The 55,876-nt window shown below is 48.4% G+C and carries 60 protein-coding genes; 38 read left to right on the plus strand and 22 right to left on the minus strand.

Annotated elements, in window-relative coordinates; translation table 11 throughout:
- Positions 1 to 212: 212 nt before the first annotated feature.
- The 5 genes from C3B52_RS23170 to C3B52_RS23190 all read left to right on the plus strand — a co-directional run bounded on the left by C3B52_RS23170 (position 213) and on the right by C3B52_RS23190 (position 5,117).
- Entirely contained in the window at positions 213 to 683 is a 471-nt protein-coding gene (locus tag C3B52_RS23170; protein WP_103108759.1) for a hypothetical protein, read from the plus strand.
- Positions 684 to 888: 205 nt separating this feature from the next.
- The gene (locus C3B52_RS23175) at positions 889 to 2,892 is read left to right on the plus strand and encodes an FAD-dependent oxidoreductase (protein WP_103108760.1); all 2,004 of its coding nucleotides are present in this window, start codon (positions 889 to 891) and stop codon (positions 2,890 to 2,892) included.
- A gap of 163 nt (positions 2,893 to 3,055) precedes the next feature.
- Positions 3,056 to 3,352, plus strand: coding sequence for a hypothetical protein (locus C3B52_RS23180; RefSeq protein ID WP_049738258.1), 297 nt, complete (start codon positions 3,056 to 3,058; stop codon positions 3,350 to 3,352).
- A 72-nt stretch (positions 3,353 to 3,424) separates the two neighbouring features.
- Positions 3,425 to 4,273: a YtnP family quorum-quenching lactonase gene (locus tag C3B52_RS23185; RefSeq protein WP_103108761.1), complete on the plus strand. Its 849-nt coding sequence runs from the start codon at positions 3,425 to 3,427 to the stop codon at positions 4,271 to 4,273.
- Positions 4,274 to 4,457: 184 nt separating this feature from the next.
- Positions 4,458 to 5,117 (plus strand): tetratricopeptide repeat protein, encoded by a 660-nt coding sequence (locus C3B52_RS23190; RefSeq protein WP_306418827.1) that lies wholly within the window; start codon positions 4,458 to 4,460, stop codon positions 5,115 to 5,117.
- An 87-nt stretch (positions 5,118 to 5,204) separates the two neighbouring features.
- Here the strand turns inward: C3B52_RS23190 and C3B52_RS23195 are convergent, their stop codons facing one another.
- Genes C3B52_RS23195 through C3B52_RS23205 form a run of 3 tightly spaced genes read right to left on the minus strand, consistent with a single transcriptional unit; the run spans position 5,205 to position 6,620 of the window.
- The gene (locus tag C3B52_RS23195; RefSeq protein WP_103108763.1) at positions 5,205 to 5,501 is read right to left on the minus strand and encodes a putative quinol monooxygenase; all 297 of its coding nucleotides are present in this window, start codon (positions 5,499 to 5,501) and stop codon (positions 5,205 to 5,207) included.
- Between the two features lie 30 nt (positions 5,502 to 5,531).
- Entirely contained in the window at positions 5,532 to 6,173 is a 642-nt protein-coding gene (locus C3B52_RS23200; RefSeq protein ID WP_103108764.1) for a nitroreductase family protein, read from the minus strand.
- A gap of 27 nt (positions 6,174 to 6,200) precedes the next feature.
- Positions 6,201 to 6,620, minus strand: coding sequence for a MarR family winged helix-turn-helix transcriptional regulator (locus C3B52_RS23205; protein ID WP_103108765.1), 420 nt, complete (start codon positions 6,618 to 6,620; stop codon positions 6,201 to 6,203).
- 292 nt (positions 6,621 to 6,912) lie between these two features.
- Here C3B52_RS23205 and C3B52_RS23210 point away from each other — a divergent pair, with 292 nt between their 5' ends.
- The 8 genes from C3B52_RS23210 (at position 6,913) to C3B52_RS23245 (ending at position 13,447) form a co-directional block, all read left to right on the plus strand.
- On the plus strand, positions 6,913 to 7,401 hold the full coding sequence (locus C3B52_RS23210) for a MerR family transcriptional regulator (RefSeq protein ID WP_103108766.1): 489 nt from the start codon (positions 6,913 to 6,915) through the stop codon (positions 7,399 to 7,401).
- Between the two features lie 13 nt (positions 7,402 to 7,414).
- Positions 7,415 to 7,855: an SRPBCC family protein gene (locus C3B52_RS23215; protein WP_103108767.1), complete on the plus strand. Its 441-nt coding sequence runs from the start codon at positions 7,415 to 7,417 to the stop codon at positions 7,853 to 7,855.
- Positions 7,852 to 9,399: an MFS transporter gene (locus C3B52_RS23220; RefSeq protein ID WP_103108768.1), complete on the plus strand. Its 1,548-nt coding sequence runs from the start codon at positions 7,852 to 7,854 to the stop codon at positions 9,397 to 9,399. The genes C3B52_RS23215 and C3B52_RS23220 overlap by 4 nt, the downstream gene beginning before the upstream one ends.
- 186 nt (positions 9,400 to 9,585) lie before the next feature.
- Positions 9,586 to 9,990 (plus strand): GntR family transcriptional regulator, encoded by a 405-nt coding sequence (locus tag C3B52_RS23225; RefSeq protein ID WP_103108769.1) that lies wholly within the window; start codon positions 9,586 to 9,588, stop codon positions 9,988 to 9,990.
- Positions 9,990 to 10,703 carry an ABC transporter ATP-binding protein gene (locus C3B52_RS23230; RefSeq protein ID WP_103108882.1) on the plus strand — a complete coding sequence of 238 codons (714 nt, stop codon included), beginning with the start codon at positions 9,990 to 9,992 and terminating at the stop codon, positions 10,701 to 10,703. The genes C3B52_RS23225 and C3B52_RS23230 overlap by 1 nt, the downstream gene beginning before the upstream one ends.
- Positions 10,700 to 11,467 carry an ABC transporter permease subunit gene (locus C3B52_RS23235; protein WP_103108770.1) on the plus strand — a complete coding sequence of 256 codons (768 nt, stop codon included), beginning with the start codon at positions 10,700 to 10,702 and terminating at the stop codon, positions 11,465 to 11,467. Before C3B52_RS23230 ends, C3B52_RS23235 begins: the two co-directional genes overlap by 4 nt.
- A 54-nt stretch (positions 11,468 to 11,521) precedes the next feature.
- Positions 11,522 to 12,010, plus strand: coding sequence for a CcdC protein domain-containing protein (locus C3B52_RS23240; protein WP_103108771.1), 489 nt, complete (start codon positions 11,522 to 11,524; stop codon positions 12,008 to 12,010).
- Between the two features lie 201 nt (positions 12,011 to 12,211).
- Positions 12,212 to 13,447, plus strand: a complete 1,236-nt coding sequence (locus C3B52_RS23245; protein WP_103108772.1) for an MDR family MFS transporter — start codon at positions 12,212 to 12,214, stop codon at positions 13,445 to 13,447.
- On the opposite strand, the gene C3B52_RS23250 is transcribed toward C3B52_RS23245, so the two are convergent.
- The gene (locus C3B52_RS23250) at positions 13,439 to 14,227 is read right to left on the minus strand and encodes a GDSL-type esterase/lipase family protein (protein ID WP_103108773.1); all 789 of its coding nucleotides are present in this window, start codon (positions 14,225 to 14,227) and stop codon (positions 13,439 to 13,441) included. The two genes, C3B52_RS23245 and C3B52_RS23250, sit on opposite strands and share 9 nt — an antisense overlap.
- A 129-nt stretch (positions 14,228 to 14,356) precedes the next feature.
- Here C3B52_RS23250 and C3B52_RS23255 point away from each other — a divergent pair, with 129 nt between their 5' ends.
- From C3B52_RS23255 to C3B52_RS23280, 6 genes are all read left to right on the plus strand, one after another.
- Positions 14,357 to 15,316, plus strand: a complete 960-nt coding sequence (locus C3B52_RS23255) for an ABC transporter ATP-binding protein (RefSeq protein ID WP_103108774.1) — start codon at positions 14,357 to 14,359, stop codon at positions 15,314 to 15,316.
- Positions 15,282 to 16,277, plus strand: coding sequence for an ABC transporter permease (locus C3B52_RS23260; protein ID WP_103108775.1), 996 nt, complete (start codon positions 15,282 to 15,284; stop codon positions 16,275 to 16,277). The genes C3B52_RS23255 and C3B52_RS23260 overlap by 35 nt, the downstream gene beginning before the upstream one ends.
- 83 nt (positions 16,278 to 16,360) lie before the next feature.
- The gene (locus C3B52_RS23265) at positions 16,361 to 16,792 is read left to right on the plus strand and encodes a small multi-drug export protein (protein WP_103108776.1); all 432 of its coding nucleotides are present in this window, start codon (positions 16,361 to 16,363) and stop codon (positions 16,790 to 16,792) included.
- Between the two features lie 129 nt (positions 16,793 to 16,921).
- Positions 16,922 to 18,025: a threonine aldolase family protein gene (locus C3B52_RS23270; protein ID WP_103108777.1), complete on the plus strand. Its 1,104-nt coding sequence runs from the start codon at positions 16,922 to 16,924 to the stop codon at positions 18,023 to 18,025.
- Positions 18,026 to 18,070: 45 nt separating this feature from the next.
- On the plus strand, positions 18,071 to 18,754 hold the full coding sequence (locus C3B52_RS23275; RefSeq protein ID WP_103108778.1) for a class I SAM-dependent methyltransferase: 684 nt from the start codon (positions 18,071 to 18,073) through the stop codon (positions 18,752 to 18,754).
- A gap of 33 nt (positions 18,755 to 18,787) precedes the next feature.
- On the plus strand, positions 18,788 to 19,048 hold the full coding sequence (locus tag C3B52_RS23280; protein ID WP_103108779.1) for a YusU family protein: 261 nt from the start codon (positions 18,788 to 18,790) through the stop codon (positions 19,046 to 19,048).
- Positions 19,049 to 19,119: 71 nt separating this feature from the next.
- On the opposite strand, the gene C3B52_RS23285 is transcribed toward C3B52_RS23280, so the two are convergent.
- From C3B52_RS23285 to C3B52_RS23315, 7 genes are all read right to left on the minus strand, one after another.
- Complete coding sequence (locus C3B52_RS23285) at positions 19,120 to 20,202, minus strand: vWA domain-containing protein (protein WP_441299880.1); 1,083 nt, start codon at positions 20,200 to 20,202, stop codon at positions 19,120 to 19,122.
- The gene (locus C3B52_RS23290) at positions 20,190 to 21,332 is read right to left on the minus strand and encodes an AAA family ATPase (protein WP_103108780.1); all 1,143 of its coding nucleotides are present in this window, start codon (positions 21,330 to 21,332) and stop codon (positions 20,190 to 20,192) included. The genes C3B52_RS23285 and C3B52_RS23290 overlap by 13 nt, the downstream gene beginning before the upstream one ends.
- An 18-nt stretch (positions 21,333 to 21,350) precedes the next feature.
- On the minus strand, positions 21,351 to 22,559 hold the full coding sequence (locus C3B52_RS23295) for an MFS transporter (protein ID WP_103108781.1): 1,209 nt from the start codon (positions 22,557 to 22,559) through the stop codon (positions 21,351 to 21,353).
- 1 nt (position 22,560) lies between these two features.
- Complete coding sequence (locus C3B52_RS23300; RefSeq protein WP_103108782.1) at positions 22,561 to 23,040, minus strand: DUF6530 family protein; 480 nt, start codon at positions 23,038 to 23,040, stop codon at positions 22,561 to 22,563.
- A 190-nt stretch (positions 23,041 to 23,230) separates the two neighbouring features.
- The gene (locus C3B52_RS23305) at positions 23,231 to 24,631 is read right to left on the minus strand and encodes a hypothetical protein (protein WP_103108783.1); all 1,401 of its coding nucleotides are present in this window, start codon (positions 24,629 to 24,631) and stop codon (positions 23,231 to 23,233) included.
- Complete coding sequence (locus tag C3B52_RS23310) at positions 24,612 to 25,181, minus strand: RNA polymerase sigma factor (RefSeq protein WP_103108784.1); 570 nt, start codon at positions 25,179 to 25,181, stop codon at positions 24,612 to 24,614. The genes C3B52_RS23305 and C3B52_RS23310 overlap by 20 nt, the downstream gene beginning before the upstream one ends.
- Before the next feature lie 52 nt (positions 25,182 to 25,233).
- A complete protein-coding gene (locus C3B52_RS23315; protein ID WP_164684888.1) occupies positions 25,234 to 26,898 on the minus strand; it encodes a DNA repair helicase XPB in 1,665 nt (554 codons plus the stop codon).
- Between the two features lie 143 nt (positions 26,899 to 27,041).
- Here C3B52_RS23315 and C3B52_RS23320 point away from each other — a divergent pair, with 143 nt between their 5' ends.
- The 5 genes from C3B52_RS23320 to C3B52_RS23340 all read left to right on the plus strand — a co-directional run bounded on the left by C3B52_RS23320 (position 27,042) and on the right by C3B52_RS23340 (position 32,471).
- Positions 27,042 to 28,367 carry a hemolysin family protein gene (locus C3B52_RS23320; protein WP_103108785.1) on the plus strand — a complete coding sequence of 442 codons (1,326 nt, stop codon included), beginning with the start codon at positions 27,042 to 27,044 and terminating at the stop codon, positions 28,365 to 28,367.
- Positions 28,368 to 28,559: 192 nt separating this feature from the next.
- Positions 28,560 to 29,570, plus strand: a complete 1,011-nt coding sequence (locus tag C3B52_RS23325) for an ABC transporter substrate-binding protein (RefSeq protein WP_103108786.1) — start codon at positions 28,560 to 28,562, stop codon at positions 29,568 to 29,570.
- Between the two features lie 92 nt (positions 29,571 to 29,662).
- Positions 29,663 to 30,721: an ABC transporter substrate-binding protein gene (locus tag C3B52_RS23330; protein WP_103108787.1), complete on the plus strand. Its 1,059-nt coding sequence runs from the start codon at positions 29,663 to 29,665 to the stop codon at positions 30,719 to 30,721.
- A gap of 27 nt (positions 30,722 to 30,748) precedes the next feature.
- Positions 30,749 to 31,681, plus strand: a complete 933-nt coding sequence (locus C3B52_RS23335; RefSeq protein ID WP_103108788.1) for an ABC transporter permease — start codon at positions 30,749 to 30,751, stop codon at positions 31,679 to 31,681.
- Entirely contained in the window at positions 31,674 to 32,471 is a 798-nt protein-coding gene (locus C3B52_RS23340) for an ABC transporter ATP-binding protein (protein ID WP_103108789.1), read from the plus strand. The genes C3B52_RS23335 and C3B52_RS23340 overlap by 8 nt, the downstream gene beginning before the upstream one ends.
- A gap of 13 nt (positions 32,472 to 32,484) precedes the next feature.
- Here the strand turns inward: C3B52_RS23340 and C3B52_RS23345 are convergent, their stop codons facing one another.
- The gene (locus C3B52_RS23345; RefSeq protein ID WP_103108790.1) at positions 32,485 to 33,708 is read right to left on the minus strand and encodes an MDR family MFS transporter; all 1,224 of its coding nucleotides are present in this window, start codon (positions 33,706 to 33,708) and stop codon (positions 32,485 to 32,487) included.
- Between the two features lie 139 nt (positions 33,709 to 33,847).
- On the opposite strand from C3B52_RS23345, the gene C3B52_RS23350 reads away from it, so the two are divergent.
- The 7 genes from C3B52_RS23350 (at position 33,848) to C3B52_RS23380 (ending at position 40,221) form a co-directional block, all read left to right on the plus strand.
- A complete protein-coding gene (locus C3B52_RS23350; protein ID WP_235615832.1) occupies positions 33,848 to 35,683 on the plus strand; it encodes an SgrR family transcriptional regulator in 1,836 nt (611 codons plus the stop codon).
- Positions 35,684 to 35,797: 114 nt separating this feature from the next.
- Positions 35,798 to 36,223, plus strand: a complete 426-nt coding sequence (locus tag C3B52_RS23355) for a TerB family tellurite resistance protein (protein ID WP_103108791.1) — start codon at positions 35,798 to 35,800, stop codon at positions 36,221 to 36,223.
- Positions 36,224 to 36,330: 107 nt separating this feature from the next.
- A complete protein-coding gene (gene surE / locus C3B52_RS23360) occupies positions 36,331 to 37,131 on the plus strand; it encodes a 5'/3'-nucleotidase SurE (RefSeq protein ID WP_103108792.1) in 801 nt (266 codons plus the stop codon).
- A 4-nt stretch (positions 37,132 to 37,135) separates the two neighbouring features.
- Positions 37,136 to 38,176, plus strand: coding sequence for a hypothetical protein (locus C3B52_RS23365; RefSeq protein WP_103108793.1), 1,041 nt, complete (start codon positions 37,136 to 37,138; stop codon positions 38,174 to 38,176).
- Between the two features lie 149 nt (positions 38,177 to 38,325).
- On the plus strand, positions 38,326 to 38,814 hold the full coding sequence (locus tag C3B52_RS23370; RefSeq protein ID WP_103108794.1) for a hypothetical protein: 489 nt from the start codon (positions 38,326 to 38,328) through the stop codon (positions 38,812 to 38,814).
- Between the two features lie 92 nt (positions 38,815 to 38,906).
- The gene (thpR, locus tag C3B52_RS23375) at positions 38,907 to 39,503 is read left to right on the plus strand and encodes an RNA 2',3'-cyclic phosphodiesterase (protein ID WP_103108795.1); all 597 of its coding nucleotides are present in this window, start codon (positions 38,907 to 38,909) and stop codon (positions 39,501 to 39,503) included.
- 49 nt (positions 39,504 to 39,552) lie between these two features.
- Entirely contained in the window at positions 39,553 to 40,221 is a 669-nt protein-coding gene (locus C3B52_RS23380) for a hypothetical protein (protein WP_103108796.1), read from the plus strand.
- A 155-nt stretch (positions 40,222 to 40,376) separates the two neighbouring features.
- Here the strand turns inward: C3B52_RS23380 and C3B52_RS23385 are convergent, their stop codons facing one another.
- The 3 genes from C3B52_RS23385 to C3B52_RS23395 form a co-directional block, all read right to left on the minus strand.
- Positions 40,377 to 41,273 carry a M23 family metallopeptidase gene (locus C3B52_RS23385; protein ID WP_103108797.1) on the minus strand — a complete coding sequence of 299 codons (897 nt, stop codon included), beginning with the start codon at positions 41,271 to 41,273 and terminating at the stop codon, positions 40,377 to 40,379.
- Between the two features lie 122 nt (positions 41,274 to 41,395).
- The gene (locus C3B52_RS23390) at positions 41,396 to 41,872 is read right to left on the minus strand and encodes a chemotaxis protein CheW (RefSeq protein WP_103108798.1); all 477 of its coding nucleotides are present in this window, start codon (positions 41,870 to 41,872) and stop codon (positions 41,396 to 41,398) included.
- A gap of 249 nt (positions 41,873 to 42,121) precedes the next feature.
- Positions 42,122 to 42,643, minus strand: a complete 522-nt coding sequence (locus C3B52_RS23395; protein ID WP_103108799.1) for an ADP-heptose synthase — start codon at positions 42,641 to 42,643, stop codon at positions 42,122 to 42,124.
- Between the two features lie 135 nt (positions 42,644 to 42,778).
- Here C3B52_RS23395 and C3B52_RS23400 point away from each other — a divergent pair, with 135 nt between their 5' ends.
- Positions 42,779 to 43,471 carry a TerC family protein gene (locus tag C3B52_RS23400; RefSeq protein WP_103108800.1) on the plus strand — a complete coding sequence of 231 codons (693 nt, stop codon included), beginning with the start codon at positions 42,779 to 42,781 and terminating at the stop codon, positions 43,469 to 43,471.
- Between the two features lie 3 nt (positions 43,472 to 43,474).
- Here the strand turns inward: C3B52_RS23400 and C3B52_RS23405 are convergent, their stop codons facing one another.
- Positions 43,475 to 44,563: an HD-GYP domain-containing protein gene (locus C3B52_RS23405; protein WP_103108801.1), complete on the minus strand. Its 1,089-nt coding sequence runs from the start codon at positions 44,561 to 44,563 to the stop codon at positions 43,475 to 43,477.
- A gap of 181 nt (positions 44,564 to 44,744) precedes the next feature.
- Positions 44,745 to 45,362, minus strand: coding sequence for a MerR family transcriptional regulator (locus C3B52_RS23410; protein ID WP_103108802.1), 618 nt, complete (start codon positions 45,360 to 45,362; stop codon positions 44,745 to 44,747).
- 235 nt (positions 45,363 to 45,597) lie between these two features.
- On the opposite strand from C3B52_RS23410, the gene C3B52_RS23415 reads away from it, so the two are divergent.
- The 3 genes from C3B52_RS23415 (at position 45,598) to fabI (ending at position 47,434) form a co-directional block, all read left to right on the plus strand.
- Positions 45,598 to 46,320 (plus strand): ZIP family metal transporter, encoded by a 723-nt coding sequence (locus tag C3B52_RS23415; RefSeq protein ID WP_103108803.1) that lies wholly within the window; start codon positions 45,598 to 45,600, stop codon positions 46,318 to 46,320.
- A gap of 67 nt (positions 46,321 to 46,387) precedes the next feature.
- Positions 46,388 to 46,543 (plus strand): hypothetical protein, encoded by a 156-nt coding sequence (locus C3B52_RS36655; RefSeq protein WP_164684889.1) that lies wholly within the window; start codon positions 46,388 to 46,390, stop codon positions 46,541 to 46,543.
- 117 nt (positions 46,544 to 46,660) lie between these two features.
- Positions 46,661 to 47,434 (plus strand): enoyl-ACP reductase FabI, encoded by a 774-nt coding sequence (fabI, locus tag C3B52_RS23420; protein ID WP_103108804.1) that lies wholly within the window; start codon positions 46,661 to 46,663, stop codon positions 47,432 to 47,434.
- A 140-nt stretch (positions 47,435 to 47,574) separates the two neighbouring features.
- Here fabI and C3B52_RS23425 read toward each other — a convergent pair whose 3' ends face one another.
- Positions 47,575 to 50,031, minus strand: a complete 2,457-nt coding sequence (locus tag C3B52_RS23425) for a UvrD-helicase domain-containing protein (RefSeq protein WP_103108805.1) — start codon at positions 50,029 to 50,031, stop codon at positions 47,575 to 47,577.
- Positions 50,032 to 50,143: 112 nt separating this feature from the next.
- Positions 50,144 to 51,463, minus strand: a complete 1,320-nt coding sequence (locus tag C3B52_RS23430; protein ID WP_103108886.1) for a hemolysin family protein — start codon at positions 51,461 to 51,463, stop codon at positions 50,144 to 50,146.
- A 322-nt stretch (positions 51,464 to 51,785) separates the two neighbouring features.
- On the opposite strand from C3B52_RS23430, the gene C3B52_RS23435 reads away from it, so the two are divergent.
- Positions 51,786 to 52,427 carry a YitT family protein gene (locus tag C3B52_RS23435; RefSeq protein ID WP_373419743.1) on the plus strand — a complete coding sequence of 214 codons (642 nt, stop codon included), beginning with the start codon at positions 51,786 to 51,788 and terminating at the stop codon, positions 52,425 to 52,427.
- Between the two features lie 51 nt (positions 52,428 to 52,478).
- Positions 52,479 to 53,399, plus strand: a complete 921-nt coding sequence (locus C3B52_RS23440; protein WP_103108887.1) for an MBL fold metallo-hydrolase — start codon at positions 52,479 to 52,481, stop codon at positions 53,397 to 53,399.
- Here the strand turns inward: C3B52_RS23440 and C3B52_RS23445 are convergent.
- A complete protein-coding gene (locus C3B52_RS23445; protein WP_103108806.1) occupies positions 53,369 to 53,731 on the minus strand; it encodes a hypothetical protein in 363 nt (120 codons plus the stop codon). The two genes, C3B52_RS23440 and C3B52_RS23445, sit on opposite strands and share 31 nt — an antisense overlap.
- Before the next feature lie 108 nt (positions 53,732 to 53,839).
- On the opposite strand from C3B52_RS23445, the gene C3B52_RS23450 reads away from it, so the two are divergent.
- Complete coding sequence (locus C3B52_RS23450) at positions 53,840 to 54,682, plus strand: PHP domain-containing protein (RefSeq protein ID WP_103108807.1); 843 nt, start codon at positions 53,840 to 53,842, stop codon at positions 54,680 to 54,682.
- A gap of 82 nt (positions 54,683 to 54,764) precedes the next feature.
- On the opposite strand, the gene C3B52_RS23455 is transcribed toward C3B52_RS23450, so the two are convergent.
- Together C3B52_RS23455 and C3B52_RS23460 are read right to left on the minus strand one after the other, a co-directional pair.
- A complete protein-coding gene (locus C3B52_RS23455; protein ID WP_103108808.1) occupies positions 54,765 to 55,187 on the minus strand; it encodes a DUF3995 domain-containing protein in 423 nt (140 codons plus the stop codon).
- A gap of 169 nt (positions 55,188 to 55,356) precedes the next feature.
- Positions 55,357 to 55,872, minus strand: a complete 516-nt coding sequence (locus tag C3B52_RS23460) for a TetR/AcrR family transcriptional regulator (protein WP_103108809.1) — start codon at positions 55,870 to 55,872, stop codon at positions 55,357 to 55,359.
- Positions 55,873 to 55,876 lie beyond the last annotated feature (4 nt).

Here is a 55,876-nt window from a genome sequence, read left to right on the forward strand (position 1 = left end):
CGAAGGTCTTAAGAGTCTTAAGGATAGGTATTTTCTTTTACGTCAAACTTAGATGAACCGCCGTATACCGAACGGTACGTACGGTGGTGTGAGAGGTCGGGGGTTAGTCACCCCCTCCTACTCGATTGGATATCTGGGTACATTTTCTATCCCATCTCACTCGTGATATACTTGCTTGCAAAAGGTCAACGAGAAGCAGGAGGAGTAAAGCGGTGCTGCAATTTATGGTGGAAAAACTAGGTGAGCATTTCTCTGCTCATGGAATGATAACAGATATTGTTTTACGTTCGGACCGTTCGCTGGTAGCGGAAGAGGAACTGCAGGAGGTCATCATCTCCTTTGCTGCCTCAGAAGAAGAACATGTTCCGGTGGCATCCATCCATCTTTTTTCCTTGCCAGATCAAGCAAGCTGTGAAGTGGAGGTAGAGGTATCGTACCCTGGAGTGCAGGGGAGTGATCAAAGTGAGCAGTTGTGGGAACGAGCTCGAGTGATGATACCAGAAATTTCGTTAACGGAAAAGCGTCGCTATCTCGAACCAGGGAAAATGGCAGAAGCTGTGATAATGCTCGACTACCATTTTGTTGTGGAGCAACCGATTACAGAAGACGAGGAGCTACAGCTTGAAAACGTACTTGAGCGATTCTCGTCAGACTTGGGAAAGCTGGTTAGCTTTTCGAAATAAAAAAGAGGTTCAGCGGACATAGGGAAAGTAAAGCAAGCTGTTTGGCTGGCGAGAGCTGGTCTTACTAAGGGTATAGAAGCTCGAGAAGATTCTCGGGCTTTTTTGCGTGTTGTGCGCAAGCGTCAGGAAGGATTTCAAAACATGTACAGCGAATCACAGTAGAATAATGAATGAGCATTCACTCGTAACGAGAGGGGGTATCGTTGTGGGATTGAAAAAAGTGTTTGAGCCTATTCAGATCGGTACGCTGACCTTGCCAAACCGAATCATGATGGGTTCCATGCATGTGGGATTTGAAAAGCTTGAGGATGGTGTTAACCGACTCGCCACCTTTTATGTGGAGCGTGCCAGAGGAGAAGCAGGCTTGATTGTAACAGGAGGGGCTGCTGTCCTGCCCGAAGGCGGTATGGGGGAGCCGTACTGTAACGTATTTCGGGATGAGGATATTGAACCGCTGCGACTAATCACTACCCAAGTACATGAAGCCAAAGGAAGAATTGCTCTGCAGCTGTTTCATGCAGGCAGGTACGCACACAAAGAGCAAACGGGCTATGATCCAGTAGCACCTTCACCGCTCCAGGCACCGATTAATCGAACAAAGCCACGTGAGCTGAGTGTGGATGAAATCGAGCAAACGATCCAAGCCTTTGCTGAAGGAGCCGTTCGCGCGAAAAAAGCCGGCTTCGATGCGGTTGAAATTATGGGCTCAGAAGGGTATTTAATCAATCAGTTTTTGTCGCCTGTCACGAATATACGTCAGGATGAATGGGGCGGTGACTTTTCACGGCGAGCCCGATTTGGTGTGGAGGTGGCAAGGCGCGTGCGCCAAGCGGTAGGACCCGATTATCCGATTATTTTCCGCATGTCGGGCATCGACTTGATTCCAGAGAGCACAACGATGGAGGAGACCCTGATATTCGCTGGCATGCTGGAGCAAGCAGGGATGGATGCGCTGAATATCGGCATCGGCTGGCATGAATCCCGTGTACCAACCATTGCGATGATGGTCCCGCGGGGCGCCTATGTCTGGGTAGCGCAGCAGGTCAAGGAGGCAGTAAGCATACCTGTGATCGCGAGCAACCGGATAAACGATTTGCGTCAGGCGGAGGCGATTCTTTTAGACGAACGCAGTGACCTGGTATCAATGGCTCGTCCGTTTCTGGCTGATCCACAAATTGTGCGAAAAAGCCGAGAGAATCGGTATGATGAGGTAAACACATGCATTGCCTGTAATCAGGCCTGCCTCGATCATATTTTTGACAACAAGGTAGCCTCCTGTTTGGTCAATCCTCTCGTAGGCAGAGAGCAGGAATGGGCTCTTGTTCCAGCAGCCTTACGAAAAAAAGTGGCGGTCGTAGGAGCCGGACCGGCTGGGCTTGAAGCGGCAAGAGTGCTAGCGGAGCGAGGTCATCAGGTCGTAGTCATCGAGAAGAGTCAGCAGATCGGTGGGCAGCTGAATTATGCACGCCAAGTACCGGGCAAGGAAGAATTCAATGAAACACTCCGCTATTACAAAACACAGCTGAGCAGGCTCGGTGTTGAAACCAGGCTTGGATGTATGGCGACAGCAGATGCACTGGAGGCTGAAGGCTTTGCAGAGGTCGTTGTGGCAACAGGCGTGATCCCGCGACGCCCAGAGATTCCAGGTGTAGATCTGGCCCATGTAGTCAGCTACGATCAGGTTTTTGAAGGGCAAGTGAAGGTAGGACGTACGGTTGCAATTGTAGGGGCTGGTGGCATCGCCTGTGATTTGTCACATCTGCTGCTGCAAGATGAGGTAATTTCACCAAAGGTTGCGGATTACTTGCTCGAATATCAGATCCTTTCCGAAACAGGAATCAAGCAGTTGAAACCGAGAAAGCGGAAAATCTACATGCTTCGGCGCGGCAAACATGTGGGAACCGGGCTTGGAAAGACGACGCGCTGGGCGGTACTCGCCAGTCTGGGACGGCATGGGGTCGAAATGATTACGCAAATGACATACAAAAAAATTACGCCGGATGGAGTGCTGATTAGCCAGCAAGATGAGGAGCGTTTGATCTCTGCGGAGACGGTCATTGTTGCAGCAGGTGCGACTTCAAATGACGCACTGTTTCATGCCCTGCAAGGCCGGCTGCAAGTGCACGTCATCGGGGGCGCGAGAGAAGCGGGAGAGCTGGATGCCAAAAGGGCCATTCTTGACGGCTCCACGGTAGGTAGAATCATTTAATGATAAAGATGATTTTCTATTCCGATTATAAAGAGTGTGGTGTATGATGATGGGAGTGTGTCGTCTTTTCAGAACTTTTGTCGAAAGACTTTTCATCGTGCGCATCTTCTTGCAAAATGGAATCATACTGTTCAAATTCATTTGATTGGGGGCTCTCGCCTTGATGAATCATAATGGCATACTTTTGGGGAAACGTTACTTTCTGTACTCTACAGCTCCAATAATAGAGGTGGAAGGATGGACGTTTACGATTGCCCCAGGTTTTAAGGTGATTGCAGGCGGCAGCGCAAACCCACTCCAAACATTAATTAGCATTTATTGTGAAAATGAAAAAGTAGCCCAACTCGTGCTTCATCATAGACGCAGTGATTCAGATGTCACTGTACAGGCCGTTTCCAGTGATTTGCTGTTGGAAATTGCTCCAGCGACACGAACCGTAAGTGTGGCAGAGAAGCAATAAGGCACCCAGCTGGGTGCTTTTCACTTTTTCATTCCTTATACCAATCGATCGCTACGCTAGGGGGCAGAAATCATGAAACTGAACGAGTGGAAAGCAGGAGAGTTTGAACTAACCTGGTTAAAAGGCGGGCTCACTCAGCTGGATGGTGGGGCCATGTTCGGGGTTGTACCGAAGCCGCTATGGAGTAAGCGCTATCCATCGAATGAGCTGAATCAGGTTCCACTTCGTGCTGACCCGATTCTCGTCGAAGCGCATGGCAAACGGATTTTAATCGAATCTGGCATGGGGAATGATCGATTGACGGACAAGCAGAAGCGCAATTTTGGTCTAGTCGAGGAATCGCAACTGGTTGAATCGCTGGCGAGTAAGGGACTGACACCGGAGGATATCGACATCGTCATCATGACCCATATGCATTATGATCATGCAAACGGGCTCGTATCGTGGAAAGACGGTCAGCTTGTATCTACGTTTTCCAAAGCAGTGATTTACGTGCAGGAGCTCGAATGGGCCGAAATGAGAGAGCCGAATATTCGATCCCGCAATACATATTGGGAGGAAAACTGGCGCCCGATTGAGCAACAGGTACAGACGTATGCAGAGAGCGTGGAGGTTTTGCCAGGGATCTCCCTGCACCATACGGGCGGACATAGTCATGGACATGCTATCGTAAAGATGGAGAGTGACGGTCAGCTCATTCTACATATGGCTGATATTATGCCGACTCACGCGCATCAAAACTCACTTTGGGTTATGGCGTATGATGATTACCCGATGACCTCCATTTTTGCCAAGGAAGAATGGATCAAAGAGGGGATCAGACAAGGAGCCTGGTTTACGTTTTACCATGATGCGCTCTATCGGGTTGTGAAATGGAATGAAGCTGGAGAGCTTATCGAGCATATTGATGTGGAGCAGTAAAACCGGGGTTAGCCCCGGTTTTTTGTACGGAAATGTCGAATATCCATCCTAGTTATTCTTGTTAGCTTGTTTCATTCAAAAAAGGATAAAAGCATCTATGTAACAATATTTGACAATTTGCAGGAAGGGCTCTTATAGTTAGAAGGAAAAAACATAGAGGATTGAGGGAAAATCGTTGGGGAAAATGTTCTTGTTCTCGATTTTGTGGTGGCTGACAGGAAATCCTTTTGCCGCCCTGATCATTATTCTGTTGCTTCTTTACTTTCTGGATCTTCGCTTTGTTCGCTTGTTCCCTGACATTACCAAGCCTTTTCGGAGATGGAGACGTTTATCCACTCTAAAAAATCAGCTGCGTCTCAATCCGCATGACACCCCTGCCAAACTGGAAGCGGCCCGCCTGCTTATGGAGAAACGGCAATTCAGTGAGGCATTGACCTATCTGGAGGAAATTTCATCATTGATGCAGGATTCTCCCGAATATTTGTGCGACAAGGGCAGCTGTCTCCTGAAGCTAGGTCGCACAGAAGAGGGCCTGCAGCTGATTGAGCAGGCATTGCTAGCCAATCCACGAGTTAAATATGGTGAACCTTATTTACTCATAGGTGAGGCATATGTAAAACAGAATCAGATGGAAAAAGCCATTGCGAGTCTAGAAGAGCTGGCGAGGATGAACATGTCGTCATGCGAGGTGTACTATAAACAAGGCGAGCTGTATAACGAATTGCAGCAAAAAGAGAGGGCGAAGCGAGCTTATCTGGAAGCGGTAGAAGTATATCGGGGATTGCCTTCCTACAAACGTCGCACGGAAAGACGCTGGGCGCTTCTGGCGTGGTTGAAAAAATGAATGCATGGGAATCGCATAGGTTTCGTGCAAAAAACAGCAAGGCTGACCACCGGGGCCAACCTTGCTGTTTTTTTGTCCATACATAATTTACAGCTTAACAGGCTCACCTGCAAATACTTCCAATTCCATTGGTGCCGGGAAAAAGGAAGGGGCTTGCTTCACAAACGCCTGAAAATGAGCGCTTGCATTATGCGCCGCAACTGCCGCAGCGTCCTTCCATTTTTCTACCATGGTGTAGTGATGCTCGTGCTCTGTGCTTTTCAAAAGGGTGTATCCCACATTTCCTGCTTCTGCTTTGCTGGCAGCAACCAGAGCTTTAGCTGCTGTCAGAAATGCTTCTTCCTGTGCTGGAAGCACTTGGAGATGGGCATGTATAATCAGCATCGTTTTCAACCTCTCTTCGATAATTTTGGCTTATTTCCAGGTTGTCACAGTCTTAACGGGCAGACGGTAGGAGGGGTGTCCTTCCTTCGCTGCTTTCCCAATACTGATCAGCATGATCGGTTGGTAGCGATCCTTGTCCATACCAAACGCTTCAGCTATTTGATCCTTTTCATAGCCGCCGATCGGGTTGGTGTCATAGCCATAAGCACGGGCAACCAGCATCAATTGCATTGATACAAGACCGGCATCGATAAAATTGACATCTCGCAGAGCAGCAGGTGGCAGATTGTTGTAGTAAGGCTTCACGGCTGAAAGCTGCATTTCCTTCACTTCCTGCGGCATATATCCAAGCTCGACAGCCTTGCCAAAAATCTCATCCATATATTCCACGTTGTTCATGTCGACGAATACTGCAATGACAGCAGAGGAGGTGAGCACCTGCGTCTTGTTGAAGCGTGCCAGCTCAGCAAGCTTTTCTTTCCCTTTTGGACTTTCGATAACCATGAAACGCCAAGGCTGTAGGTTAACCGAAGATGGGGCACGTGTAGCTCCCTCTAGAATCTCGGTCATTTCCTCGCGGCTGATTTTTACTTCGGGATCATATTGCTTGACAGATCGACGACCAAAGGTGATTTCACGAAAATCATTTGTTCTTTGCAATGTGCTCTTCATGTTGAATCCAACTCCTTTTATGCCTAATCAAATGTTGTTTTGCATTCGTTTGAGAAAATCCACTAAGACCTGTGTTTCATCCTCGCTGAAGCCTTCCAGAATCTGCTGGATAAAATTTCGTTTCTCGCTTTTGTACCCTTCAATCCTTTGATGCCCTTCTTCAGACAGACGAACGAAGGTTTCACGGTTATCAATTGGATTTTTGTGCCTCGTCACCATGCCATCCGCTTCTAGCTGCTTCAGATGGCGAGTAATAGCGGCACTGTCGATATTGATGTGCTTTTGCAATTGGGACTGATTGATTTCGTTACATTCGCAAAGGATCTGCAAGATTGCGAGACGAGTTGAGCTGATTCCGGTACAGCGTTCGAACTTTGGACTGATTTTATTGGTTAATCCAATAAGCAGATTCAGAATCTGCTCCTCTTCCAATTCCCTGTGTGTCATGAAAAATGCCTCCCGGGGGCAATATGAATAGGAATACAATCTCAATATTTGATGCATCAATCATTGATAGCTCAATTAATATAGCATTTTATTTTCTTGTTTGCAACATCCTGCGATACCACCTAAAGCGAAGTGATGTAAAACTTTTGACGTATTAGTGGTTTCGGAAGCGAGTTTATGACTCATAATTCCCTTTGGGAAAAATTTCATAAGGGTCCTTGACCATTACGTAGCGTAACGGTTTATAGTGAAGTAACCGGTGAAACGCTAGCGACCAAGAAAGGGGCTGATCATGAAGGAACAATGGAGGGTTGGAGAACTTGCAAAAATGGCAGGAATCACAATACGAACTTTGCGCTTTTACGATCAGATTGGTTTGTTTTCACCATCCGGTTATTCGGCGTCCGGATATAGACTCTACACCGAAAAGGACATTTCAAGCCTCCAGCAAATCTTGTCCCTGAAAGAATTGGGGCTATCACTGGAGGAGATTAAAGCTGTAATGGCGGGAGATCAACTCGGCCTGTCCGACATTGTTACCATGCAAATCGACCGCCTGAAAGAAAATATCCGCATGCAGCAGAAGCTCTTGCAGGAGCTTGAGAATGTATCAAGTCGGATGCAAAGGAACGAACCGTTTTCTGTAGAGAATTTCATGAAAATCATGCGGAATATGAGAATGAATCATGAGAAATTTTTCGCCGAGAGGAAATCGAATATCGATATCCACCTCGACCGACTTGGTGAATATTTAGACGAGCATCCGGAAGAACCCGGATAAGGAGGCTTTGACTATGACTGAAAGGTCTGCAAAACATTCTACATTTGTTATCGAAAAGAACTATAAACATTCCCCTGCCCGCGTATTCGCTGCATGGGCGGGTCAAGCAGCTAAAGCCAGCTGGTTTCCTAAAGCTGAAGAGTTCGACTTCAGTGTCGGTGGTCGTGAATTCAATCGAGGTGGTCCGCCTGGAGGACCCGTTTACACATTTGATGCCTGCTATCAGGAGATCGTTCAGGATAAGCGCATTGTATACTCATACACGCTGGATATGGAAGATAAGCGAATGTCCGTCTCTGTGACGACGGTGGAATTCGAATCCGTTGACGGCGGCACCCGCTTGATTTATACCGAGCAGGGCGTTTTTCTGGATGGTCTCGATACGCCTGAACAGCGTGAGCATGGAACGAAGTTGATGCTGGATCGGCTAGGAGAGGTTCTAGCGGACCAATGAAAGCTGCTGCGCTTGAATCGAATATTCAGGCCGGTCTAAAGGAATGGATTGGACTTGCCGTGCTTTCATTGCCTGCCATACTCATTTCGGTAGATTTGTCTGTAATGATTCTCGCACTTCCTCACATCAGTATCGCTCTTGGCGCTGACAGCACTGAGCAGCTATGGATCATGGACATATACGGCTTCATGCTCTCAGGGTTTTTGATCACGATGGGCACACTCGGAGATCGGCTCGGCCGCCGTAAGCTGCTGATGATCGGTGCAGCAGCATTCGGTTCGGCTTCGGTGTTGGCCGCTTGTGCTAACACTTCTGGAATGCTGATTGCAGCACGGGCACTGCTCGGCATAGCCGGGGCGACGGTATCCCCTTCGTCTTTGGCTTTAATCAGCAATATGTTCCGCGATCATAAGCAGCGCTCCCTCGCCATAGGCATATGGTTCATGTGCTCCATGGGAGGCATGGCGCTTGGCCCTGTCGTCGGCGGAACGATGCTGGAGCATTTTTCATGGGGGTCGATTTTTCTACTCGGGGTTCCAGTTATGGCGTTGCTGTTGTTGACTGCGTCCCATCTTCTGCCCGATTATCGGGATCCTGCGCCTGGCCGTTTGGATATGGCGAGTGTCGTGCTGTCGATGTGCACCATTTTGCCAGTAATATACGGCCTCAAGGAAATCGCTAAGCAAGGTCTTGCGACTCTGCCGCTCATTGCCATTGTTGCTGGAGTCTCTTTCGGGACCTTATTCGTAAGGAGGCAGCAACGGCTGGACAGTCCGCTAATAGATCTGCGCCTATTTGCAAACCCCACCTTCAGCACGGCGCTTGGCGGCTTGTTCGGTATTACTTTGACAGGCGCATCCATGCTCTTCATCGCTCAGCATCTTCAATTCGTAGAAGAACTATCGCCGCTCCAGGCAGCGATGTGCATGCTTCCGGGAGTTGTTGCGTCGATGACGGGCATGTTGCTGTCGCCGCTCATTGCTCGGCAGATCCGACCTTCACTCCTTATCGGGGCAGGCCTTGCCATCTCGGCGACTGGTTGTATTATACTGTCCCAGGTAACGGCGGGGTCTGGACTTTCTACCCTGATTGTCGGGTATATCCTTTTTAACGTGGGGGTAGCCCCGTTTGCGAGCTTGTCCAGCGATTTAATTGTCGGCTCGGCCCCGCCATCGAAGGCCGGTTCGGCGGCGTCCCTACTTCAGACGAGCGGTGAATTCGCATTCGCACTAGGAATCGCCGTATTAGGCAGCATTGGTACATATGTGTACCGCACGCAAATTGTCGGCTTCATACCGAGAGATGTTACGATGTTAACTCACGGAGCCACTCTCGAGAGCCTAGCTGGGGCAGTCTCGTCGGCAAAAGCATTGCCCGAACCTATTGCCTCCACAATTCTTCATGGAGCACGAGTAGCATTTACCAACGGGATTCATGCTGTTGTGGCGATTAGCGGCGTGCTCATGATTGCTATCGCCGTACTCACCGTGATCAAGTTTCGGCATTTACCTCCCATCGGACAGAAAAAGCCAGGTGAGATGTAATTGTCTACACAAGAATAAGGGCAGGCTTGATGATCTGCTTTGCTTGCGGCAGTCCAAAACTTTATTCGTATGATCGGGTCAACCAGTGATTTCTGGTTGGCCTTTTTTATACGGATTGCCTATTGTGTCGAGTGTATTAAGTGATATAATACACTACATACGCAGGGAAGGGCAGGAGGAAAGCCCATGGAGGAACAAAAGATTGGCTCATTGCGGTTCAAGCTTGATTTTAGTCAGCCGCTGTATGAGCAAATCCTGGATCAAGTACGAAGCGTTATTGCAAAAGGAGAAATCGAATTGGGAACAAAAATGCCATCTGTTCGAGAGCTGGCTCTGGAGCTTCGGGTGAATCCAAATACAGTAATGAGAGCCTATCAGGAGCTGGAGCGTGACGGATTAACAGAAAAACGCCGGGGACAAGGAACCTATGTCACTTCGTCGGCTGAACGCGTGCAGCGGTTTCGGTCGGAGCTGGCATCGAGGTATATGGATTCATTCGTGGAGCAAATGGCGAGCTTGGGCATACCCTTAGGCGAAATACAGGACTACCTTAGTAAAAAGTATCCGAATGAATCGGGAGGAACCAGATGATGGTGCAGCCTATTGTCAAATGTAATCAGTTGACGAAACGCTACGGTAAAAAATACGCGCTCGACCACCTTGACCTAGTGATTCCCGCTGGACGAATCGTCGGCATACTCGGTCCAAACGGTTGCGGTAAGTCCACATTGTTTCGGGCAATCACCGGGTTGATCACCCCAGATGCAGGAGAGATCAGGGTATTAGAGCAATCGCCGGGGTGGCAAACAAATAGTCAAATCGGTTACCTGCCCGATCGAGCCCGCTGGTATCCGCGGCATACCGTACTGCAGGCGTTTGAATGGGGAGCATCCTTCCTGCCGGGGTTTGATCTGGAAGCAGCCAAGAAATTTGCGACGTACATGGATGTCGATTTGGAAATGAGCCTGGCTGGCATGAGCAAAGGCCAGGAGGCAAGAGTGATGCTGATTCTTTGTATGTCCCGTGATGTTCCCCTCATCATTTTGGATGAACCGTTCGCTGGGATCGATTTAATTTCCAGAGAAGCGATCATCGCCGGTATGATCGATTATTTGGAAGAGCGGGAGGTATCCATCCTGATTAGCACACACGACATTCAGGAAGTGGAGGGGCTGTTTGACTATATCGTGCTCATGGATCAGGGAAAAGCAATCTGGTCAGGCGAAGCTGACGAGTTACGGGCGCAACATGGATCTCTCCATGACGTATTCCGGACGTTCTACAAAAGGGAGTGGAGTCGATGAGCCTGCGCATGTTTTTGTCGCTCGTCCATCATGAGTGGAAGCTGAAGGGAAGCTGGAGAAAGCTGGACCGTTCGCAAGGCTTTGGGTACGGCAGGACGATCTACCTGGCCCTGCTTGCCCTTGTCGCTGTCGGAGTGGCCACTTATTTTGCAATCCATGGCCAGCTCAAGCTGCCTCAGCTGTGGGGTGTTGCAATCGGTTTCCCCTATATGCTGGTCGTCATGGGCGTGCTGATGCTGAGAAGAGAATGGGAGAATGGGACATTCGGGTGGTGGCTCACCTTGCCATACTCCCGACTGAGTCTGGTAAGTGCCAAATTCTTCGCTGCCTGGCTGCGGACAGTGGCAGTATCATCCTGCGTGTATGTGTTGATTTCACTGTTTGCGGGAATCATTGCCCTCTTGGTAAAAGGATATTCTTCTGTGGACGTATGGTTGACCATGTTGACCGGACTCCCATTGCTGGCGATCGTCATTGGCTTCAGTCCGTTTATCCTTTCTCTCAGCCTTTTGCTGGCAACGATTCATTACACGACACTACGCCCGCTCAGTCCGATTCTGTGGGTTGTTATCATAGGAGGGTTGAGTACTTTCTACAGCGGATTTCAGACATTTATCCCCAGCTATCATGTAGCGCGCCGGTTATTCAGCGACCAGCCCGGGCTCTTGATCCCCAATCTGTGGGCCATGCTGATCAGTTGGATCGTTGCTTATCTTTTCATCCGCATAGCGGCCTATCTGCTTGAGCGGAAGCTGTCAATCTAGCAACAAAGTGTAATACAGTCACTACAATTTCCTGAAGAAAGGACAGAGGATGCCATGCAATCCTATTTACCCATCGTATTTGTTGTATTGATCGTAGGTCTCGGAATTTGGCTCAGAACCAGAAGAGGAAAGAAGCCCATCAAGGGAAAAGGCTACAGGATATTGATCCCGATTGGGGTGATGCTTGTTGGGGTGCCATGGGGCATGTACCAGCTCATGCATATCCCAGGAAAAACATTTCATATGCCGGCGGTTTGGGAGCTGCTCATCGCTATCGTTCTCGGTGTCATCTTCGGGACGGTCATGCTGAAGCAGACCGAATATGAGAGAAGAGAGGATGGTTTGATCTATTCGAAGCCAAACCGGAATCTCAAGTTCATCCTGATCGCGATTGTACTCATTCGTCTCGTGTTGACGCAGTACTTTAAATCCATAGACGTCGTCGAATTGTCCATTCTCATGATGTGTATGGGGGTCCTTTATGTGGGTATCTGGAGAATCGGTAGCTACATCAAATTCACGAGAACCATTTCGAGCACGTAAACGAAAGCAGGCAGTCGGGTTTTAATACCTGGTTTTTTGCACCCTATCGAATTTTAGATAAGTCTCATAGAAATTTTTCATAATCCAAAAATTTTGAATGATGATTGACGAAGGCATGACTCCTCACTACAATGAGTACAACGTAGAGCGTCTGTTCTGGTAGACAGGAAGATGCAGAACAGTTGCGAGGAGTGCGAGAGAATGGGTTGGTTGAAAGCGCGTTTGCAGGAGTTTCACCCGATTGTCTGGTCGTTGGTAGTCGGGACCGTGTTCGTTAGGGCTGCCAGTTCGATGAGCATGCCATTTTTGTTCTTATACTTGTCCAATAACACGGATATGGATTTGGCGATGATCGGCTTGACGATCGGGGCAGGTCCACTAGCTGGAACAGTGGGGGGATTTATAGCAGGGACACTGTCTGACAGGATTGGCCGCAGACGGGTCATGCTGGGAGCCTTGTATGTTTGGACGCTTGTGTTTGTAGGCTTTGCGCTCAGTAAAAATCCGATGGTGCTGCTGCTGTTAAATATGGCAGGCGGCCTCTGTCGATCGTTTTACGAGCCGGTCTCGCAAGCACTCATGGCTGATGTGACGCCGCCAGAAAAGCGGTTCCGTGTATTCAGCTTGCGCTACACGGCGATCAATGTGGGGGTTGCCGTTGGACCGATCGCCGGTGCAGTGCTGGCCAAAACATCAGTTGCCCTGCCGTTCATGATTACAGCTGTTATTTATTTGTTTTATGTCATCAGCTTGCAAGGCTTATTAAACAAGTTTGGCATTAAACAAATCGAGGGTCAGAAAAAAGAGACAGTGACGTTTGGCAAAGCGTTTAGCGTAGTCGTCAAGGATAAGGCGTTTCGCCTGTACATGATTGCGGGTGTGCTTGGAGCAATCGGCTATTCGCAAATGTCCTCGACGCTGGCAAAATTCTCGGAAATGACAGTTGTGAACGGTACGGAGCTGTTTGCGATCCTCATGAGTGTCAATGCGATCGTAGTTGTCCTGATGCAGCTGCCACTGACGAGCTGGGCAGAAAAAAAGACGCCTCTCACAGCGATTTTTGTGGGAAACGTCATGTATGCGCTTGGCGATGTCGGATATGCGTTTGCCAGCTCATGGCTGATCTTTATCGTGGCAATGGTGCTGTTTACCTTTGGAGAAATTTTGACCTTTACAGCCGGTGATGTGCTGATTGACCGAATGGCTCCCGAGGGCATGCGCGGCAGCTATTATGGCGCCAAAAGCTTCAGTAACCTGGGACAATTCATCGGCCCGTGGATGGGCGGTATTTTGCTCGCATCGTATGGTGGCACCACATTGTTCTTGATTGTCGCTGCCTTTTCCATGGTTAGTACAGCGTTCCAGTGGGCTGGTCAGCGCGTTTATCTGGCGAGTACCGGAAAATCTCTTAATTACTCGCGGGCAGACTCACTCTAAAGCTTGCATGATGCGAGTCGCTATACGTGCATACCCTTCTGTATTCGGGTGAAAATGGTCCGTATACAAATAGGTTTGTTCTTTTCGCAGGAACAAATCGTAGGTAGGAACCACGATCACATGCGGATAGCGGGAAGCGATCTGGGATGCCGTATTGTTCCAATCGAGTACAGGCTTGATCGTATCCAGACCTGTTTCCGTATCGCCAAACGGGTTGTACAGCGATGTATAGACGATGGTAGCGTTTTTGTTTACCGAACGAATTTGACGAATAATCTCTTCGTAGTTGGTCGTAAGCCCTTCAATGGCTGCGGCCACTTTTTCTTTTTCGAGGGAATACAGACCGCCTGTTTGCCGGAAAAGGTCATTGCCTCCGATTGTAAACAAAATCAAATCGGCCTCGGTCAAGAGTGTCTTTACTTGCTGCTGGGACATCTGTGTGAGTAGATCAGTCGACTCTTGGCCGTTGATGGCGAGATTGGTAAACGTAATCGATTGACCATTTTGCTTCTCAAGCGCCTGCCGAACGAGTCCCACATAGCCCTGCCCGTTTGCATCACCTGCGCCACGCGTGAGTGAATCACCCAAAGCTACGACCTTGTGTACCCCTGCTTGGGGCAATGGTGCTGGTGGCTTGCTAGCTTGGGCTGGCGGAGTCGCGTTCGCAGGAGCCAGCTGGCTGGGGTTCATTGCGAGCACAAATCCGGTAGCAAAAAGTAAAAAGGAAAGAAAGGACAGAAGACCTGCCGTGCGCCAAAGAAGCTGGCCGGATGTGCGCATGGGGTACCCTCCTATTCGATGTTGGATAGTATTGCATGGTATAATGTGGATGGACATCTTTTGTCAGTGTACCATAAACAGTATGCCTCCGTCAGGCGATGGGGCGACAGAAGGATAGGAGGGCACACATTGGCCGAAACAGTCCTCTCGGTAAAGGGATTAAAAAAAGCGATCGGCGGCAAGCCGATCATTCACGATATTACATTTGATGTTTATGCAGGTGAGGTTTTTGGTTTTCTAGGTCCCAACGGTGCAGGCAAAACGACGACAATCCGGATGCTGGTAGGTTTGGCAAAAGCCGATGGGGGAGATGTGCGCATCGCGAACATTTCTCTACAGGAGCAGTTCCCAAAAGCGATCGCCCAGGTCGGCTGCATCGTAGAAAATCCCGAGCTTTACAAGTTTTTGACGGGCAGAGAAAACCTGGAGCAATTTGCGCGAATGAGTGGTGGCATATCGGCACAGCGTATCGAGGAAATCGTTCGTTTTGTGGATTTGGAGCGAGCGATTGATGACAAGGTAAAAACGTATTCTCTCGGCATGAGGCAGAGGCTCGGTATTGCCCAAGCCTTGCTCCACCGACCCAAAATCCTCATATTAGACGAGCCGACAAACGGTTTGGACCCGGCTGGAATTCGCGAGCTGCGCCAGTTTATTCGTCGCCTCGCAGAAGAGGAGGGGCTTGCTGTCTTCATCTCCAGTCATTTACTCAGCGAGATTGAGATGATGTGTGACCGCGTGGCGATTATTAGCCAAGGAAAGGTTATCTCGGTAGGCGTAGTAAAAGAGCTGATGGAGCAGTTTGCCGATCAGGTGGAGTGGACAATTCCACTGTCGCATATGGAGCAAGCAGCGTCTGTATTACGGGAAATAAAAGCAGTAACAGAGGTATGGCAAAGCGGGGAGGAACGGTTGAAAACACGGATGGACATCGATCAGGTAAGTGCAGTGAACCAGACGTTGGTAGGTAAGGGAGTACCTGTTACGGGGATCGCGACAAAAACCGTGACCTTGGAGGACCTGTTCCTCACTTTGACGGGGGGAGGTAAGGAGCATGGGACAGAGCATGGTGGGACTCGTACAAAATGAGACGGTAAAATTGCTCCGCCGCCGTAGATTTCTCGTCGTCGTGCTGATTTTGGCGATTTTAATTCCGATTTTTACATACGCACAATATCGATCCGTAGTGACTGCTCAGGAGCGGATGGGAACGACCGATTGGCGACCCTTGTTAACCCAGCAGATTGTCGATATGCAAAACCGACTGGCGTCGAGCCGGTTGCCTGAGGAATGGCGAGATTTTATTAAAATCAGGATTCAACAGCAGCAGTACTATCTCGATCACGACATTAACCCGATGGCGCCTGGTGGACCAACATTTGCACGCGGCTTTATGGATCAGGCCATTTCGATGTTTTTACCGATGATTATTGTCGTACTAGCTGTTGATCTGGTATCAGCGGAGTTCAGTGAAGGCACGATCAAGCTGTTATTGACGAGGCCGGTCAGGCGGTGGAAGGTCCTGACGAGCAAATACATTACGATGCTGCTATTCACTTCCTTGACCGTGCTAACTACGCTTATCCTGGCTTACCTCATGTCGGGCGTGGTTTTTGGCTACTCTGGCTGGGACCTCCCGATTTTGACCGGCTTTGAGGTGACGGGCGGCGAATTGTCTACGACGGGTGCATTTATGCTGCCGCAATGGCAGTTTCTTCTGATGCAATATGGGCTCGGCTGGTTTGTTTGCATCGTGGTAGGAACGGTGACCTTTATGGTTTCGGTACTCGTGCGCAGTGCAGCAGCCGGTATGGGAATTATGATGGCAGCACTTATCAGTGGAACAATTCTCACCCAGATGGCATCGTCATGGGAATCCTCCAAGTACTTATTTGTGGTGAATCTGCAGCTGACCGATTATTTGAATGGGACCCTGCCTCCGATCAAAGGGATGACATTACCCTTTTCACTCACAGTCTTATCGATTTGGGCGATTGCGGCTTTAGTGGTCGCGTACCTGGTCTTTACCCGAAAAGATGTGACTTCTTGATGTGGGAGAAATGGAAACTTTTACTCGGTATGTACGTATTACCTTGTTAGAGACGTACAGACGAGAGGAGCATACTTGATTACATGGAAATGCTTTGGAAGTGTGGAACAGTAGTGGTAACGAGCATGATGGAGCTATGGGCAGCGATCCCGCTTGGATTTGCCTTGCAGCTACCACCGCTGATCATCGGGATATGCAGTGCGATTGGCGCGATTGCCAGTGCCGGGATCGTCATTTTTTTGGGCGGCTCTCTGCGCAGCTGGCTGATTCAGCGCATAGAGAAGAAGGGGAAAAAACAAGGACGAATGGCGCGTATTTGGGAAAAATACGGAGTGATTGGTCTGGGACTGGCCTCGCCTTTACTTACCGGAGCGCCACTCGGGGCTGCGATTGGAATTTCGCTAGGAGCGCCGACAGGGAAGCTCATGTGGTGGATGACGATCGGAATCCTCATTTGGAGTGTCATTCTTACCGTCGCGGTTGCATTTGGTCTGCTTCAATTTTTGACCCCATAATCATAACCAGCATAGAAGAACCGCCTTGGCTTTGGGTTAAGCAAAGGCGGTTTTTTCGTGCATGCGGACTGCTGTTCCGAGATTGATGTATAATAAAGCGAGGGAAAGAGAAAGGAGTTGCCTATCAATATGAGCAGTACAAACCTACTCTTAGAAGCGTATAATCGAACGGCATACCCACTCATTGGACATGGAAAAAGAAACATTCAAGTATTGAAGGACGTATTGAATGAGTTAGACGGTAAGATGGATAGTGATGTGTATGGTACAGGCGCCCTCATAGAAGATTTTCAAAACAAGATTGCAAAATTTTTAGGAAAAGAAGCGGCTGTCTTTTTCCCAAGTGGAACGATGGCGCAGCAAATAGCGATGCGCATTTGGTCCGAGAAAAAAGGAATCAAAAGAGTCGCTTATCATCCGCTGAGCCATTTGGAAATTCATGAGGAAGAGGGACTAAAGCATTTGCACGGGATTGAATCAGTGCTCCTCGCAGATAAAACCAGGCTGATTCGGCCGGATGATGTGCGGAATATGGACACGAACATTTCCTGCTTGCTGCTGGAATTACCACAGCGCGAGATCGGCGGCGAATTGCCTTCTTATGAAGAGCTGGAAGCGATCTCTGCTTTTTGCCGTGAAAAAGGAATTATTCTACATCTGGATGGAGCTAGGCTGCTGGAAGTGCTTCCTTATTATCAAAAGTCGGCTGAACAAATTTGCAGCCTCTTTGACAGCGTTTACATTTCTTTCTACAAAGGTGTCGGAGGAATTGCAGGAGCGATCCTGGCAGGTGACGATGCATTTGTAAAAGAGTCGGTCATCTGGAAAAGACGGCATGGCGGTGATTTGATCAGCCTTTATCCGTACATTCTCAGTGCGGATCATTACTTTTCGCAAAGGCTAGATCGGTTTAACCAATACTACGAGAATGCTAAAGAACTGGCTAGCCTGTATAACGAGTGCCATGGAGTTAAGACACGCCCCGTGATTCCAGTATCCAATATGTTTCATATTCATTTTTCTCTTCCAAAAGCAAAGGTTGAGCCTGTCTTGATTTCAGTTTATGAGGAAACAGGTGTTGGCTTGATCACACGGTTAAATCATATTGATGATGAAACGAGCTATTGTGAAGTGAACGTCGGAGATCAATATGCCGACATTCCCAAAGAGGTTATTCACAATGCTTTTCAAATACTGAATCAGAGATTGGAAGCAGTTCTTCAGGAGAAATAGACCATTTTGCAAAAATAGGCAGGTTTAAAGCAGGGAGAGCTGACGATGAATGAGAAGGAGCGCCAATTAGAAAAGAGCTGGATCGCGAATGCCGAAGCGTGGACTCAATCTGTACGGCAAAACCAGATTGAAAGTCGCAAGCTTTCGACTGATCAGGCAGTTATTGATGAAATCGTTTCGTTTAACCCGCGTAAAGTGATGGATGTAGGTAGTGGGGAAGGCTGGCTAGCACGAGCTTTACATAGTCGTGGAATGGAAGTAGTCGGGATCGAAGGCAGTGGGGAGCTGGTTCAGGTAGCTCAAGCTGCTGGTGGGGGAAGCTTTCATCAGCTGAGCTACGCGGATTTCTGCCAGAAACCAGCTCAGTTTGGCACTGATTTTGACCTTGCTGTATGCAATTTTTCGCTGCTTTCTGAAGAGATAACTGAGCTGCTGCAGGCACTTTCAACGATCCTAACGGCGCATGGTGTGATCGTCATTCATACGTTGCACCCCTATAACCTAACTGCTGAGGAGCGCTATGAGATCGGGTGGAGAGAAGAATCGTTCACAGGGATGGGGGAAGGCTACAAATCAGCGATGCCTTGGTATTATCGGACGATGAGCGCTTGGCTCAGTGAACTGCCAAAGGCTGGTCTTGAGCTTGTTCGCTGCACAGAGCCTATCCATCCGCGCACAGGAAGACCGCTGTCTTTATTGATTATAGCGAAACCGCAAAGAGACAGCTAACCCACTGACAAGTATGAAAGCGAGGAATTATCCATGGAAAATAATAAAGAAGTGCTAGTACCAGAACTAGACGATCTGTTGTACAAATTCACAGAGCTGTTAACTGGGGAAGCTACTCCAGAGCGTGTCGAAATGGTCAAGGTATGGTGCCTTTATACGCATATGTCCAAAGCAATGCCACCACTCATTCAGCATTGGGCGAGTGAGCCAGACCATCAGGATGCCCGCAATCAGATTCGGGAAATCATTGAACAGATCAAGCAGTGGAATCAGACGAAAAATCAAAAGCACTAATGACTTAGGAAAAACACCAGTCCGACGCTTTGTCATAGACTGGTGTTTTCGCTTTTTCATAGGCTGTAAACTTACAAATAACGGGCGATTACTCGAACTAGCCTGGCAGGAAATTCATGCAGATCGGTAATGTCCAAAAATCTCTCGTTGCCATAGATTTCACTGATGACATCCTTGTCCTGGCCAATGGCAGCTGCCAGAAACGTAATTCCCCTTCGTTCATAGCTGTCTATGGTTTGCTTAATGTCATTCGCGGCAAGGCTTCCGGTATAGACATCCATTGCTCGTGGTTGACCGTCACTAATGCTGATGAGCAGTTTTGTTTGATGCGGCAGGACCGCTAATCTTTCTGCCATGATGCGCAGTGCCATCCCATCGCGATTGTTGCTTCTGGCAGAGATTTTCATCAGTCGGAATCGATCTTGGGCATCTGGCTTGTCAAAGTCCGTATAGGCAAAGATCGACATTTGCTCCAGCTTGGAAACATCTGCTGTATCACCATATATTAGGATGGGGATATCGCACATTTGACAGTATTCGTAGACCGCAATGACTGCTCGCTTAGCTGCTTCCAATCTTCCAAAAGCGGACATGGAGGCTGATTCGTCAACCCGTATTCCAACAGCAAGGGAAGGGGAGTCGGTGGGAGGGCGCTTCTTGGAAAAATACCGATAATCCTTGTAAGCAACGCTGTCTGCTTGAAATTTGCTTCCATAATAATGGTTCCGCGCAAATTCGGAGGATGTTTCATGCTCGAGCAGCGGGAGTGTCCCTCTGGCAATTTCCCGCACAATCGGAATGAGGCCGTTACTTAGTCGAACGTAATGCTGCTGATTTTCCGAATCGTACTCTGGACGATGAACGATCAGCTTCACCTTTTGATGGATGGAATCAGAGACAATCTCTCTTGCTGTCTGGTTCAGCTTCTTACGGAAATCACGTTCTTTTTGCTTCGCTTCCTCTGAGATAGGCTCAGGATTTGTTTGGTGATAGGTGGGAGAGCCGTTCCCGGCAGAATCCGAGCTTTCCATTTTCGCTGTATCATCAGCAGAAAAAGCAGAGCCTTCGTCGCTATCCGCAGACATTTTTAGAATGATCCCGTTTTTCTCTGCGTGGTCGTCTTTGTCAAAAGCAGTATCGTCTATACTTCCCAATGACTTGATCTCGACTTCCTCGTCACGATTTCGTTTTTTTTTTCGTCCACCGTGGCTTCCTCCAAGGCGGCAAACAAACCGTGATTTTTCAGAGCTTCTTCCAAAAGCTTGATTTCTTCACTGTCGGTTGTGATCTTGTAGATGACCTTGTGGTAAAGAGATTCTTTTGCTGAAGCACCTCTGGCGACAGCATCCGTCCAGTAGAAATAAGAGCGCATGCCAGCTACGCCTTTAATCGCATTGGCCCGGGTTGCTTTGTCTAGGGTAATAATGATGTCTGCTAAAACAGCCAATACCTTTTCATCCGTATAACGCGTTTTGGACATCGCTCGTTCCATCATGATTTCTTTCGTCGGCAGGTCCATTTTTTCCGCATGCTGAATCCTGTCGCGTAGCGCTTCGTTAAGTGGTCTTGCCCCGGCATAGCTTCGATTGGCCGTGATGACCGTTATGAAGTCCGGATGCCTGCGGACAATCTCTGTTGGCAGATTGATGCTGCCATCTGACTCCAGCGCAGAGTTGAGCGCCATTAATACGGCGGCATCCCGAATGACGTTTGGTTCTTGTATTTCCAAAAGGTAGCCATACTTATAGGCCCTCACGATTTCGGAAGGGTAGAAGCGATATTCTACCGCCTCGTTTTCCGGTGTCTCCTCAGCGAGCTTCAGCAATTGCTTCATTTTAATGGCGGCAGCCTCATGAGTTATCCCCAGAGCGTCGACCAATATTTCCGTTGCGCTATGAAAACTGTCACTTGCATACAACGTTTTTAAAGCGATTTGGTCTGCACGCTCCAGCCTTTCTAAACGGTCGGAGGAAATGACCGGCAAAATGGCACCGATAATATCGGATTTATCCATATCGGCAAAGCAAGTCACTTTTGTATACGGAAGTCTAAAATTAGCCGACAACGCTTTGGCAAGCTGCGTCTTACCGGAACCCGCGTCACCCTCTAATAAAATGTTGGTGATCTTCATTTCTTTGCGATCCCAGTTGCGTTTTACCTCTGCACTGATCCGTTGTTCTGCCTCACTAACCCTATGCGAGGCAGGCTTTTTCCAGACTAGCTTTTGTTCGTCATCCGTCAGCAGGCGTGCCGGGGACAACACATAATGCTCGTGGTTATTCATAAAAATTTCTCCTATTCGTCATGATGCAGTTCTTTTTTGTGCCGTGCTGCTTTTCTGGGCAATAATCGGCGTCAAGAGCAGCGCCCCGACTACAGTCAAACCTCCGCTGACCATAAATACGGTCATCAGGGAGAAAGCATCCTTCAGGTAGCCGGAGAGGAACATACCGATCACCATCATCCCCATAAAGACGGGAGTAATCGTTCCAGATACACGGCCGATGAATGGCCCTTCGGTGTTTCGTACAATCAGCGTCTGGATTCCACCTTGAATGCAAGGATAAAACAAACCACTGATCACCAAGAAGACAATAGTCACCCAAATGCTCGTAGAGACGCCAATACCGACTGTGCAGACAGAGTTGATGGAAAGACCAATCAAGAGCAAGAGCTGTGGCTTTACCTTTTTGGCTATCCCCATAATGGCGATCCCACCTACCAGCATTGCCGCCCCATTTGTCATCACCAGCCACTGCAGAAATTGTTTGTCTTGACCCAAATTTTCCATGGCAATGAAGATGTGAAGGGGCTGGGTCAGTCCTGCTGCCAATCCGACAGCCGCAAAAGTCATGCTAAGTGTTCGCAAGGATTGATTGTTTTTGATATAACCTAAGCCTGCCTTCATTTCCTGCAAAATGCTGGATGTGTTGCTGGACCGAGGTTCTTCTGTGTCCTGAGGGAGTGTAGATAATACTAGGGATGATCCTAGGAACAGTACGGCAGTCAAAATAAGAGGTACCTCAATGCCAAACTGGATGAAAATAAAGGTTCCGATCACCGGACCCAAAACAGTAAAGACGGCGACAATCGTTTGAGACAGAGCCATCACGCTAGGCAGTTGTTCGCTTGGCAGTTGCCGCTTGTACAGCTTCATGGCTGACGGCTGAGAAAATTGAGACAGACTGGCGGAAACAAACGATCCGATCAGAAGGGCAATCCATCCGCCATTCATAATCGCAAGCAGTACCACTACGACGGACAAAGCAGACAGCAGATCACTCCAGACCATCGTCCGCTTTGGACGCCAACGATCGGCAAAAGTCCCGCCTATGATGGCAAAGAGAAAGATCGGCGCAAATTCGGCAACGGAAATAAGTGAGATCGATACCGGATCATTATTGGTTAATTCTGTTATAAAAAGCAGGACAGCATAATTTCGAATCCAGATTCCAAGCTGCAGCAGCACCCTGGAGATGATAATCGTTCGAACGTAGCGATTGGAAAACAAGCTAATACCCCATTTCTTTTAATAATCTTGACAACGTACGCAGCCTTTCTCCGATTAACTCATCATCATTGATCAGCGCCTGACTAAATCGTTTCATATCTTCGTGAATGTTCTCGTTATCCGTACAAACGGCAACATTGAGGGCAGCTCCCTGCAGGCCGATTCGGTCGAGGACGGGCTTCTCTAAATCATAAAAATGCTCGTAACGATAGGCATCGCGGAAATGGGTCAATGTCCGACAGATCAGAATGGATAAGTCAAGGACTCGATGGAGAGGCAGCACCTCTGAGTGTTCGGATTCATTTTCTTCTGTATTTGTGGATACTTTAGCAGTAACCATGGCACTTCGCAGGCCACCCTCCTGGAACACGCCTAGAGAAAGGCTTTGAGCGTCAGCGCTTCGGGCGAATCGACCATCTACCATATCGTAGTTTTCAGAGATGATAACTGGATTATGATTGCGTGCAGTCATTTTTTTCATTGTATTCATCCTCTCAGTGATTTTTAACAAACGAATTCGTTTTTGGTTTGTTATTTAATAAACATTTTAATTAAATGTCTATAAAAGTCAATGATCAATTTATCTTTTTCATGTGTGAGGTTTTAGCGTTGGACAAATAAAAAAAGGACACAGCCCCGCGTGAAACGGGCTGCGTCCTAACATATTTACTTTACGGCTTCCAGGTAATTTGCTTGGATGCATCGATCAATTCATCCAAAGGAACGCCGTGTGCAGTTATGACTACATAGACAGATTGATTATTTGTTTGTGCATTGAAATGAACGGCATGCTGGACAGCTGAATCTTTTTTGTCATGCTGTTCATACGATACAGCAATCGCTTGCTCTCCATTAATACTAAACAACTGGGTAGCAGAAAACGTACCTGGAATGGATAGACTGCGTTTTCCTTGCGTATTACGCACGACCTCGACCTTAATCCAATCCTTGTTCCGATTATAGTTTGCTGCCAGGTGAGCAACCTTTGTACTCGTTTCCGATTCGTACTGAATGGAAATATCGCTCATCGCAAATCCATTCGTTGTAGTCGGCAATACCGGAACGGGCATATCGGATGCTTGTACAGCGGTATCTACATCTGAAAAGGTAGACAAAGTGATCTGTTGTTTAGCAGCTGGCACAGGTGGACCTACCAGAGCGTTTTCAGTCGAAACGTCCTGTTTTGAATCAGGAACGGTTGCTGCAGTAATTCCGAATGCTTGCTCGCTGCCAGCAATGGATGGGTTGGCATCGGCAGTAGCTCCTGCTGACGGATTGTCGTCTGGGGCAACAGCAGTGGAGCTCTGGCTGTTTGTTTTCGGTTCAGAAGCAGGCTTTTCAGCTCCATTATTGCGAGCCACCATGGGCACTCTGCTTTCTTTATTGGTCGCACGAGTTTCCGGAGGAGCAGCCTTGGACTGTTGATTCTCCATAGCAATCGCCCCTTCTAGTGGGGAAGTGGCAATTTTTGCTTGAGCTGGTGCGGCTGGTGGCGTCTCCTTTGCAATCGCCGTATTTTCCTCTACCGTCGACTGTTTCAGTGATGGCGCTTCGCTTGGCGGTGCACTTTTTTCCACGGCTGACTCTGGAGGTGAAGAAGCAGGTGCATTCGTTACAGGCTGTTCCATAGCCATTTTGTAATTCACTGCGCCATTCGCTGCGGTAGTTGGGCTAGTTTCCAGTTGAGAAGCGCTTTGTATCTGATCGGTTTGAAGCTGTTGATAACCCATGAATCCTACTGCTAACAGAACAGCAGCTGCGCTGACCCAGGCGAATGAAGGGAAGCCTTTTGTCTTGCGCTTGCTGGTAATTGGTGTAGGTGGTTGTAGAGATACCGTTGCGGCATGAGGGGGCAAATTTTGCCCGGCAGTCTCGTAAATTGCCTGCATGATTCTCTCTTCCAGGTTCGCTTGTGGTAAAGGAACCTCTTTCAAGAACTGCACCTCCTCTTCTGTTGTCATTTGTGTTTCAATCCAGACGATGCAATCCTCACAAGTTTCTATGTGGGAGAGCGTTTCGCTATCCGTGTCATCTAGATCTAGCCATGCTTTTCTAAATGCCTGGCAGTTCATGTACGAGCCCCCCTTCCTTGCGGGTTAACAATTTTGCGAGTTCCTGGCGAGCGCGAAGGTAGCGAACGCGGGCGGTAGACTCGGCAATGCCGAGAAGTGTTGCGATTTTTTCGAACGGATATTCATGCGTGCACCGAAGCACGATTACTTCACGATAGGAGTCCGACAGCAAGGCAAACGCCTCTTCGATTTCACGACGCTGTTCTTTATTCATGAGCGATTCCTGCGGAGATTCGTCACGAGTAGTAGATGGTACGTAAGCGAGCTGTTCGTCGGAATCGTGAAATTTCCGTCGGCGTAGGAAGTCGATGCTTTTATTTCGTGCCAGCGTATGTAACCAGGACGAAAATTGACTGTCCCCGCGAAACGTAGAGAGCTTCTCATACGCTTTTACAAAAACTTCCTGAGTAATGTCCTCTGCATCGGAGCGATTGTTCACCATTTTGTAGATAAATACGTAGATCATATGCTGATATCGCTGGATGAGGTCGCGATACCCTTCGATGTCGCCTTGAAGAATCCGCTGAATGATTTCGGCGTCGGATTGCATTGAATCTCCGGCCTCCCTTCCCTCTATGTGACGCTGGTTTTTTTAAAACGTTTCAGACCAGCGCCTCCATCTCTATAATATCGTATGGATAGCCTTGTTCTACGAGAAAAAGCTGGCGATGAAGCGAGAATTCCTGCTCTCTCGTATCACGTGTGACTAATGTATAAAAATGCGCTTTGTTATCGTCTGTCTTAGGGCGAAGGATTCGTCCGAGACGCTGGGCCTCTTCCTGTCTGGAGCCGAATGTACCGGATATTTGAATTGCCACATTGGCGTCCGGTAAATCGACAGCGAAGTTGGCCACCTTTGATACGATCAAGCGCGTGATTTCCCCTTTTTTAAACTGACTATACAGAGCTTCTCTTTCTTTTTCTGGCACTTTTCCTGTTATGAGCGGCAGCTGCAAGGCGGTAGCCATCAGGTCCAGCTGGTCCACATATTGGCCGATGATCAGTACACGATCCTGCGCGTGACGCTCAAGTAATTGGCGAACCACCTCTAGCTTTCGGGGATTCTCAGCAGCAATACGAAATTTTTGCCGGGCACTGGCATGGGCATACGCTTCTCGCCACTTTGCTTCAAAGGGGAGACGAATTTCCTGGCAGCGAGCTTCGGCGATCCAGCCCTGCTCCTCCATTGTTTTCCAAGGAATCTCGTATTTTTTCGGACCGATCAGCGTAAATACATCTTCTTCTCGTCCGTCTTCCCGAACGAGGGTTGCCGTCAGACCGAGGCGACGAGTAGCCTGGATGCCGGAGGTAACGCGAAAAACAGGAGCAGGCAATAAATGAACCTCATCGTAAATAATAAGGCCCCAGTCACGCTCTGAAAAGAGTCTCATATGAGGAAATTCTTCTTCAGCGGCAGGGCGGTAGGTCAAAATTTGATAAGTCGCCACAGTAATGGGTTTTACTTCCTTGCAATCGCCTGTGTACTCGCCAACCATGGCGGGATCAAGTCCAGTCTTGTCCAGTAGCTCTTGTATCCATTGGCGGACTGAGGTGGTGTTGGTGGTTAGAATCAAAGTCGCTGTCTGTAATTGGCAAATCGCTCCCAGGCCGATAACCGTTTTTCCAGCACCACAGGGAAGGACTAGTACGCCACTTCCACCGATTGCCTCTCCGCCTGAATAAAAAGCGCTGACAGCTTCCTCCTGGTACGGACGAAGTGAAAAGGGTCTGCCTTGTGAGCTCACTTCGCGCAGACCAATCGGACAGGCTTCACCCGAGTTGTAGCCTGCAACATCCTGCACGGGGTAGCCTAGCCTGATTAGCTCCTGCTTGATCAAGCCGCGTGCATAGGGCTTCAATTTATACGGTTCGTCAAACAACTCTGCAATTGATTTATAAGAGAAGAGCTCCGCGAGCAGGAGTGGTTCCTCACTGGTTAATACGAGCGTGTCACCTGATCGTTCCAATTTGATCAGACCGTATTTTCGCATCGTCTCAGAAATTTCTTTGACAATGGTCGGCGGGACACCGTATTTGCTGTATGTACCAAGCGTTTCTGACACTCGTTCAGGCTCTATGCCGCTTGCTGCCGCATTCCAAAGTGACAGAGGGGTTATGCGGTACGTGTGAATGTATTCCGGGCTTTTGATGAGCTCAGCAAAACCATGGATGGCTTGTCTTGCTTCGGTAAATAATGGATGCTGCGTTTCCAGTAAAATCGTCCGATCGCTCTGAACGATCATCGGTAGGTCTGGACGGTAAGACAAGAGACTCACCTCATTAAAAAAAGCATAATGAATCAGAACTATGGTATCACAATCACGAAAAGAAAGAAAAACGAACAGGTAACATTCGTCCTGTCGTGGGAAAGAATAACCCAAAGTACCGACGGAAAGGATGAACGCGGGACATGGCAGTATGGGGCAGCTTGTTTAATCTGGTGTTGGTCGTGATCCTCGTCCTCCTCAACGGGTTTTTCGTGGCGACCGAATTTGCGGTTGTAAAGGTGAGGGAATCACGTATTGCGCAGCTGGTGGCAGAAGGGAACCAGAGAGCCGTTCATGTTGAGCAGGTCATATCTAATTTGGATGCGTACCTGTCAGCTTGTCAGCTTGGAATTACCCTTGCTTCACTCGGTCTCGGCTGGTTGGGTGAGCCGGCGATCGCGAAGCTGCTGCATCCAGTTTTTCACTATTTTGGTCTAAACGATACGCTAGTCACGAGCATTTCCTTTATATTGGCTTTTTCGGTTATTACCTTTTTGCATATTGTGTTGGGCGAGTTGGCGCCAAAGACACTGGCGATCCAAAAGACAGAAATGGTGGTGCTTGCGATTGCGAAGCCCATTTCGTTATTTCATAAAGTCATGTACCCGTTTATCGCGCTTCTTAATTGGTCGGCTAGCCGTTTTCTCGCTCTTTTTCATATTTCTATGGAGCCGCACCAGGAAGCACATACAGAGGAAGAGATTCGCATTTTGGTCAATGAGAGTCATAAAAGCGGGTTGATCGACAATACAGAGCTGATGCTGGTTGACAACATCTTTGATTTTTCCGAAACGATGGCTCGTGAGATTATGGTACCGCGTACCGATATGGTCGTTTTGAATGTGCGTGATCCATTTGAAGAAAATGTTAGGCTGGTCCAAAATGGGCGATTCACTCGCTATCCGGTTGTGGACGGAGACAAGGACCATGTGGTTGGCAGCTTGCATATCAAGGATATGCTGACAGGACTACTGGAGGGAGAGAGGAACGATCTCGAGACATTGATGCGCTCGATCTTGACCGTACCAGAAACGATTTCCATTAGCCGTTTGTTAACCATGCTCCAAAAGCAGCGGGGACAAATGGCGATTATTATCGATGAGTATGGGGGAACGGCAGGCCTCGTTACGCTTGAAGATATAATGGAAGAAATTGTAGGAGATATTCAGGATGAATTTGACGATGAACGGCCAGAGGTCGAGCAACGTGATGATCTGCTCTCCCTTGATGGACGAATGCTGCTGGAGGAAGCCAGCGATTATTTGGATATCGACCTGGAGTCGAGCGAGGTGGATACACTGGCCGGCTGGATCTATATGCAAATTGATCATCCGCCGCGCGTGGGAGATGTGGTTCGCTGGGGGAATTACGAGTTTCTGGTGCACGAGGTCGATCATTATCGAATTACGCGGGTAGTGGTAAAAAAACTGGAAGAAAATACGACAAAATTCGAGGAAGAGCAGCAGTGATTCGACAAGCTAGTCTAAAAGAACCAGTCTGGCTTTATTTTCTGGGGAAAACCGCATAATTTATTGAGCAAAAGAACTTTTCAATGCAAAATAATATGCTATAATTGGACACAAGTTGCCTTTGCGCAACACAATACAGCTTGATTGCCAGAGGGCAATCAAAGCAAGCAGAGCCTAGAGGAGGAAGTATAGATGAGACGAGTAGCAACTATGGGACTGGCAGCATTGTTGGCATTTTCATTGGCAGCATGTGGCAACCAAGCAACAGGGGAAAAAACAGAATCGACAGCAGCAAATGCTGGCGCACAGCAGACTGTGAAGCTAGGATTGACGCAATTCGTAGAACATCCGGCGCTGGATGCAATCCATAAAGGGATTTTGGATGGCTTGAAGGAATCCGGTTTTGAAGAGGGCAAGAATCTGGAAGTAGATTCGCAAAACGCCCACGGTGATATGAATAACACTGTCTCCATCGCCCAGAAGTATGCAGGTGATAAAAAGGATATGGTGATTGCGATTGCTACGCCGTCAGCACAAGCAGCAGCGAAGGCGATTTCTGATAAACCCGTGCTTTTCAGTGCCGTAACAGACCCAATCTCGGCTCAACTGGTCAATACACTGGAAAAACCAGACAAAAATGTGACCGGTACGTCAGACAAAGTTTCCATGGAACAACAACTGAAGCTGGTCAAGACCTTTATGCCTGAGCTGAAAAAGCTTGGAGTTATCTACACCACATCCGAGGTCAATTCGGAAGTACAGGTGAAGGACTTGGAGGAAGCAGCCAGCAAAGAAGGCGTAGAAATTGTCAAAGCGGGTATTTCCCAACTGTCAGAGGTACAATTGGCAGCTCAGGGGCTCGTTGGAAAAACAGACGCCATGTTTATCCCGATCGACAATACGGTAGTTTCGTCATTTGAAGCAGTCCTCGGAGTGGCAGAGCAAAACAAGATTCCTGTTTTTGCCTCTGACACAGATACCGTAAAACGCGGCGCTGTTGCCACTTATGGTATTGATTACTATCAAATTGGCAAACAAACAGGGGAAATGGCTGCACGTGTGCTGAAAGGCCAGACTGTAGCAGATACTCCTGTAGAAGTTTCCAAGCAGGCCGACTTATACATCAACGAAACAGCAGCTGCTAAGTTTGGTCTCCCTGTAACTGAGGCACTCAAACAGCAGGCGAAAGAAATCATCAAGTAAAAAGAGAGCTTCATGCTCTCTTTTTATTCTTTTAAAAGTTTTTTAAACGTGGTAAGATTAGAAAAAAATTTTTCAAGGGGGATATTTATCAGATGTTGAAACAGAAAAAAACTAGCAAAATTATTCAGAGTATTTTATTTCCTTTGGTGCTTTTGTCCGTCACAGCGTGTGGCCAGCAGGGTGCTGCTCCAGCAAGCAATCAGCCTGCAGCTCCTGCTACCGAAACAACTGCACCGGCCCCTTCAACTGAAACCAAGCAATTGACGATCGGGATTTCTCAATTTGTAGAACATCCTGCGCTGGATGCTGCCCGTGAAGGCTTCGTCAAGCAACTGGCGAAAAACGGATTTGAAGATGGCAAGCAAGTGAAAATCGATGTGAAATCCGCACAAGCGAGCATGGATACAGCAATCTCTATTGCACAAAAATTTGAGGCAGACAAAGTAGATCTGGTACTTGCAATCGCAACGCCAACTGCTCAAGCTGCCGCTCAAACGAGCAAAGAGATTCCAATTCTCTTTACAGCAGTAACCGACCCAGTAGAAGCAGGTCTCGTCAAAGCGATGGACAAGCCAGGCGCTAACGTAACAGGTACGTCTGACATGAACCCGGTAGAAGAGCAATTGAAGCTCATCAAGGAATTGAAAGCAGATGCAAAATCAGTAGGTGTTATCTATAGCTCCGGCGAAGTGAATTCCAAGGTTCAAGTAGATGCAGCAAAAGCAGTTGCTGACAAGCTTGGTCTGACCATCCGTGAAGCAGCGATTACAAGTGCTACTGAAGTTAAGCAAGCGGCTGAATCAATGGTAGGCAAGGTAGATGCTTTCTATGTACCAACAGACAACATGGTCGTATCCTCCATCGCAGCAGTCCTGGGTGTAGCTGAATCACAAAAAATCCCTGTTATCGCTGGTGAAGAAAACTCTGTGAAGAGCGGAGCGATCGCTACTTACGGTATCGACTACACCAAGCTGGGTGAGCAAACAGCTGATATGGCTACGAAAATCCTGAAGGGTGAAGCGAAGCCTGCGGACATGGCAGTAGAAATGCAAGCAGACATGAAACTCGTATTGAACAAAAAAGCAGCGGAAAAAATGGGAGTGACCATTCCGCAAGCTATGCTCGACCGCGCAGGAGAAGTGGTAGAGTAATAAACGCAGCAACAGGAGGACTTCTTCATGAATTTGGCAATAATGGGAGCAATCGAACAGGGTTTGCTATTCGGTATTTTGGCCCTGGGCGTCTACCTTACCTTCCGCGTACTAAACGTACCTGACTTGACTGTTGACGGTAGCTTTGCCTTGGGCGGCGCTATTGCAGCTAAGTTTATCATTGATGGAACCAATCCGTTTCTGGCCACCCTGCTGGCGTTTGTCGTCGGCGGGTTGGCGGGAGCCTTTACCGGTATTTTGCACACCAAAGGCAAAGTCAACGCATTGTTGGCAGGGATTTTGACTATGATCGCCCTGTACTCAGTGAACCTGAGAATCATGGGCAAAGCCAACCTGCCGCTTTTGCGTGAGGATACACTCTTTACCTTCGTTCAGAATCTGAGCATCCCGAATCTGACAGTCGGTGGAGTGACCCTCATCACCGGAGTTGCCTTGGTATTTTTGATTGGTGTAATGGTCCTCAAGTTTATTATTGACTGGTTCCTTCATACAGACCTTGGACTGGATTTGCGCGCTACAGGTGATAACCCGAAGATGATTCGCAGCTTCGGAGTGAATACCGATACGACGACAATCGTCGGTCTGGCACTGTCTAACGGTCTGGTAGCTGTATCGGGTGCGTGGGTAGCCCAGTACCAGGGCTTTGCAGACGTCGGTATGGGGATCGGTATGATCGTAATTGGTCTTGCTTCTGTTATTGTTGGGGAAGTACTGTTTGGAAGCTCCTCTATTTTCCGCGTCACGCTTGCTGTTATTCTCGGTTCAATCGTGTATCGCCTGGTTATCGCTATGGCGCTCCAAGCAGGCTTGAACCCGTCTGACATGAAGCTGATCACTGCCTTGATCGTTATTATCGCACTGACGGTTCCGACCATTGCCAAGGGCATTTGGAAAAAACCGGCGATGCGCGCGGTGAAGGGAGGAAGCAGCGATGCTTAAAATTTCTGGAGTCAATAAAGTATTTAATGCTGGCACGGTCAACGAAAAGGTAGCACTGCGCAACGTGAATCTCGACGTCAAGCCCGGTGAGTTCATCACCGTGATTGGTAGTAACGGTGCTGGTAAGTCCACGATGATGAACATGATCTCCGGGGGCTTGATCCCGGATAGGGGTACGATTGCAATCGACGGCATAGATGTGACTCGAATGGGTGAGCATCAGCGAGCAGGACTAATCGGTCGTGTATTCCAGGACCCGATGGCAGGTACCGCTCCAAATATGACGATTGAAGAAAATCTGGCCATCGCGCTTAGCCGAGGAAAACGACGCTCGCTTTCCTTCGGTGTCAACAACGATAAGCGAGAGCTGTTCCGAGAGCAGCTGAAGCAACTCGACCAGGGCTTGGAAAACCGTTTGAAAACCAAAGTCGGTTTTCTCTCAGGTGGACAGCGTCAGGCGCTCAGTCTTTTGATGGCTACCTTTACAGAGCCAAAAATCTTGTTGCTGGATGAGCATACGGCTGCACTCGATCCAAAACGTGCGGCACTGATTGTCGATTTGACCGAGAAGGTTGTCAATCAATTTAAGCTTACAACGATCATGGTTACACACAACATGGAACAAGCACTCAACATGGGAAATCGTCTGTTGATGCTACACGATGGCGGCATCATTCTGGATATTCCTGACGAGAAAAAACGCACGATGAAGCCACAGGATTTGCTGCGAGCATTTGAGACCGCTCGCGGTGGAGAAAGCTTAAACGAAGATCGTTTCCTGTTGACGTAAACGTAATCTACTATCAGCCTTCCTGTTTTAACGGGAGGGCTTTTTCTTTGCTTCGAAGATAGGAATGGATTGCCCACGCGCCTACCAGCAAGATTGCCGCCACGATTGTAAACAGCATCGCGCCTCCATAATGAAGCAGTACAAGACTACCTAGGTACGGACCTAAAGAACGGGAAATATCCCAGTGTGTACCTGTTATGGCAAAATATCGCCCTCGCATCGATACAGGGGAGATACGCGTGACAAACGCCAATAGCTGGGTGATTCCGATACTTTCTCCGATCACGAGCAGCACTTGAAGGGCGATGAGCGCAGGAGCACTGTCCAGGAATGCGTAGCCGAGTGCCACTACGAAAAAGCACAGGTAGGAGCCTGCAATCAGCAGACGAGGATTCAGATGCTGTGTCCATTTCACTAGCAAAAATTCAAAGCAGAGCAGCAGTATTCCTTTTACCGATATGAGTAGTGCCAAGGTTTGCAAGTAATTAGGAAGCGTATTTTTCAAATGCAGCTGCAGGTTTGTTTCCGTTTGTGCATAGAACAGGCTGACCGGCAAGGACAGCATCATAATGGCGAGTGCAGGTCGATACGCCTGAAAAGAGCCGGTAGCGGGTTGATCCGTAGCAACAGTCTCGGTGTACTGTGGTAGCGCGGTATTTGGGATTTTCCACAAGACCGCAATCGTGTACAGGAATAGCGAGATAGCCGTAAACAAAAAGGCGAGTGCAGGATCAAACTGATAAATCATGACACCGATCAACGGTCCGATGGCTGCGCCAATGCTATGCGCCGTGTTCAACAGAGCAAAGGCACTTGCCATTTGCGCAGAAGCGATGGTGTCAGCGAGGTGCGCACGACTCACAGGAATGAACAGTGAGCGTCCTGCACCGTTCAACAGGTACAATACAGCAAAGGCAGCCATGGAATCAGCCCATGCCATTCCCAGCATCGCGATGCCTTGTAAAAAGAGCGCAACGAGCATCACAGGCTTGCGCCGGAAGCGGTCGGTTATCCCCCCAGCAACAAGCGTAATGAAGATTTCCGAAAGGGGCTGCAGTCCGATCACGATCATGGTCATCGTAATCGAGCTGCCGATTTTCTCGCTTAAGTACAGGACTAAAAACGGAGCGATCATAGCACTCGACAGCGAAGTGAGCAATTCTCCGAACAGGCGAACCCAAATCACGGGTGGATAGGTTGCGATGAAGCGATGAATCGAGCGTAGAGGGTTGGTCATAGAATGGGTCCTTTCTATCACACTTGCAAATGGACAATTGCAGCATGCCGATTTTTATCAAATTGTACGGTGGCGCAGCGCGGAGAAAAAGCGTACGATTATGGGTAATATTTTTTCATGTTTTTTAGAGTGATGGGTGGTGTTCAAAAAAGTGCAGCTAGTGGAGCAGTACATTCGAATATGTGCAGGCTTTCCCGAAGAAGCTCTGGGTCAGCCGCAAGAAATATCCCTGGCGGAAGTCGCGACCCGTTTGTTTTGTACCCTGCGCAATGCAAACTTGATCGTTAAAAAATTGCAGAAGCAGGGCTGGCTTATTTGGCAGCCAGGAAGAGGCAGAGGGAATCGCTCAGTACTCACTTGTTTGCTGTTGCCAGCAGATGTGGTTTTGAGTGTGGCCAAAGAAATGGTGCAAAAAGGCGAAATCAAAGCATCGCGGGAATTGATCGATCAGTATCAAAGGGAGTGGCCAGCGCTTGCAGCAGGATACTCACTGTGGATGAGCAGTCAGTTTGGACTTCGTGTGACGAGGGAAAAGGAGAATAGTAGAGTCGATACGCTGCGCTTGTTCTTTGATCATCCGTTTCAAGGACTTGATCCGATTCATGTTCTCCTACGCTCACAAACTCATTTGGTCAAGCATTTGTTTGATTGTCTCGTCCGCTTTGATCCAGTCGCGAAGACTGTTGAGCCGCAATTAAGCTTTTATTGGGAGGTAGATGAGACAGGACGGGAGTGGACCTTTTTTCTGCGCAAAGGCGTCTTATTTCATCACGGACGCCAGCTTACGGCAGATGATGTCTGTTTCTCCTTGCAGCGATTACAAGAAGAGCGGTCCAAGCATCGCTGGCTGACGGCCTCCATTTTATCCGCCGTCGCCAAAGACGATCATGTCGTTGTCATTACACTTGATACACCCGATGAGCTCTTTTTAGAGGCGCTCAGTAAAGAATACATGTCCATCGTTCCTCGCGATTACGCCGATCAGATGGGAGCACAGTTTGCGCAGATGCCAGTGGGGACAGGACCTTTTCGCGTTGTGCGCAATGATGATTCGATGCTGGTTTTGGAGGCGTTTCAGCCTTATTTTGGGGGCCGTCCGTTTTTAGATCGGATTGAAATCTGGTGTGTGCCAGAGCTGCCAGAGGACAAGAAAATGGCGAAGGGATTGGACCGTACGCAGCTTCTGCTCCCTGTCACTTCGGGAGATCATAAGCTCGAACAGGATGAAGTATCGTGGAGAGGACTTGCGAGGCAAGAGCACTGCTTTCAATACGTCAGCTTCAATGTCGCAAAAAATGGTCCGTTGCGAAATCATGCCTTTCGTAAATGGCTCGCGGGAATCCTTTTACCGAATGAGCTGTGCGACGACTTGAAGGGAATGAGGGAGCCTGTATTTGCCTGGGGGACAACCGGCCCCTTTCTCGAGCGCAGTGATGAGAGGTGCGAGGATTCTGCTCAAGTGCTAAAGGCATGGAATGGGTTAGGGTATGATGGAGAACTGCTGCAACTGTATACGTATCCTGATCTGGATCATGTGGAAGATGCAGAATGGATTCAAGCAAAATGTAAGGCGCTCGGGGTCAATATCGAGATTGTATATGCGGAGCCAGAGGAGCTAGCGAAGCCAGCTGTTCTTGAGGCAGCGGATCTGGTTGTAGACAGCGCTAATGTAGATGAGCGAAGCGAGCTGTCCTTACGGGAGTTTTTATACGCAGATGCGTTGAGTATCACACATCATCTAAATGAGGAACAAAAAGAAGCAGTGGATCGAATCATGAGATGGATGGGACTAGCCAAAACACGAGAGGAGAGGCAAGCTTTTATGACGAGAATGATAGAATTGCTTGATGAATGGCATACATTTGTTCCGTTGTATTCAAATCGAGTAGAGATGCTTGCACATCCCCGTCTATCAGGAATTAGCCTGGATGCATATGGATGGGTAGACTTTACTCGTGTTTTTGTCAAGACTTAGCGAAAAATGTCACAATTTAGTGTGAAACCGCTTTCCTCTTTCATCGTATAATTACGTAGAGAGATATTCTTATCGATAACATGACATCACCACGTTTGGAGGAGGAAGTGCGCGTTGTTTACAAGAACGGAAAAGGACAAACATATTTTGTTTGCTTCGATTCGATTAATGATATGCGTCGGACATGCAGACGGTTATATAGGAAATAAAGAATTCGATCAAATTCATGATATTGTGAATGCGGAGCATTTTACGTTAAAGGAACGGCAAATTTTGATGGATGATCTGGATTATCCGAAACGTCCAGAAGTGATCGTCGAAGATTTGGTGGACCTCACGCAAAATGAAAAGCTAATCATGATGCGTAAGCTGTACCACATGGCGCTGATTGATCGCAAGCTGTCTGCCATGGAGACGAGGGAAATTGCGAGGATCGCCTCTCTCATCGGTATATCAAAAGAAAAGCAGGCACAAGTAGAAGAATGGATTCGCGAAGGCATCGCTTGGCGCGAGCGTTGGAAGGAAATCGTCGGAGACTAGGGAAGGGCCCCATTTCAATTGGGGTCCTTTCACTTTTTTGGTACAATAGGAAGTGTACAGGAATAGTGAATATGAGAGTATTTGTGCCACGATGAAGGAGGAAACGTATGTTTCGAATCTTAGTTACGAATGACGACGGCATTGATGCACAGGGGATTAGAAGATTAACAGAAGCTTTACTCACCCTGGAAGGCGCAGAAATCTATGTAGTTGCCCCTGTGGAGGAAAAAAGCGGGGTAGGTCATGGTGTGACGTATCGGAGTGCACTGGCTCCAGAGAAGCGCGATTTTTACGGTTTGCCGGTAAAGGCATGGGCGATTAACGGGAATCCCGCCGATTGTGTAAAGTCCGCCTACTATTTGCTGTTTGAAGATGGCCACAAGCCGGATATCGTTTTTTCCGGGATCAATGTCGGGACAAACCTGGGCAGAGATATTTATTACTCAGGAACATGCAGTGGTGCCCGTGAAGCTGTACTGCTCGGAATACCTGGGATTGCCCTTTCCTACGATAACTGGTTCGATCAGGATAACTACGGCGAAGTAGTTGAGATGATACAACCGCTGGTAAAGGAATTTCGTGAAAAGGCACAAAAAAGGGAGCTGCCACAGAATGTTTTCTGGAATATCAACATCCCGCATGTTCCACTAAACAAAATCAAAGGCATTGTGCCTGCAACGCTCTCCATGAATCACTATGAGGACAAATACAGTGAAGAGGCAGAAGGATACTTTTTGACCCGTGAATATCCTGAGGTTATGCCGCTTGCCGAGCCGCTTGATTATGATCTGGTCAAGCATGATTACATCGCGGTCACGCCTGTCCACATTGACGCGACCGATCGGGCTTTTTTGCAGGAAATGGGAGAGTGGTCTTTCGTAAAAGAGTGGGGAAAGCGAGAGGAATAACGGGATGGAGAATGAATTTTTTCCGCAGCTGACACCGGATTCAACCCTGCTTTCTCCTGATGAAAGCACCCAGGGAGAAGTTTTGGACAAGGAAAAATATCATGATCTATACAAACTGGTAGAGGAAGACGGACTCCCGTATTTCACCCGGTTAAACGGACATGGTGAGGTCGAGCTTTATTTGGTATTTGAAACCGTGGATGCCTTTAGTGAGCAAACAAGAGATGCTGTTTCGATCGAATTCAAGACCTATCAAAATAAATTGCTAGCGGTCATTTGGACGCTTACCGATCCTTTGCAGCCGCTTGGCTTTCCGCTTAGCTTTGATATACTCTCAGCAGAGGAAAGATTTATGGCGCTAACGATCCTGCAGCAGCCGTTTACGTATCTTCACTATCTTGCCTATGAAGATGGACAGATGACTCACATCTATTCGGAGGATATTCATTTTTCTACGGATGAATTAGCGCGTACACATGGAATGATACGCTCGCTTTACGACGGCAAACCCGAGTCGATGCCAGAGGCTGCCGAGGTCCGGGAAGAAGATACACAGACGATATCCGCATTGACCTTGCCTGACACTGTGCTTCTGGAAGCTGGCACGGCCTTTGTTTTACAGTACAAAAGGATGCTGGCGGCTCATGGGGAAGAGGAAGCTCAGCACCTTTTGATGAGCACGGTCAAACAAGCCGTTTGGGTGATGCGCAGGCACTCCCGCAGCGAGGTAAGAGATTCCTCCTTTACAGTGTGGGCAGCGGAACGGGACGATCAGTTTCGTTTGGTGGTGACCCCGAGCCTTGCTCATTTGTTTGAGGTGGTACATATGTCAGAGGATGAAGCGAATCCCTTTTCTCGCTTTTTGATGACGCTGCCCGAATTCGTACAAACTGAGGACGCCACTCCGCTTCAGCTTGGAGCCTTTCCGCTTTTGCGCTATGAAAGCGGGCAGCTCTATCATTTGGAGCTGGATGAAACGGTTCAGGAGCATCTCGGCAGCTTGTTTACGCAAGCGTTTCCAGCGGTTCCTAATCCATACATGTGATTGTTGAAACATTGTGAAAAATGTTTTCATAGGAATTTTTTGCGCTTCGATGAAATAAGGGTAAATAAGTCATTTTTCAACAAAGGATACGACAAGGGGGATTTCGAAATTAAGTAGTACAGATAATCCGCTGGGGAGAGGTGACGACGATGTACGCTGTTAAACCCGATGTTTTTCAGGTTGTTTCCGATTGCGCCCACCGTTTTCAAGAGGATATTGAGCAAGTGGCAGGGCGTCACTCGCTTACAATTGAAAGGGGATTTCCAGCTCTGGAACTGCAAGTCCATCCACAATTCCAGGCGTTACTGGAATACACATTGTGGGGAGAGTCAGGCTTAGTCGCCATTCATGGCAAATTAAACGTTCGTGATGATGTCGAGGCACAAACGGATTCATTTTCTATTATGATGAAATTCTCCTTGTCACACGATCCTACGCTGGATATGGAAGCGAAAAAGCAGCGTATTGAAGAAATTTTGTATGGCGAAGTGGACCTTTTCTGGAACATTCCCCCTGCAGGCCACATCGGTCACGTCGAATTGACCATCCGATTTATGTATCAACCCGGTTCAGGCAGGCTCGGTGAATACGTACGCAGTGTACTGGGCATCGTAACCGGAAAGATGCTCGCTGCTTAAAAGAAGCAATGGAAGAATGGCTCTCCGATCAGGGAGGGCTATTTGTTTTCGTTTAGGTAGCATTTGTCCAAAAGAGGATAGGTGATTGACTCATGCGTTTATTCGTAGCGTTAGACATACCACAAGAAGCGGCAGCGTACATGGCTGACATACAGTCGAGACTCAAGCAGGAAATCAGCGTGAGACGCTGGCAGCCTTTGCATAACTTGCATTTGACCCTGCATTTTTTAGGTGATGTCAAAGAAGATCTTGTGCCCGCGATATGCGAGGATATGGATATTGTCAGTGCAATTATCAATCCGTTCACCTTGCGCGTCGGAGGGTTTGGCGCTTTTCCGCATGCGGATAAACCGCGAGTATTGTGGCTCGGGCTGCGCGGCCAGGTAAGCTCGCTAAAGCAACTGCATCTTTTGCTGGGAAAACGGTTTGATTTGCATCAGGGCTTAGCCTATGATCGAAAACGCTATCGTCCACATGTTACCCTGGCGCACGGACCAGAAGAGCAGGAAAACGGATTGCCACTCGATGAATGGAATGACAGATATCTGGCATTGGAACCTCCACAGTGGAAGGCGAGGAATGTGCATCTGTACCGGTCCGAGCTGTTGCCGACAGGAGCGGTACATACGATTATACATACGAGCACGTTTGATAAAGATCACAGCAAAAAACAAGCGGTACCTGAATAGAATATGAAGAGTGATTAGGGAAAGCCTTCCAGAAAGCGGTGGAAAACGAATGGGTGAGTTCACGACCGGCATTCTTTATCCACGCAAATACGAACCGAAAGTACTGATTGCCTTGTCCAAGATCGATCAGTCATACTTCCACAGAAACGTCAACGGCGACTGGAACGCTTTTTTCCTGCAGGATGAGTGGCTGCAAACCTCATCGACCGTCCAATTTTTATTGCAGCTGTCGAAGCACTACGTGCCGCTCCTATGGTTTCATGATGCGGAAGACAACGGCTGGGGCTTTCGGTTGTTCGATGCCGGCTATGAAGTATCCTCTGCAACGATTAGCTACTCACTTGACGTCGAGATGGCAGAGGAGGAATTTGGTCGGCTCTATCCGGATGTAAACCTGCAGGAAAGGATTACAGACAGCGAGGACGTTCGCCAAAAGTATGAGGACATATTGGATCGGGTTGTGCGTTCGGAGTTGTATCGGCGAGAGATTGGGAAAGGGATTACCCGAATCAGGCCGCAATCCTTTAACCGGATCACGGGACCAAAACAGGTGCAACAACTGCGCTCGCTCTTTGACTTGCAGCTATTGACTGACGTGGATGACGAGACCGGGGCTTCTTTGTTATACGACTCAGTAGACCTGTTTAAGGAGATTCTGGGAATCGAAGAAATGGTATGGGTCAATTACGCATATTTGGCGAGTGGTGGAAGGGAGTGAGAAGTGAGGAAAAGGGCGGGAAAAGCTCCCGCCCTTTTTAACGTGTAGGAAATCGTGAGCGTGCCGCTTATGATTTCGTAGAGCATAATAACCAACCCATAAAACGCGGTCGCCCATCTTTGAAAAGTCCTCGATAGAGGTTTTTTTATTTTGGTTTAATAGATCCGTACTGTGGTGCCTTCCACTGACATACCTTGAACGAGTTCAAGACCATTTTCAAAGACAATCGGAATTGATTTGGCTGCAAGCAGCTCAGACCCATTGGAGACTTGAAAATGCAGATGGGGCTCACTTGAGTTGCCAGAGTTGCCACACAATCCGATGACATCACCAGCTTGTACATAATCCCCTGGACCAACTGCGATGGAGTGGTATTGTAAATGGGCGAGCAGACTGAACTCGTGATGCCCATGATCAATTTCCACATAGTTTCCCGCTGGCTGCTCTTCGTTTCTCACTCCGACTGGCGCATTGTCAGGGATGTCGTCTACCACACGGACGATTCTGCCTGCACACGGTGCTAAAATAGGTTTACCGTATGCGAAATAGCTTTCATTGAGGAGTGGATCTCCTGTTGCAGAACGGCCATGGTCCAGGATGATAAAATCAAAGGCGTAGCGCTGATTTTCATAGGCGTAATGATAATTAATCAGCTCATTTTTCCCACCCCAATAGGTGAACCACCTCCCATGAAAGGGGAGACGATAACGAAAATGGCTCTTTGCCTGGTCTGTTGCCGGATGTTCGGTTAGGTGAGTCAGACGAAGCCCGATAATCGTACCTGACGTATCTATGGCTGCTGACAAGCCTTTTTGATTATTGTCTGTGATCCAGACGTAGCGCACAATCCCGCCGATAGAAACGACGGAAGCAGGCTCGGATTGATAGTGGATGATATCGTGATGAAACGCAGAAGCATAGGAACAAAACTCCTCCTTGCTCACTTCTTCGCGAAAAGCGATACTGCACGCTTCATAGAGCAGTTCAAATTGTCCAGATGTACATGCAAGCGGAATACGCTCAGCAATCGCGGAAATATCGCAGGTGGTCACAGCAAATCACACTCCGAGTCCAAATAAGTACAATCATATAGTACGGATGGCACGGCAGGGAGGTTTCTTGGACGAAAAAGCCCAGAACCATTGATGGTCTGGGCTAGACGGGCAAACGAGTATTATTTTTTCCACTGTCCAAAAATTTCATCCACATCCAAAAGCATGATCAGCTTGTCATTCATACGGGCAATCCCTTGCAAATACTTGCCGTCCACACCCGCGATGATCGGCGGTGCGGGTTCAATCAGCTTTTGGGGAATATTCAAGACCTCTGACACAGCTTCCACGATAATTCCGATACCCAGCCCTTCTAATTGCAAATCGACGAAGCGTGTATCATCTGTTTCAGGTGTTGCCTCCAACCCGAACATCTTCGGCAGGTTGATGATCGGCAAAATCCGTCCGCGCAGATCAATAACCCCTTCCACATAAAGCGGTGATTTTGGAAAGCGAGTTACTGGCAAAGGCTTGATAATTTCACGTACTAACGAGATGGGAAGTCCGTAATACTCATTCCCCATTTTGAACAAAATGGATTGGGCGGTCGTTCCTTCTGTATCCCATTCCGCTGCATTGCTTCGTTGTGTCAGTTCCATACAAACATTCCTCCCCGGACCACTTTCCATTCTTTACCCATATTGTACCATGGACAAACCTATCCAGTGAGGTTTTTCTTGTGCGAGCTCCGTCATCTGTCCCAGTACCGATGGCCCGTTCGAGAGTCGAGGCATGAAAAGTAAGACGAACCAATTTTCCTTTGAAGAAAAAGCCATAATAGAAAATAGACCGACAAGTCCTGCCTGTCAGTCTGCTCATTTAGAGCCTAATTTCCTCAAATCAAAAGTCTACGGCTCACGCAAATCGTTCAGCGAAATACCTTGCTCCAGGGCAAAGTCAAAATCATCCACATCGTAAAATTGAACGGGCACAATATATTCCAAAATCCGATCCTGGTAGTCTGGCTGATCGGTAATCAGCGGAACTTCAAATCGTATCGATGTAAGCAGAAGCTGGGTTTCAACAGGATCAAAAATCTCTCCCCACATTGCGTTATCCTCGACTTTGATGATCGTCAAGGTAACACCATTTGGAAAGGTGAATGGCACCTTGGACCAAGGGGCAATTAATCCTTTTTCCAGTCGCTTGCGATTGAAAGGATCGGAAAAAAACTGACTCATTTCCTGCATGACCCGGCGCACGTACTGATCGTCGCCGGAGTAGGGCATGATAGGTTCTGGGCTTTGGATAAATTCGTCCAATTCATAGATTGTCGACGCGGGTATCAGGTATTCTACTGGTTGCGATGGCGCCATCAACTCCCCGTAGATAGCCAGCATAATCGCTTCTATAACGAATTGTTTCGACATTTCGACAACCCTCCTCGTTACCATCATACTGAAATCCTCGATGGACAACAACCCCGGACAAAAAGGGGAGTGCAGGGCACGTATTCCATTTTCCACCAAAAAGGCACAGCTGACAGCAGAAGAGGAAGTAGGAGGGTGCATGACTTGCTGGAATCGACATTTTTCTCATCGCTATTACTCATCATTACAATTAATATCGTGCTTAGCGGGGACAATGCGGTGGTTATCGCAGTAGCATGTCGCAAGCTGCAGCCTGTGCAACGCAAAAAAGCAATTTTATGGGGGACGTTTCTCGCCGTTATCGTCAGGGTAATAGCTACGATCCTTGCTGTTTATTTGCTACAAATCCCGTACCTGTATCTCGTGGGGGGCGTTATTCTTTTATGGATCAGCTACAAGCTGCTGCGGGATGAAGAGGATAGTGAACAAATAGATGCAAGCGACGATCTCGTCCAAGCTGTCAAAACCATCGTTGTCGCTGATGTGATGATGGGGCTTGATAACGTTCTGGCTATTGCCGGTGCAGCAAAAGGGAGCATCCTCTTGATCGTGCTAGGTCTATTGATCAGCATTCCACTCATGATTTTTGGCAGTCAGCTCATTTTAAAAGCGATGGAGCGGTTTCAGTGGCTCGTCTACGTGGGGGCTGCTGTACTTGCGCTGGCTGCAGCTAATATGATCGTGACAGAGAGAGTTGTATCTGATTGGATCGCGGGCAAAGGCTGGCTTGAGGCGAGTATAAAGATTGCGATTGTCGCTCTCGTCTTGATACTGGGGCTGTGGCAGCGTACACATACGGGTGAAAAAGAGCAGCAAAGCGAGCGCTGATGATTACAACGATTTTACGATAGTAACCGACACCCATTCTTTGTCATACAGATTGATCTCGTAAGGGGAGGCCACTGGCGATCCGTCCTCCTCTTGCAGGATTCGAATGATGGGCCTATTGACGGCAAGCGGGTTTACATTGGAAATGACACCAATGTGACCTGTGCTTAAAAGGACAGTGGTCGCGATTGGATAGATAGCGACGTGCTGGAGAAAGATCTTGAGCAGATCAATATCAAAATAAGTATTCCCCGAAGCAAACAAAAATTCAGTGGCATCGCTAGGCGAGTAGCTTTTGCGAAAAGGACGGGGAGAAATCAGCGCATCGTAAACGTCTGCGATGGCGACGATGCGTGCATACTCATGGATATTTTTTTCACAGAGCTGTCTGGGGTAGCCCGTTCCGTTGTAGCGCTCATGATGCTGCAGGGCACAGTGAGCAGAGACGACAGAAATATTGTGCTGATTCCGCAAAATGTTGAAGCCATCCTCGGTATGGTATTGAATGCGCTGACGCTCTTCCTGTGACAGCTCGGTTCGCATCGTCCACAGCTCCTTTGGAACCTGTGTCATCCCGATATCGAACAAAAGAGCTCCAATACCTAGCTCCATCATTTGACTTTGGTTATAGCCCTTTGCGAGTCCCACTACGCCAGCCAGTACGGCTACGTTGACAGCGTGGTGAAAAAAATAACCATCCAATACGTGGAGGTTGGACAGATTGACCATGACATCTCTGCGGCCGCTGAGATCGGTTAAAATTTCTCGAAATACCTTTTGAAAGCTGCTGCCAAAGTCAGGAACGGATGTGCGCCCTTTTATATGGGGCTGATCCATTAATGTCGTCATCGTCTTGTAAACCGTATCTACTGCATCTTTCCGCGTCTCATCGCGAATGACATCTTCAGGAATGATATCGTCGGTGTGCTTATCCTGAACGTAGAGGGTATCAATCCCTAAACGAACAAGCCGTTCAATGTAACGGGCTGTCAATTCCACCCCATGACCCAAGAGGACGTTTCCATTTTCCAGGAACACGCTTTTGGCTATTACATCTCCCGGCTTGACCGAGGTAATATGCAGTTTTCTCACAACGAAAGACCCCTGTCCTTTTGTGTTTTAATGTGAATAGTCCTACTTTTCTGGTTAGTTGTCCTAGTGCAAATATATCACAAAAAAAGGAAGGAGACTACCTTTGACTCATTCTTTCAAAAAATATTTTAACGAATAATAATTTATATGCGGTTATGCAGATGCCTGCATAGAGGCTTCCTTACTGTTCTGCGGCCCGGTCCGATCTCGTAAACCAACGGAACGGGTTGAGTGACCAGCGTGGCTCATAACGAGCATATCGCTCTTTACGCCGGGTAAGGCGCTGCTGCATTAGATCCATTTCAAAAGTAACACGACGCATTTCCAAGCGCAGAGACTCTTGCATCTCTTCGATGTCAGCGATTTTTTGCAGAATGGTTGCTTGCATATGGTTTAAAGAAGAGAGCTGAGTCAGTTCGTTTTGGAACTGCATCAACGTTTCTTGTACCGTCAATTCCATCTCGCGCATGCCGCTAGAAAGCTTATTTGGGGCGCCGACAGTGACCGCCGTTTCATCTGACAGAGACAATTCCTCTGAAAAGAGCATATCCTCTGAGATCCGGCCTTCCTCAATGAATTGCTTTTGAATCTCTTTTAAGGAGCTGTTACCGCTGTCTTTACGTTCCTTTACTTCCTTCAGAAGCGTAAAGCCCTTCTCGCTGATCAAATAGTGACCCTGCGGATTTTTCAGACGCTCTTGTAAGGGTACAAACAAGTCAAGCCAGTTACGCAGCGTACGAACATGTACGTCTAGGCGATCAGCTACCTCTTTCGAAGCCATCCAAACTTGTACATCCATCCCGAATCACTCCTTTTTTTCCCCTCAGTATTCCCGGTGGACTCATTATAGCACCATTTTTTTCCGGGAAAGGCAAAATCGACAAAGGTTCTAAAAAGAAGTGATGTTTCGTCCGATTTGGACAGGCGCGCATATTTTGTCAAAAGGAAGTGGGCCATTCATAATGACCGGGACATGCGCGTACATATGGAAGGAATACACGTCCATACCTATTGATGAGGAGAGGACCGTACGTATGCAGCCTGAGTTCTGGTTTGTTTTTGGATCTGCCGCAGTAGCGAGTAGTGTCGGCGGATTGCTGCTATGCTTGCGCGCGTGGTCTACCCAGTCCTTATTCGCCATGATCAGTGCAGGAGCGGGACTGCTTTTCGCAATTACGATGCTGGATCTAGTGCCACATGTTCTGGAACAAGAAGGGCAGCGGGTCATGCCTTTTGTTTTGATAGGCTTCGTGCTGATGTTTACACTTGAATTGATTGGCAAGGCAGGAAAAGAAGTGGGCTCGACCGGGGTCATTGGAGTGTTGACGGGTTTCTTGCTGCATGCGTTTGTCGAAGGCATGTCGCTGATCGCGAGCTTTCAAATGGATACAAACGTAGGGGTATCCGTGCTTCTTGCTATGCTTTTGCATAAAATTCCCGACGGCGTGACGGTGGCTTCTTTGTTGCTTGCCGCTACGCGTTCTCGACAAAAAGCTTTTTGGGGGGCTTCCTCTCTCGGGCTTGCGACGGTTATTGGAGCGGGAAGTGTTGGCATTGTAGAGCGCATTTTCCCCCCAAGCTGGTCAGGCGTCATTCTGGCTATGACCGCAGGCATTTTTTTGTATGTCTCGGCAAGCCACCTCATTCCTTATATTTTGAGTGCGAAAAAGGCACAGCTCGGTGCTTATTTTGTCGGGGCGATTCTCGTTTACATGGTGTTGACCGCTTATTTGCAAGGAAGTCATGTGCATGTATAAACAGCGGACTCCGTTGCCAGTCTAAGAAAAGAATGGCATTCTCTATCCGAGAAAAGGAGTCCTGAAGATGAAAACAGAGCAAGCAAACAGCAGCATGGAGGAACAAGTACAGAGACAGGCTGAATTCCCGGCAAACGGAACATCCCTCAATCCCCTGGATGAAGAATGGGTGTTTTCAGGCACGCAATCGACATCAGTTGACCAGCCTGCCAGCACGGAATAGGTCATGATCCGTTATGCCTTGTCCTTTTCGATAAAATCCCTACCCAGCCCCTCTCGTAAGTGCGGACGAGATCGGTTATAATGGCAGGGGAATATGTTGGAAAGGGGCATACATAAAATGAATACATTGTTACAAGGCAAAAACATCGTCATCATGGGTGTTGCGAATCACCGCAGCATTGCCTGGGGAATTGCACAATCCTTGCATAAAGCGGGAGCGAACCTGATCTTTACCTACCAGGGAGAGCGTCTGCGTGAAAATGTAGCAGAATTGACCGAGAAAATCGGAGCAGATTCGCTCCTCGTGAACTGCGATGTAACCAAGGACGAGGACGTAGAAGCAGCATTTGCCTTGATCAAAGAAAAAGTGGGTGTTATCCACGGCTTGGCACACTGCATCGCGTTTGCTAAAACGGAAGAGCTGGAAGGCGAGTACGTCAATACTTCCCGCGACGGTTATGCGCTGGCACAAGACATCAGTGCGTACTCTCTGGTAGCGGTAGCACGTGCTGCCCGCCCATTGATGACTGAAGGCGGAAGCATCGTGACCATGACTTACCTTGGTGGCGAGCGTGCGGTACCTAACTACAACGTGATGGGCGTTGCCAAAGCAGCACTGGATGCATCCGTTCGTTATTTGGCTAACGACCTGGGCAAGGAAAACATCCGCGTAAATGCGATCTCGGCAGGTCCGATTCGTACGCTGGCTGCAAAAGGAATCCGCAACTTCAACTCCGTTTTGAAGGAAATTGAAGAAAAAGCTCCATTGCGCCGTACGATTGACCAATCCGAGGTAGGCGACACTGCATTGTTCTTGTTCAGCAATCTGTCTAGAGGTATTACCGGTGAAATTCTGCACGTCGATGCTGGCTATAGCATCATTGGCGGCTAAACGAATAACAGGCTCCTGTTCCCCGCATACTATACAAAACAATCGTTTTGTTAACTGCGAGGAAGGGAGCCTTTTTTATGTTTCCATTGATTACAAACATGGAAGAATTTTTGATTTATATGGGCGGAGGATTTCAGTATTTACCTGCCCATTTCGGCGATGAAGCGGGAGGTTCTGGTCTTGCGTCCGAATCGCTCCCGGGGGATACCGATACAGAGGCTATGCCGAGCGCGGGTAATCGCAACGTATAACAATCTGCGTTCTTCCTCCAGGGCAGCATATCCACCTTTGCGCAGCTCGTCCAGCGTGTATTCATGAGGGATTGCGCCTTCCACCAGATCTGGTAAAAAGACGTGATCGTACTCAAGTCCTTTGGCACGATGAATACTGAGTACATGTACTGCTTCATCAGGGAGTGGCCGCTGCGTGCGCCACTCTTTTTCGTTTTGGGTCATCTGCTGGATGTAGGCCAAAAAGTCACTGACGGTGGCATGTCGTTTCGCTGCTGCCAAGATCTGTTGCAGCTCGTCACTCCAGCGTTCCCGGCCATCTTCCCGGTCGCGGGAGCGCTTTTTCAAATAATCTCGCAGCTTGCCATCCTCGAAAATCAGCTCGAGTGCTTGTGCGGGCGGACAGTCCTTGGCAGCAGATAATATCTCGGTAACCGCCTGCAAATGCTTTCGCTGATACGGCTTTAGCTGGGTGAGGAGAGGCAGGACATGCAAAATCGGGATATCCTCGATAATGGCTTGGCTGCGCAGCGCGTTCCACATATCTGCTGAGATGTAGAGCGTAGGCAAGATTTCTTTCAAAGCGTCCGTATCATCCGGGTTGACTGCAAGTCGCAAGTAATGCAGAGTCCAGCGCACTGTTTGCCGTTGATAAAAGGAGTCCTCCTCCTGTGTGTAGTGAAAGGGGATGCCAGCTTCACTCAAACGCTCCAGGATTGGGCGGGCGGATTCGTTCGTCCGATACAGAACGGCGCACTCGCCTAGAATGGCCCCTTGCTCACGGCGATGTATGATTTCATCAACAATACGTGATGCCTGCTCTTCCTCGTCTTCGGGCTCGAATAAATACGTGTCTCCTTCCTCGCTATGAAAGGAGAGGCATTCCTTTGCCCAGCGAGCACGATTGTTGCCAATCAAGGAGTATCCAAGACTGACGATGGAAGCGTGTGAACGATAATTCACTTCCAGTGTAATAGATTTGGCCTCCGGAAAATCGTTGGTGAAGCCCAGTATGTATTGGGGATCACTGCCGCGAAATCCGTAAATCGATTGATCGTCGTCACCGATGACACATAGATTGTTTTGCGGCGCGGCGAGCAGCTTGACTGTTTCGTACTGGATGCGGTTGATATCCTGAAACTCATCGATCATCACATGTGTTATTCGATTTTGGTAGCGCTGCAATAGCTGAGTGTCATCACGCAGCATTTCATAACAGCCGAGCAGCATGTCGTCAAAGTCAAACCAGTTATGCTTTTTCTTGGCTGCTTCGTAAATCGGGTAGAGTGCTTGTGCCCGCTTTTCTGAGGTGCTGTCGAGCTCCCTGTACGCAACATCCTGAGGGAGAAGGTATTCGTTTTTCCAGCGACTGACGATCCCCAGCGCTTCCTGTATGTCATTTTCCTTTAGGGCGATCAGATCATCATGACCAAGCAAAGCACCTGTTTCCCTTAGCAGTCGCCACTTTTGCCAATCCTTTTTCAAGAGACGCTGCTGGTCCCAACGATTAGGCTGATGGTGCATAAGCATGCGGTAAAAAATGCTGTGAAACGTACCTGCGATCAGCTCGCGTGCTTGGTGGGGAGGAAGCTGACGGGCAATCCGTTGCCTGATTTCATCCGCTGCCTTGGTCGTAAAGGTAACTACCATAATTTGTTTCGGTTCTATGCCACAAGCTTGAATCAGATGGGCAGTGCGGGCCGTCATCACTCTTGTTTTGCCGCTGCCAGCTCCTGCGAGAATGAGCAAAGGTCCGTCCGTCGTCTCAACTGCCTCTCGTTGACCGGGGTGCAGCGGCTCATCTCTTTTTTGCTCAAGCAGATGCTGAATGCTTTTCTTTGGTGTCAAACGCTTGCGAAAAATCGGCGGCTTTGGTGCTGGCGGGGGAGTTGTGGCGCTGCTGCCAATTGTTCTTTTTTTAGGCATGCGAAAGGAACCGATCATCACGGAATCGTCTTCTTCTGCTGGCGTATCTGCTTGTGGAATATCTGATTGATCAGAAGAAAAAGCGAGTTCATCCTTGTTCAAGTCGTGCGCGGTTTGCCCATTCGTGTATGCTTGTCCACCGTCTGTGCCTGTATCCTTGCGCAAGGCTGCCTCAAAGGCGGTTGCTGCCGTCTCATCCAGCGCTTGCAGCCAGTTCGGATTTTCGGAACTGGCTCGGTCGCTATCCATTAGCGAGCAGACAGCTCCTTCTGGATGAGCAAAATAAGGCTCGAAGCTTATCCCTGCAATCAATCGAAGCGCCGCTGCGCAGGCTGGACACCGTACCTGATCCTGTCGGGCAGCCATGCGCCAAAACGGTATGCGATTGTATGTCTCGGGTAGCAACAGGATGGGTTTGTTGTCTAGTAGGGCAAAGTTCATTATGACACCTCGAAAAGATGATAGGGAGTACCGGCGTATCTTATCGCTCGCCTTTACATGGAAAGAAGAAGTGCCCCCTGGCCGCAGGGGACACTTGCCAATAATCGTGTCGTTAGGATTGAGCGTGCAAAAGCACGGTATCTTCTGGCAGGGCTTCTGGGTCCTCTTCGCCCACATAGGTAATGTTTACCCGTGTGATCCGGTGGTTTTCCAGCTCGCTGATAGTGAAGAGATAGCCCTGAAACATAACTGTCTTGCCATTTGCGACTTCCTCGTTTAGCTGACTATAGAGCCAACCAGCAATCGTGTCTACCTCATCGGAAACGACCTCGATGGTAATGTAGTCGTTCAGTTCATTTAACAGCGTTTTTCCTGAAACGGAGAGAGCGTTGTTGGTGCTTTCTTCAATTTCTGGACGTTCATTCTCGTCAAATTCGTCCTGGATATCCCCAACAATTTCTTCGAGTATGTCTTCCATTGTGAGAAGACCTGCTGTTCCGCCATACTCATCGATGACGATTGCCAACTGCGAGCGACGTTTTTGCATCAATCGCAGCACGTGACTGATCTCCATCGATTCAGGTACAGTGAGGAGCGGACGGAGGAAGTTTTTCAATTCTGCCTTGCCTGTACTCAGAGCAGACAGGTAAAAATCAGAGATGTGGACGAAGCCAATCAATCTGTCTTTGTCTTCGTGAGCGACAGGGAAGCGGGAATGACGCGATTCCTTCATGATTTGGAGGTTTTCCTCAAAGGTGTTGTCATCGTACAGACAAATCATGTCGATCCGCGGAATCATGATTTCCCGGGCAAGTCGTTCGGAAAATTCAAAGACATTGTCAACAAGTGCCATTTCTGTTTGGTCGATATGCCCGCTCTTGTGACTCTGGTTAACGAGCAGACGAATTTCCTCTTCGGTATGAGCCGACTCATTCTCAGATGCCGGTTCAATTCCAAATCGTCTGATTAAAAGATTTGCTGCTCCATTCAAAAACCAGATGAGCGGATAGCTCAGCTTGTAGAAAAACATGAGTGGAGCGGCCGTCCAAAGCGAGGTTGCCTCTGCTTTTTGAATAGCCAACGACTTGGGCGCCAGCTCGCCTAAAACGATATGCAAAAAAGTAATGATCGCAAAAGCAATAGCGAGTGAAATCGGGCCACCCAAGTATTGAGGTAAGTGGAAAAATGCTACCATGGGCTCGACGTAATGGGCGATTGCAGGCTCACCAACCCAACCTAACCCGAGTGATGCCAGCGTGATTCCGAGCTGGCAGGCAGACAGATAGGCGTCTAGCTGCTTCGTGACCTTTTGCGCGTAGCGGGCTCTTTGGTTATTGCCTTCGCTTACGAGCTGGGTCAGACGGGTTTGGCGAACTTTTACCAACGAGAATTCTGCTGCGACGAAGAATCCGTTCAAAAGAACCAAAAACATCACGAGCAGCAGATTCAGCGTAATCTCCCCTATCGGACTCTCCAAGCATACCTCCAGCCTCCCGCAGTACGAAAGGTGGAGAATTCACCTCCGTTATTGTAAATGTACTTTCAATGTACGAAATCATTTGTGTAAACATTCGTATATTCGTTGTTATAGGTTAGTATACCAATTGGTCAACCGAAGAGTCAAAACGTTCCGATTCCCATATGTGCTAACAACGAGACGAATGGACATACCCGAAACCACTGAATCATACACATAAACGAGTAACTGTCCAAGGGAGGGGAGGAGACTGAACTGGCTGCATAAAAGCGTTGCCATTGTATCAGGTAGTGTGCTTATCGCAGTAGGAGTCAACCTGTTTCTCGTCCCGCACCGTTTGATGGACGGAGGCATGATCGGGATTGGTCTTTTGGCGACGTATTACATGCAATTACCACCTGGTCTAGTGATGATTTTTGTGAGTCTTCCTGTGTATGTGATCGTATTCTTTTATGATAGACGGCTATTTTATCACAGCTTTCATGGGATGCTCATCTCCTCGTTTTTCATCGATGTGCTGTCCGATTTACGAGGGTGGAATCTATGGTCAACCTCCAGCTCCGCAGTTACCGGAGGTGTTATGATCGGGATGGGGGTAGGTCTGATGCTTGCCTACGAAACGAATACGGGTGGGACAGATTTGCTTGCCCAATTTTTAGCCAGACGCTTCAAGCTGCATGTCGCCCTTTTGATTCTAGTGATAGACGGATTCATCGTGTCTTGCTCTTTGCAAACGATTGGGATGGAACGGACGATTTTTTCTTTAATCACGATTATTGCTGTTGCAGCGACAACGCATATGTTTAGTGGAATCAGCCGCAAGCGGCAGCCATACACGGTCATTGGACCCCTTGATTCTTTCGAGAAGCTGCAAATCAGCCAAAAAGGCAGGGGATGGAGATTATTTTGGAGAAAATAAATAGGAAAAGGATGAAATGAGGGACGAGTCTTGTCTACCAATACACCACAAATGATTACGGAGCGTGTCGGTTATTTTCCCGGTCACGTCAATATTGGCTTGGTCATCGGTAGCACGGGGGCGATCTTGATTGATTCTGGACTCGATACCCAAACTGCCAAGAAAATTAAGAAAGGACTGGACGCCATCGCCCAGCCCTTGTGTGCCATCATACAAACGCACGCACATGCCGACCACTTCGGGGGCAACGCCTATCTACTCGGATGCTGGCCCGAAGCACAGGTCTACGCGCCACCGCTAGAAGAGGCTATCATACGTTATCCAATTCTCGAACCAATCTACCTGAATATGGGGGCAGAACCACTTGCGGACCTTCGTAACAAATTCCTTTTTGCCCAAGCTTCGCGGGTGGACCACCTCCTTCCCCTGGAGGATTCGATAGAGATTGATGGCATAGCCTTTTCTATCCTTTCTCTGCCGGGACATAGCTGGCAACAAGTCGGTGTCGTGTGCGAAAATATTTGCTTTGCCGCCGACAGTTATTTAGGCGAAGAGGTATTGGAGAAGCATAAACTCCCCTTTCTCGTAGATGCTCATGAAACCTTGCTCAGCCTAAACAAGCTCTTGGACACGAGCTATACAGGATATTTGCCTGGTCACGGACCGTATATCACCTCCCCGGTCAGCGCCGTGCAAAAAAATATCGAATGGCATCAGCGAATCTATGCGGTAATCGAAGAAATTTTGGAAGAAGAGCATACGTTGGAGAATGCACTTTCGCTCTTATGTGAGCGGTTACACATTTCGATGGAGAACGCTTCCAGTTTCGTCCTGTTTCGGACGGCGTTCATGGGGTATCTCATCGGACTTCAAAAAGAAGAGAGAGTTGAATACCGGTTTGCCCAAAATCGATGGCTGTGGAGAAGCGTCAAAACAGAAGTTCAGGATGGTGCAGTAGGGGACGAGAGGTAGTCTGCAATTTCGGCGAGCTTGTGCTCCGCTGCTTCACGCACGGCTTTGGGAATGAAGAAAAGCTCTTCGGAAGCGGTGCTCATGTAGAATTTGGCTTCCAGATACGGATGGCCCAGCTTGACGGTAAGCTCGCCTTTTCCTGTTGTTGTACTGGTGAAGTTCGTCGGGATGCGTAGAAAATAAGTACTGCTGCTTGCGGAGTCGTACATGACGACATCATACGTGGGCATGGAATCCCCACCTGATCGGCGAAAGCCCTGCTGTCGCAGCATTTTGTCGACATAGGAGAGCGGCTGCACAACGCCGGTCAGGGTTTTGTTTTTTAACCGCATGGACATCCTCCTCGGCTCACCCTTTAAGAAATCGGGTTTGGTACCATCCTATGAGCGGCATTCAGAATTCAGACGTAGAGAAAAAAGAAATGAAGGAGTGGTAGTACCATGAACCAACACGCAGATTTACATACCCATACAAAAGCGTCAGATGGAACCTGCGAGCCGGCAGAAAACGTGCGCTTGGCAAAAGAGGCAGGCTTAAATGCTCTCGCAATCACGGATCATGATACGGTGTCTGGAGTTCCTGAGGCGCTTGCAGCTGGCAAGGAGCTCGGGACCGAAGTCATTCCTGGCGTAGAGGTTAGCTCGGTAGGGCGGGGACAGGATATTCACGTGCTCGGTTATTTTATCCCGTATGAGGACAGCGCTTTTCAGGAGCGCCTGGTCGGCTTGCGTGAGACGCGTCATGAGCGTAATCAGCTGTTGATTGCAAAGCTGCAGGAGCTGGGAATTCCCATTACACTCGAAAGCGTCTATCGCCGCAAACAAGGGACTGATAAAAATATCGGTCGTCCGCATATCGCAGAAGAGCTGATTGAGCTAGGAATTGTGGCAACGATCGAAGAGGCTTTTGAGAAATACTTGGGAAAAGGGGCGGCAGCGTATGTCAATCCGCCACGTATTACTCCGCAGGAAGCGATCCGCTTGATTCAGGATGCTGGGGGAGCCGCTGTTTTGGCGCATCCAGGGCTTTATGACGATGATGAGCTGGTGCAGGAGCTGATTGCTTTTGGGCTGGATGGCATTGAGGTCAATCACCCAGACAATACAGAGGAGCAAAGACTCGTATACAGTACTTGGGCAAAGGAACATGGACTTGTCATGACCGGGGGCTCGGATTTCCACGGCTGGCGAGGTGAAGAGCCGTTCCATGCGATGCTTGGTTCCCATACAGCACAGATGGAAGCAGTGGAGCGATTGCGGGAGATTGCAGCAAAAAGAAAATAATGATTCATGAAGAAAACCCCGTCTGAAACGTTGTTTGCACGTTTGGAGACGGGGTTTAGAGTTTTGCTGGGCATCTCTGCAATTAAAGTACGGTAAGCACAAAAGAAAAGCCAAGCCATATACAAAGCGGGCTAAACAGCCACGTATCATTGTGGGCGAATCGCGTATGCTTGACCTTTTTAAAGAAACCGATGTAGCGAAAATCGCCAATTGCACGGAGGAAAAAAACGATTGCGCAGATCACGCATCCCCATCTCAAAAGGGCAGGGGGAAACGACATGGACAGATAGCCGCTTTGGATCAGCAGTAAAAAAGCGGTCGATGCCAGCAAGAGAGCGACGATTAAGGTCGGACCCTTACCTGGAGTAAAGAGGCGACGGGACTCGTCGGAAGTACGTGGAATGACTTCACCCAAGCTCCAGCGTCCTCCCACGGCCCAGTACACATGAAGCAGAGAAACGAAGAGCAAGATGGCTGCTGACGATACAACAAAAAATGTGGTCATAGGATTCTCTCCTTTACTCATTTTTGATGAAAAATGCGAGTTGGTATGTCTTTTGCTTAAGATACGGCAGCGTATGTTTCGGGCGTAAAAGCTCCCGGCACTCTCATGTTCTCCCTTAAAAGGTAAGGCGTAGCCGGGGTATGATAAGAAATCGAAAGCCAAGGCTTTGTCACTTCCATGCCAGAAAATGAGCAAGTGATGCTTGTACATCCATTTCGGCATTGATTTCCGTACGGGCCAGCCAGCCTACGTACATGAAATAGGCGAGCTCAGCACGTTCCTTTGCCTCCATTTTAGGAACTCCATTCTTTTGGTACAGAGCTGCTACATAATCAATTCTGCGTTTTTCGATTTCAATGAGGCGCTGACGGAGGACTGCATTTTGCTTCGCCCACGCATACATGGCCGCTTCGAGTTTTTGTTCCCTTGAAAAAAGCTCGCCGAGAAGCTGCTCCAATGTCTGGCTCTCTGAGTCTGGGGTATGAATAATTCTTTCTGTTGTATGTTCTTCCCAGTAGCTGATCATGGAATCGAGCAAATCCTGACGATCCTGAAAGTGGTGATAAAAGCTTCCCTTGCTGATGTTCATTTCGCGGGCGAGTGCTTCTACACGGACTGATTCGATACCTGCCTCAGTCAGCTTGGTGAGTGCAGCTCTGACCCAGTCCTCGCGCATATATTGCATGGTT

The sequence above is a fragment of the Brevibacillus reuszeri genome (assembly GCF_002897295.1).
Lineage (GTDB): Bacteria > Bacillota > Bacilli > Brevibacillales > Brevibacillaceae > Brevibacillus > Brevibacillus reuszeri_A.

What these genes read in the sequence shown, in the direction of transcription:
- C3B52_RS23180 (WP_049738258.1), top strand. Translation starts at nt 3,056, where the DNA reads ATGAATCATAATGGCATACTTTTGGGGAAACGTTACTTTCTGTACTCT.
- C3B52_RS23185 (WP_103108761.1), top strand. Translation starts at nt 3,425, where the DNA reads ATGAAACTGAACGAGTGGAAAGCAGGAGAGTTTGAACTAACCTGGTTA.
- C3B52_RS23190 (WP_306418827.1), top strand. Translation starts at nt 4,458, where the DNA reads ATGTTCTTGTTCTCGATTTTGTGGTGGCTGACAGGAAATCCTTTTGCC.
- C3B52_RS23195 (WP_103108763.1), bottom strand. Translation starts at nt 5,501, where the DNA reads ATGCTGATTATACATGCCCATCTCCAAGTGCTTCCAGCACAGGAAGAA.
- C3B52_RS23200 (WP_103108764.1), bottom strand. Translation starts at nt 6,173, where the DNA reads ATGAAGAGCACATTGCAAAGAACAAATGATTTTCGTGAAATCACCTTT.
- C3B52_RS23205 (WP_103108765.1), bottom strand. Translation starts at nt 6,620, where the DNA reads ATGACACACAGGGAATTGGAAGAGGAGCAGATTCTGAATCTGCTTATT.
- C3B52_RS23210 (WP_103108766.1), top strand. Translation starts at nt 6,913, where the DNA reads ATGAAGGAACAATGGAGGGTTGGAGAACTTGCAAAAATGGCAGGAATC.
- C3B52_RS23215 (WP_103108767.1), top strand. Translation starts at nt 7,415, where the DNA reads ATGACTGAAAGGTCTGCAAAACATTCTACATTTGTTATCGAAAAGAAC.
- C3B52_RS23220 (WP_103108768.1), top strand. Translation starts at nt 7,852, where the DNA reads ATGAAAGCTGCTGCGCTTGAATCGAATATTCAGGCCGGTCTAAAGGAA.
- C3B52_RS23225 (WP_103108769.1), top strand. Translation starts at nt 9,586, where the DNA reads ATGGAGGAACAAAAGATTGGCTCATTGCGGTTCAAGCTTGATTTTAGT.
- C3B52_RS23230 (WP_103108882.1), top strand. Translation starts at nt 9,990, where the DNA reads ATGGTGCAGCCTATTGTCAAATGTAATCAGTTGACGAAACGCTACGGT.
- C3B52_RS23235 (WP_103108770.1), top strand. Translation starts at nt 10,700, where the DNA reads ATGAGCCTGCGCATGTTTTTGTCGCTCGTCCATCATGAGTGGAAGCTG.
- C3B52_RS23240 (WP_103108771.1), top strand. Translation starts at nt 11,522, where the DNA reads ATGCAATCCTATTTACCCATCGTATTTGTTGTATTGATCGTAGGTCTC.
- C3B52_RS23245 (WP_103108772.1), top strand. Translation starts at nt 12,212, where the DNA reads ATGGGTTGGTTGAAAGCGCGTTTGCAGGAGTTTCACCCGATTGTCTGG.
- C3B52_RS23250 (WP_103108773.1), bottom strand. Translation starts at nt 14,227, where the DNA reads ATGCGCACATCCGGCCAGCTTCTTTGGCGCACGGCAGGTCTTCTGTCC.
- C3B52_RS23260 (WP_103108775.1), top strand. Translation starts at nt 15,282, where the DNA reads ATGGGACAGAGCATGGTGGGACTCGTACAAAATGAGACGGTAAAATTG.
- C3B52_RS23265 (WP_103108776.1), top strand. Translation starts at nt 16,361, where the DNA reads ATGGAAATGCTTTGGAAGTGTGGAACAGTAGTGGTAACGAGCATGATG.
- C3B52_RS23270 (WP_103108777.1), top strand. Translation starts at nt 16,922, where the DNA reads ATGAGCAGTACAAACCTACTCTTAGAAGCGTATAATCGAACGGCATAC.
- C3B52_RS23275 (WP_103108778.1), top strand. Translation starts at nt 18,071, where the DNA reads ATGAATGAGAAGGAGCGCCAATTAGAAAAGAGCTGGATCGCGAATGCC.
- C3B52_RS23280 (WP_103108779.1), top strand. Translation starts at nt 18,788, where the DNA reads ATGGAAAATAATAAAGAAGTGCTAGTACCAGAACTAGACGATCTGTTG.
- C3B52_RS23290 (WP_103108780.1), bottom strand. Translation starts at nt 21,332, where the DNA reads ATGAATAACCACGAGCATTATGTGTTGTCCCCGGCACGCCTGCTGACG.
- C3B52_RS23300 (WP_103108782.1), bottom strand. Translation starts at nt 23,040, where the DNA reads ATGAAAAAAATGACTGCACGCAATCATAATCCAGTTATCATCTCTGAA.
- C3B52_RS23305 (WP_103108783.1), bottom strand. Translation starts at nt 24,631, where the DNA reads ATGAACTGCCAGGCATTTAGAAAAGCATGGCTAGATCTAGATGACACG.
- C3B52_RS23310 (WP_103108784.1), bottom strand. Translation starts at nt 25,181, where the DNA reads ATGCAATCCGACGCCGAAATCATTCAGCGGATTCTTCAAGGCGACATC.
- C3B52_RS23320 (WP_103108785.1), top strand. Translation starts at nt 27,042, where the DNA reads ATGGCAGTATGGGGCAGCTTGTTTAATCTGGTGTTGGTCGTGATCCTC.
- C3B52_RS23325 (WP_103108786.1), top strand. Translation starts at nt 28,560, where the DNA reads ATGAGACGAGTAGCAACTATGGGACTGGCAGCATTGTTGGCATTTTCA.
- C3B52_RS23330 (WP_103108787.1), top strand. Translation starts at nt 29,663, where the DNA reads ATGTTGAAACAGAAAAAAACTAGCAAAATTATTCAGAGTATTTTATTT.
- C3B52_RS23335 (WP_103108788.1), top strand. Translation starts at nt 30,749, where the DNA reads ATGAATTTGGCAATAATGGGAGCAATCGAACAGGGTTTGCTATTCGGT.
- C3B52_RS23340 (WP_103108789.1), top strand. Translation starts at nt 31,674, where the DNA reads ATGCTTAAAATTTCTGGAGTCAATAAAGTATTTAATGCTGGCACGGTC.
- C3B52_RS23345 (WP_103108790.1), bottom strand. Translation starts at nt 33,708, where the DNA reads ATGACCAACCCTCTACGCTCGATTCATCGCTTCATCGCAACCTATCCA.
- surE (WP_103108792.1), top strand. Translation starts at nt 36,331, where the DNA reads ATGTTTCGAATCTTAGTTACGAATGACGACGGCATTGATGCACAGGGG.
- C3B52_RS23365 (WP_103108793.1), top strand. Translation starts at nt 37,136, where the DNA reads ATGGAGAATGAATTTTTTCCGCAGCTGACACCGGATTCAACCCTGCTT.
- C3B52_RS23370 (WP_103108794.1), top strand. Translation starts at nt 38,326, where the DNA reads ATGTACGCTGTTAAACCCGATGTTTTTCAGGTTGTTTCCGATTGCGCC.
- thpR (WP_103108795.1), top strand. Translation starts at nt 38,907, where the DNA reads ATGCGTTTATTCGTAGCGTTAGACATACCACAAGAAGCGGCAGCGTAC.
- C3B52_RS23380 (WP_103108796.1), top strand. Translation starts at nt 39,553, where the DNA reads ATGGGTGAGTTCACGACCGGCATTCTTTATCCACGCAAATACGAACCG.
- C3B52_RS23390 (WP_103108798.1), bottom strand. Translation starts at nt 41,872, where the DNA reads ATGGAACTGACACAACGAAGCAATGCAGCGGAATGGGATACAGAAGGA.
- C3B52_RS23395 (WP_103108799.1), bottom strand. Translation starts at nt 42,643, where the DNA reads ATGTCGAAACAATTCGTTATAGAAGCGATTATGCTGGCTATCTACGGG.
- C3B52_RS23410 (WP_103108802.1), bottom strand. Translation starts at nt 45,362, where the DNA reads ATGGATGTACAAGTTTGGATGGCTTCGAAAGAGGTAGCTGATCGCCTA.
- C3B52_RS23415 (WP_103108803.1), top strand. Translation starts at nt 45,598, where the DNA reads ATGCAGCCTGAGTTCTGGTTTGTTTTTGGATCTGCCGCAGTAGCGAGT.
- C3B52_RS36655 (WP_164684889.1), top strand. Translation starts at nt 46,388, where the DNA reads ATGAAAACAGAGCAAGCAAACAGCAGCATGGAGGAACAAGTACAGAGA.
- fabI (WP_103108804.1), top strand. Translation starts at nt 46,661, where the DNA reads ATGAATACATTGTTACAAGGCAAAAACATCGTCATCATGGGTGTTGCG.
- C3B52_RS23425 (WP_103108805.1), bottom strand. Translation starts at nt 50,031, where the DNA reads ATGAACTTTGCCCTACTAGACAACAAACCCATCCTGTTGCTACCCGAG.
- C3B52_RS23430 (WP_103108886.1), bottom strand. Translation starts at nt 51,463, where the DNA reads ATGTTTTTGGTTCTTTTGAACGGATTCTTCGTCGCAGCAGAATTCTCG.
- C3B52_RS23440 (WP_103108887.1), top strand. Translation starts at nt 52,479, where the DNA reads ATGATTACGGAGCGTGTCGGTTATTTTCCCGGTCACGTCAATATTGGC.
- C3B52_RS23445 (WP_103108806.1), bottom strand. Translation starts at nt 53,731, where the DNA reads ATGCGGTTAAAAAACAAAACCCTGACCGGCGTTGTGCAGCCGCTCTCC.
- C3B52_RS23450 (WP_103108807.1), top strand. Translation starts at nt 53,840, where the DNA reads ATGAACCAACACGCAGATTTACATACCCATACAAAAGCGTCAGATGGA.
- C3B52_RS23455 (WP_103108808.1), bottom strand. Translation starts at nt 55,187, where the DNA reads ATGACCACATTTTTTGTTGTATCGTCAGCAGCCATCTTGCTCTTCGTT.
- C3B52_RS23460 (WP_103108809.1), bottom strand. Translation starts at nt 55,872, where the DNA reads ATGCAATATATGCGCGAGGACTGGGTCAGAGCTGCACTCACCAAGCTG.